Here is a 57,671-nt window from a genome sequence, read left to right as displayed (position 1 = left end):
GTCCCTGTTCGTGCTCACCGACGTGCCTTTCGCCCTGATCTTCCTGGCCATGATCACCATCATCGGCGGCTGGCTGGTGGTGGTGCCGCTGGTGGCCCTGCCCCTGGCCCTGGTGTGCGGCCTGATGTTCCAGCGCGCCATCCAGGCCCACACGCGCAAGAACCTCAATGCCAGCAACCGCAAGGCCGGCTTGCTGGTGGAAGCCGTCGACGGCGTCGAAACCCTCAAGGGCAGCAGCGCCGAATGGATGATGCAGGCGCGCTGGGCCGAACTGGTGGCCGAGACCAGCTACGCCGAGCAGAATATCCGCGACTATGCGGCCCTGTCGCAGAACATCACGGCCGCCTTCCAGCAGCTGACCAACGTGGCGCTGATCTCCATGGGCGCCTGGTTCGTGGCGGAAAACCAGATGACCATGGGCGCCCTGATGGCCTGCACCATCATCAGCAACCGCGCCCTGATGCCCATCGTGCAGCTACCCGCCGTGATGGTGCAATGGGCCCATGCGCGCGCCTCGATCGATGGCCTGGAGCAGGTCATCAGCCTGCCCAACGAGGCGGACAACGCGCAATTCGCGCTGACGCCGCGCAGCCTGGACAAGGGCCTGCGCTTCGAGCGCATCCGCTTTACGTATGGCGGCGCGCAAAAGGTGGCGCTGGAAGTCGAAGCGTTGGCCATCCGTCCGGGCGAACGGGTCGGCCTGGTGGGCGCCATCGGCTCGGGCAAGAGCACCCTGCTGAAACTGGCCTCGGGCCTGTACCAGCCGGCCGAGGGCAAGGTCTACCTGGGCGACGTCGACATGGCCCTGCTGGCGCCGCCCGTGATGCGCGAAATGATCGGCTACCTGCCGCAGGAAACGCGCTTGTTCAGCGGCACCCTGCGCGACAACCTGCTGCTGGGCCTGGCCGACCCGGGCGAAGAGGCGATCCTCGCGGCGGCCAGGCGCACCGGCCTGATCGAACTGATACTGGGCCAGCCGCGCGGACTGGCGCTGGCCATCACCGAAGGCGGACGCGGCGTCTCCGGCGGCCAGCGCCAGCTGATCGCCGTCACGCGCCTGCTGCTGGCGAAACCGAAAATCTGGCTGCTGGACGAACCGACGGGCGCCATGGATGCGAAGACGGAAGCGCGCATCGTCGGCTTGCTGGGTGAACTGGCGGCCGAAGGCGTGACCATGGTCGCCACCACGCACAAGAACGCCCTATTGCCCCTGCTCGACCGGCTGGTGGTGCTGCAGGCGGGCCGGGTGCTGCTCGACGGCCCGCGCGACGTTGTGCTGGCCAAGCTGTCGGGCAAACCGCAGGCCGTGCCCGCTCCAGCACCAGCGCCGGTGGCGCAAGGAGCCGTCGCATGAAACTGGCCAAGGTCGAAGCAAAAGAGGAAGCCAAGCGGGGCCGCGTGCTGATCTGGAGCTGCGCGGCGGCGCTGGCGGGCGTCATCGCCTGGGCCTCGTGGGCGGAGCTGGACCAGGTCACGCGCGCCAACGGCCAGGTGATCGCCAGTTCGCGCAACCAGATCATCCAGGTGGCCGACGGCGGCGTGCTGGCCGAATTGCGCGTACACGAAGGCAGCATCGTGAAAAAGGGCGAACTGCTGGCGCGCTTCGACCGCACGCGCGCCGAAACGAGCTACCTGGAAAGCACGGCCAAGGCGGCCGGCCTGAAGGCGGCCGTGGCGCGCCTGCAGGCAGAGGTGTTTGGCGGCACGCCGAAATTCCCGCCCGAACTGCAGGCGTTTCCCGAATTCCGCGCCAACCAGCTGGCCCTGTTCAGCAAGCGCCAGGGCGCCGTGCAGGCGGAAGTGGGCGCGCTGGAAAGCGCCATGAAGCTGATCAAGGAAGAACTGGAAATGAACTTGCCGCTGCTGGAAACGGGCGATGTCAGCCGCGCCGAAGTGCTGAAACTGCGGCGGCAAGTGGTCGACATCCAGGCGCAGATCACCAACCGGCGCAACAAATACCTGCAGGACAGCCAGACGGACATGGTGAAAGCCCAGGAAGATCTGGCCGGCGTGCTGCAGACGGTGACGCAGCGCAAGGAGCAGCTGGGTTCGACGGATATCTACGCGCCCACGGACGGCATCGTGCGCAACGTGCGCCTCACAACGCTGGGCGGCGTGGCCAAGCCGGGCGAGGAAATTCTGCAGATCGTGCCTACCGACGATGACCTGATCATCGAGGCGAAGGTCAAGCCGGCCGACATCGCCTTCATCAAGCCGGGCCTGCCCACGGCCGTGAAACTCGACGCCTACGACTACGGCATCTACGGCCGCCTGCGCGGCACCGTCAGCTACATCAGCGCCGATACCCTGAGCGAAGACAACAAGGGCAATGAACAGCCCTACTACCGCGTGCAGATCAAGACCAGCGGGCGCAATCTGATCGGCAAGAACGGCGAACCGATCCTCATCCAGCCCGGCATGACGGCCACGGTGGAAATCAACACGGGCCGCAAGACGGTCTTGCGCTACCTGACGAAACCGATCACCAAGACGTTTTCGGAGTCGATGGGGGAACGGTGATGTATCGCCGATAGACTCCCCGGCAAAACGGTCCGGACAATGTGCGGGCTTGGCTCGCACTGCCGGAGAGAATGGCTTTCGCGGCGCAGCGCCCATCGCCTGGAATGATCATTTTGACGTCTTCTCTGGCACGGCGCCCCCATTTCCCCATGCGCGAATGCACCGTGGAGGCATCAAATATCACTATGCTAAAAGCGTTTATCGAGGCGTTCAAGCGCGATTTTGCGCATATGTCGGTGGCCACCGGAATGGCACCTGGAACGCCATGCATGACTATCTCTCCCGGCCCGATGAGAACGGTTTTGGCTTGCGCCTGTCAGGCTGGCATGGCTGCCTTGCCTTGGCACCGCAGAGCAAGCAGATCATGCCGGAGAATTTCGCCGGCCCTCCCCACGTTTGTGTTGTTTATACATGACACTATGTACCAATCCGGGTTCACCCGCGTTGTGCCTGCCGCAAGGGTCCAGGCAACCTCATAATCGCCGGGCACACCAAAGCAGCCACCGACGCGGGCGCAAGGCACGCGGCCTGCGCCCCGTGATCCGGCGCCTTGCGCCATGGCCACGCGGTAGCGTCGATCGGCTGCTGACCGTTGGCGGCAGCACATATTTGATACTTGTGGTCAACAAAGACAGGCCAAACCTGGCCTGGAGAGCGCTAAAATAGCGAACTACCCTTCCTCGCTTTATCTGCGCAAGCTCACGCCCTCCCGAATCATGGCACTCGATCCTTCCACCATCCTCATCCTCACGACGGCGCTGGCCGCGGCCGCCGCACTGTACCTGGCGGTGGAATGGCGCAGCGTGCGCGAAAAATCGCTGCTGTTCTGGAGTGCGGGGTTCGCCGTCATTACGGTGGGCTGCGTCCTGGCCCTGCTGCGCACCAGCGGTTTTCTGCTGATCGGCATCTGGTTTGCCAACGGCTTGCTGATCGCCGCCCACTGGCTGTTCCTGGCGGGCGTGGCCAGGTTCATGGACATGCGCCTGTCGCGTGCGTGGTATTTGCTTCCCCTCGCCTGGCTGGCCATGCTGCTGGTGCCCGGTGCCCCCTGGTGGTCGAAGGTGATGTTCGTGGTGCAGTCGCTGCTCATCGCCGGCATCTGCCTGCGCGCCAGCTACCTGCTGCGCCCGCATGGCGTTTCCCTCAGCGTGGGCGCGGTGCAGCTGCGCTACGTGCTGCTGCTGCATGGCCTTTTTTATTTTGCCAAGGCCGCTTCCATCGTTGCGCTCAATACCTTCGTCGATCTGGCCGGCTTCCGTGGCGAAGTCATCCAGATTTCGCTGGTGGAAGGCGCCATGGCCATCATGCTGATCGCCTTGTCCATGACGGGCACGGAACGCCACCGCCGCGAGGAACGCATCGAGCAGCTGGCCGCGCGCGACCCGCTCACGGCGCTGTACAACCGCCGCGCCCTGGACGAACGGGCGCCCGCGCTGCTGGAGCAGGCCTCGCCGCACAGCCCCGGCGCCCTGCTGCTGATCGATATCGACAATTTCAAGCAGGTCAATGACTTGCACGGCCACAGCGCGGGCGACAAATTGCTGGTGGCCCTCAGTGAAATGCTGTGCAACACCCTGCCGCAGCGTGCCTTGGCGGCCAGGCTGGGAGGCGACGAGTTCGTGATTTTGCTGCATGGGGCCAGCAGCGACAGCGTGGTGGCGCTGGGAAATGCCTTGCGCGGCATGTTCGGCCAGATGGCGCAGCAGGCATTCGCCACGCCCAAGGCGGTGACCCTGAGCGTGGGCGCCACCTTGTTCGAGCGGCCGCCGGCAAGCCTGGCGGCACTGCTCGAACTGGGCGACGCCGCCTTGTACTCGTCCAAGCGCGAGGGCCGCGATAGCGTGCGGGTGGTGCGGGCCGCCTGACGCCGGCCGGCGCTGCGCAATCAGCCTGACGCTGAAAAAGCCGAAGAACTGGCGCTATCGCTCGCCGCCGTGAGCCCGCTGCGCCTCGGCGGCCCGCTCATCCTGCCTGCCCTGTCACTCGAACTGCTTGCGGAAGGCCTCGAACTGCGCCGCCAGGCCATCGAAATCGCTGCGCAATTGCAGCACTTCCTGTTCCAGCTGGGCCACACGGCTGCCCTGCTGCGGCGCGCTGACGGCGCCGGCAAAACCGGCCGCCGTCTCGCTCTGCGCCAGCGCTTCCTCGCCACCCAGCAGGTGGCCGTAGCGCGGTTCCTTGGCGCCCGGCGCGACGGCCAGCCTGGCCACCAGCGGCGGGTATTTGTCTATCAGGAATTGCAGGCCGGATTCCACTTCCGCCACCGACTTGAAGTCATGCACGCGCCCGCTGCGGCTGCGGATCTCGCCCGCCGTCTGCAAGCCGCGCAGCATCAATATCGTCAGGATGGCTAGCTTGTCCTGTTCCAGCGACCACTTGATGCGCATGCGGTGTTCGTACTTGGCGACCCGCGCGCCCGCCTGCGTGATGCCGTTGACGAATTTGCGCTGCATCAGGCGCTGCAGCACGTCGTACACGGTTTCCTCGGACAGCGCCATCACGGGGTCGCGGCTGGACAGCTGATTGCAGCCATTGGTCAGGGCGTTGAGCGAAAGCGGATAGCTGTCCGGCGTCAGCGCTTCCTTTTCGGCCAGCACGGCCAGCACGCGGATCTCGAACGGGTCGAGCAGATTGGGATTGTCAGTGCTTTTTTCGCCTGCCGTCACATCAGTATTCATGCGTCTATCCTTAATCAACCAGCTTGTTCATTTGTTCCGAATCCAATTTATCACATTCAGGCACAGCCTGGCAGCAAATGCCCGCCGCCTTCAGGGTGGCGAGGATGGTTTCGATGCGCTGCTCCTGCGCCACGGCGTGCGTGATCAGGCCCTGCAGGGCTTTCGACAGCGGATCGTCGCCGTTCGGCGTGACGCCGTAGGCGGCGAACAGATGGGCCGTGCTGCCTTCGCGCAGGGCATTGAGATCCTTTTGCACGATGTGCGCGGGGTTGCCGACGGCCGTGGCGCCGGCCGGCACGGGTTTGAGCAGCACGGCGTTCGAACCCACCTTGGCGTACTCGCCCACCGTGAAGTTGCCCAGCACTTGCGCGCCGGCGCCGACGATGACGCCGCGTTCCAGGGTCGGATGGCGTTTGCTGCCGCTGTGCAGCGAGGTGCCGCCCAGGGTCACGCCCTGGTAGATGGTGCAGTCGTCGCCGACGACGGCCGTCTCGCCGATCACCACGCCGAAGCCATGGTCGATGAAAACGCGCCGGCCGATGCTGGCGCCAGGATGGATCTCGATGCCCGTGATGATGCGGCCGATATACGAAATGAAGCGCCCCACCCACTTCATGCGCCGCGTCCAGCACCAGTGCGCCCAGCCATGCATGACGATGGCGTGCAAGCCCGGATAACAGGTCAGCACCTCCCAGCCATTGCGGGCGGCCGGGTCACGTTCGATGATGCTGTTGATGTCTTCGCGCAGGTGGTGGAACATAAGACGGATTTCTGAATAGGTAAGAGACAAGACGCAAATGGTAGCGTATTCGGTGGCATGCTGCCGGAGAGGCAGATAAACAAGCGCCGCCTCAAGGGCGGCGGCTGATCAAAGAAGCGCTACAAAATGTTCAGGGCAAGGCGCATTGCCGAAGACAGTACGCAAGTACGGCGAGGCAATGCAACGCCGCCCTGGACGTTTTTTAGCCTTCTTTCGCGATGCGCTGGCGGCGGGCTTCGTACAGACACACGCCGGAAGCCACGGACACGTTCAAGCTCTCGACGGAGCCGAACATCGGGATGCTGACCAGCATGTCGCAGGTGTCGCGCGTCAAACGGCGCATGCCTTCGCCTTCGGAACCCATGACGAGGGCCGTCGGGCCCGTGAAATCGGCTTCGTACAAGCCTTTTTCGCCGTCGTCCGAAGTGCCGATCAGCCAGATGCCGCGGTCCTTCAGTTCACGCATGGTGCGCGCCAGATTCGTCACGGTGATGTACGGGACGGTTTCGGCGGCGCCGCTGGCAACCTTGGCGGCCGTGGCGTTGAGGCCCACGGCGCGGTCCTTCGGCACGATGACGGCATGTGCGCCGACGCCGTCGGCCACGCGCAGGCAGGCGCCCAGGTTGTGCGGGTCGGTGATGCCGTCGAGGATCAGCAGCAGCGGCGGGCCGTCGATGGCGTCCAGCAATTCGTCCAGATTGCGTGCCAGCGACAGCTGCGACGCGAAGGCGATCACGCCCTGGTGGCGGCGCGTGCCGACGATCTTGTCCAGACGCGAGGAATCGACAGGCATGACGCGCACGCCGGCCGACTTGGCGGCGGCGATCATGTCCTTCATGCGGCCGTCGACACGGCTGGCATCGACGAAAATTTCTTCCACGGACGACGCTTCGTGACGCAAACGCGAGGTGACGGCGTGGAAGCCGAAAATCATTTTATTCTTCATTTGTTATCGCTTCTTCTTGCTTGTCTTTGATACAGTTTTTGCTGCTCGTGGTGCCGCCGCAGCGGGTGCCGCGGCTGGGGTCTTGCTGCGCTTCGGCGCGGCCTTCGGGGCTGCCGCCTTGGCTGCCGGCTTCGAGGCTGCCTTGGGTGCCGCCTTGCTTGCCACATTGGCTGCGGGGGCGGCTACCGGCCTGGCGGCCGCCGGCTTGCTGGATGGCTTGCCGCCGCCCTTGCCGCCGCTCTTGATCTCATGACGCTGCTCGGTCGCTGGACCAGGCTTGACCATGGATTTCTTTTCGCCCTTGCGTTTGCCGCTGCCGTTGGACTTGGCCGGCGCGTCTTCGCCCGCCAGTTCCGCATCGGTCACCAGGCGCAGGTCGATCTTGCGCGTTTCCAGGTCGACACGTGCCACTTGCACCGTCAGACGGTCGGTCAGCTGGTAGCGCTTGCCCGTGCGTTCGCCGCGCAGTTCATGGCGCGCATCGTCGTACTGGAAGTAGTCGGTGCCCAGCTCGGTGACGTGCACCAGGCCTTCGACAAACAGGGTGTCGAGCTGCACGAAGACGCCGAAGGTGGTCACGCCGGTGATCGTGCCGGTAAACTCTTCGCCCAGCTTGTCCTGCATGAAGTAGCACTTCAGCCAGGCTTCGACGTCGCGCGACGCTTCGTCAGCGCGGCGCTCGTTGGCCGAGCAGTGCACGCCCAGCGCGTCCCAGATCGTCAGGTCGGTTTTCTTCGGCTTGCCGTCGGCCTTGTCCTTCGCCTGCTGCTTGCGCGTGGCGTTCGACACATTGGTGTTCAGCACAACCTTGTCGGACAGTTTCGGCTCGTATTTCTTGCCTTGCAAGATGGCCTTGATGGCGCGGTGCGTCAGCAGGTCGGGATAGCGGCGGATCGGGCTGGTGAAGTGGGCATACGCCTCGTACGCCAGGCCGAAGTGGCCGATATTGTCCGGGCTGTAGACGGCTTGCTGCATCGAGCGCAGCAGCATCGTTTGCAGCAGGGCCGCATCGGGACGCTGCTTGATCTGCTGCATCAGGGTCTGGTAATCGGAGGCCGATGGCGTATCGCCGCCCGTCAGGTTCAGGCCAACCTGTTTCAGGAAGGTGCGCACTTGCGTGAGCTTTTCCTTGGTCGGGCTGGCGTGGATGCGGTAGGTACCCGGGTGCTTGTTACGCAGCAGCAAATCGGCTGCGCAAACGTTGGCCGCCAGCATGCACTCTTCGATGATCTTGTGCGCTTCGTTGCGCGTGCGGGGAACGATCTTCTCGATCTTGCCGGCGCTATTGCAGACGATATACGTTTCCGTCGTCTCGAAGTCGATGGCGCCACGCTCCATGCGCGCTTTCAGCAAGGCGCGGTAGACGGCTTCCAGGTTCTGCAGGTGCGGCAGGATGTCCGCGCGGCGTGCCGCCTCGGGTCCCTTGGTGTTGCCCAGCACGGCGGCGACTTCGTCATACGTCAGGCGCGCGGCCGAATGGATGACGGCCGGGTAGAACTGGTAAGCCTTCAGTTCGCCCTTGTCGCTGACGACGGCGTCGCAGACGAGGGTCAAACGGTCGACGGCAGGGTTCAGCGAACACAGGCCATTCGACAGTTTCTCCGGCAGCATCGGGATCACGCGGCGCGGGAAATACACGGACGTGCTGCGTTCGAGCGCATCGGTATCGAGCGCGTCGTTCGGCTTCACGTAATGGCTGACGTCGGCAATGGCGACGATCAGGCGGAAGCAGTTGGCGCGGCCCACCTTGACGGGTTCGCAATACACGGCATCGTCGAAGTCGCGCGCATCTTCACCGTCAATGGTGACGAGCGGCACGTCGCGCAGGTCGACACGGTCTTTCAGGTCGGCGGCACGCACTTCAAACGGCAGTTTTTCAGCTTGCTTCAGGGCGGCGGCAGAGAAGATATGCGGCACGTTGAATTTACGCACGGCAATTTCGATTTCCATGCCGGGATCATCGAGCGCACCGAGCACTTCGACGATCTTGCCGACAGGCTGCTTGAAGCGCATGGGCTGCTCGGTCAGCTCGACGCTGACGATCTGGCCGGCTTTCGCCTTGCCCACCGAACCGGTAACTAAAATGTCCTGGCCGATGCGCTGGTCTTCCGGCGCCACCACCCAATTGCCGTTTTCCTGGATCAGGCGACCGATGACGTGGGTATTGGCGCGCTGCGTGACTTCCACGATCGTGCCTTCCGGGCGGCCACGGCGGTCCGTGCCGACGATGCGGGCCATGACCTTGTCGCCATGCAGCACTTTCTGCATTTCTTTCTCAGGCAGGAACAGGTCGGCGCTGGCGTCGTCAGGAATGACGAAGCCGAATCCATCGCGGTGACTGGTGACGCGGCCGGCGACGAGCGCGCTCTGGTCGGCCAGCGAGAAAACACCGCTGGCATCCGACTTGAGCTGGCCGTCGCGCTCCATCGCCTTCAGGCGACGAACGAGCACCTCCATGGAATCGGCATGCACTTGCAGCGTTTTCCCGAGTGTTTGCGGATCGAGAGGCGCGTTGACGCTGCGGAAAATGCCGAGAATGTCCTCCCGGCTGGGAATGGTGTGGGTATTTTGGCTCAAAAGTATTTCTATAGTTGTTATTGACAGTGATCAAACGGAGAACAAAGACCGATGACATCACCGTCAATATTGACACGGTGATGTCCGGTAGTGTACCGGACGACGCCTAGGTTTACCTAACGGACAGCGTATCGGAAACAGTACAAGTACCCCGCCGATGAAAAAAAGGAGAAAAGCTGCGCAATGCATTTGACTTCGGCAAATATTGCTCTATAATCTCGGTCTCTTGCAGCGACAAACCTTCACGGGAATGCAGTTGCAGGAAAGCGGTACAGGGTTGATGTGCAGTATGGAGTGAAAGCTCATCTGGCGCAAAACTCTTCAAGCCGCTATAATAGCAGAATTGTTGTAGTAAGTTGTTTTGCAACAAATACTCGAGCAGTAAAAAGTAATAAGGCATCAGCAATAAGCAGCATCAGTGCCCACGTGGCGGAATTGGTAGACGCGCATGGTTCAGGTCCATGTGCCTTCGGGTGTAGGGGTTCGAGTCCCTTCGTGGGCACCATTACCTAATTCGCAAAAAAGCCGCAAACTTTCACGAGTTTGCGGCTTTTTTTCATTTCCGCAGCATTCTTCCCAGCATTCCTCCCTCTCTTCGCCAGCGCTCCCGCCATTCGCGGCTTGCGCACTCCGCGCGCAGCGCCACAGCTTTTCGCCCGCGCCTGATGCAAGTGCCCCGCATGCATCGGTAAAAGCGCTGAAAAAAGAGGCAAATCTACCCTTTTCTCATAGGGAAAAGCCCTTTTTGAAAGAAAAACCATGTTTCTTGAAGAAAAGTGCGAAATGTTGATTGACCGAATGCGCGCCAGCCCTTATGATTTTGTCCTCGCTGCAGAACATGCAGCGACAAGCAGCAAGCAGTAACAATGCCCACGTGGCGGAATTGGTAGACGCGCATGGTTCAGGTCCATGTGCCTTCGGGTGTAGGGGTTCGAGTCCCTTCGTGGGCACCACCAGCAACGAGTCGTTTTCGTTGTTGTCCGCAGTAAAAAGTAGTAAGGTAGCACAGCAGTTAGCAGCACAATGCCCACGTGGCGGAATTGGTAGACGCGCATGGTTCAGGTCCATGTGCCTTCGGGTGTAGGGGTTCGAGTCCCTTCGTGGGCACCACCAGCAACGAGTTGTCGATCGTTGTAATCCGCAGTAAAGCAGTATGGTTTCACAGTAGTAAGACATCAGTAGTCATAGCAGCATCAGTGCCCACGTGGCGGAATTGGTAGACGCGCATGGTTCAGGTCCATGTGCCTTCGGGTGTAGGGGTTCGAGTCCCTTCGTGGGCACCATTACCTAATTCGCAAAAAAGCCGCAAACTTTCACGAGTTTGCGGCTTTTTTCATTTCCGGTTGCAAACGTCAACAATGCCGCGCAGCTTTCCGCCTGCGGCATCCCCTCCCCTTATTTCGCCAGCGCCGCCTTCACGGCGTCAAACAGGGTCGTCGTCGGACGGCCAATCAGCGCGCTCAACTGCTTGCCATGGTCTTCCAGGCCGCCCTTGGCCGCGCCCGCATCGGAATCGGCCAGCAGATCGGCAAAGCCTTCCGGCACGCCCACGCTTACCAGCGCCGCCTTGAAGTCCGCCTGCGGCAAGTCTTTGTACACGATCGGCTTGCCCGACTGGCGCGCCACTTCGGCCGCATATTGCGCCAGGGTGAAGCCCTGGTCGCCCGCCAGTTCATAAATGGCTTGCGGCTGGGACGCCGTCAGCACGGCAGCGGCCGCGGCCGCGTAATCGGCGCGCGTGGCCGACGAGAAACGCCCATCCTGCGCCGCGCCCAGCACGACGCCATGCTCGAGCACGGGCGCCAGGTGTTCCGTATGGTCTTCCAGGTACCAGCCGTTGCGCAAGAAACTGTAAGGCAGGCTTGACGCGCGGATGGCCGCTTCCGTGATCACGTGCTCGGCGGCCAGGCCCAGCGGCGAGGTGTCGGCGCGCAAGACGCTGGTGTAGGCCAGCAAGGCGACGCCGGCGCGCTTGGCCGCATCGATGACGTTCTGGTGCTGCTGCGCGCGCTGACCCACTTCGCTTGACGAGATCAGCAGGATTTTCGTCGCGCCCTGGAAGGCCGCGTCGAGGCTGGCGCCATCGTTGTAGTCGGCCTGGCGCACTTGCACGCCCTTGGCGGCCAGGTCGGCAGCCTTGGCCGGGTTGCGCACGGCGGCGATGATGTGGCCTGCGGGAACGGATGCGAGCAGGCTGGCGATGACGTGCTGGCCCAGATTGCCTGTGGCGCCGGTGATGACGATCATGATTTCTCCTTGGTACGTGGGTGGTAAAACCCTATAATAGGACTATTACTTACTTATTGTAAGTACGTACCTTTTGGTAAGTATGGGTAAAGTTTTTAATTAATAAGGCCAACTATCATGTCCACAGACACTCCCGGCGCCAGCCTGCGCGCCGCCCTCGCCCGCCAGAACCAGGACGCGCACCTGCTGGCGGCCGCCTGCCCGTCGCGGGTCGTGCTCAGCCACCTGACCAGCCGCTGGGCCGTGCTGGTGATGGTGCTGCTGCTGAGCGGCACCCGCCGCTTCAGCGAACTGCGCCGCGAAGTGGGCGGGGTCAGTGAAAAAATGCTGGCGCAAACCCTGGAAGCGCTGGCCGGCGACGGCTTCGTGCTGCGCCAGGCCTATATGGTGATCCCGCCGAAAGTGGAATACAGCCTGACGCCGATGGGACGCGAGGCGGCCGAGCGGCTGGCCGTGCTGGTCGACTGGATCGAGGATAATTATGCGCGCATCGAACAGGCGCGCGCCGGCCTGGCAGCGGCGCCGGCGGCGAAAAACGCCGCCTGATGGACGCCTGCGCCGGGCGGCCAATTGCATTGCTTTTGGACATCAAGAATTATCGTTTACTCCTACTTGCCTTGATGTAATACTAGTCCCATGAACCGCGTAAGGGCGCGACACCATGAATCAGTTGATTTCCAACATCGCCGACCGGGCCAATGTGCTGCTGGTCAGCAATTCGCCAAACGATGTGCGCGAACTGCTGTATGTGCTGGACCGGCATAACCTGGGTACGGGACTGGCGGGCGATGTCGACGAGGGCGTGGAACTGGCGGCGGGCGGCACGGACCTGATCCTGCTTGACGCGGCTCTGGCCGGCACGAATATCGGCGCGGCCTGCATGCGCCTGCGCAATGCGGGCGGGCGCCATGGCGTGCCGCTGCTGCTGATGTCGGCCACCCCCAGTGCCGAGGAACAGGGCCGCAGCGTGGGCGCCGGCGCCTCCGACTACATCAAGATGCCCTTCAATGCGCGCGACGTGGCGGAAAAAATCCTCATGGAACTGGCGCTGCACAAGGCCGACGCGCCCGTGCCGCATGCGGCCACGGCACCGCGCCCCTTGCATCCGCAAACGCTGGAAGTCAATTACCACTCCATCCTGGCCGGCTCGCCCGACGCCGTCCTGCTGTTCGATATCGACAACAAGCTGCTGATCGACGCCAACCACCTGGCGGAAAGCCTGTTCGGCATGCCGCTGGCCGACTTGCTGCAAGGCGGCATGGAACGGTTGTTTCCCAGGACGCAGGACGATGGCCGCGCCTCGCCGCAACTGCTGGAAGAGAAAATACGCGCCACCCTGCAAGGCAGGATCGTCGTCTTCCGCGCCACCTGCTGCCATCGCGACAGCCACCCGATCGCCTGCGAAATCCGGCTGATGCGTTTGTCCGTGCCGGGCCGCCAGCTGGTGCATGCGCGCATCATCGACTTGACGGAGCGCAACCTGGCCGAGGCCATGCGTGCGGGCCAGAGCGCGCTGCTGGAAATGGTCGCCAAGGGCGCGCCCCTGATTCCCACCCTGAACCATCTGCTGCTGCTGATCGAGGGCCAGGCGCGCGGCGTGTTGTGTTCCATCATGCTGCTCGACGATGACGGCATCCACATGCACAGCGCGGCCGGTCCCAGCCTGCCGCCCGCCTACATGGCCCTGCTCGAAGGCGTGGCCATCGGCCCTGGCGTGGGCTCCTGCGGCACGGCCATGTTCCGGCGCGAAGCCGTGGTGGTCAGCGATATCATGCACGATCCGCTGTGGGCGCCCTACCGCGAGCTGGCCGCGCCGTTTGGCTTGCGCGCCTGCTGGTCGCGCCCCATCTTCGGCCAGGATGGCGCCGTGCTGGGCTCGTTTGCCATGTATTACCGCGACGTGCGCAACCCTGATGCGCACGACCTGGGCCTGATAGACACGGCCACCGACCTGGCCGGCATCGCGATCGGCCGCATGCGCCATGAACGCGAACTGCAGCGCCACCGCACCCACCTGGAAGAACTGGTGGACGAACGCACGGCCGCCCTGACGCAGGCCAAGGAGCAATCGGAACAGGCGAACCGCGAATTGGCCGCGGCGCTGGAAAACCTGTCCATCACGCAAGAGGAACTGGTGCGGCGCGACAAGCTGGCCGCCCTGGGCGCGCTGGTGGCGGGCATCGCGCATGAACTCAATACGCCGATCGGCAACGGCCTGGTGGTGGCCACCACCATGGCCGAGCGCACGCGCGAGATCCAGGCCAGCTTCCTCGACGGCTTGCGCCGTTCCGAACTGGAAACCTATCTGGCCCAGGCCAGCGAGGCGGACGCCATCATGCTGCGCAACCTGCAGCGCGCGGCCGACCTGGTGTCCAGCTTCAAGCAGATCGCCGTCGACCGCGCCAGCTCGCAGCGGCGCCACTTCCTGCTGCGCCAGTTCGTGGCAGAACTGATGCTGCCCATGTCCACTCCGCTCAAGGCGGCCGGCGTGAGCCTGACGCAGGATGTACCGGACGAGCTGGCCATGGACAGCTATCCCGGCCCGCTGGGCCAGGTGCTCAGCAACCTGCTGGAAAACTGCTTGCGCCACGCCTTCGAAGGACGCAGCGGCGGCAGCATCGCCATCACCGCGCACGGCAGCGACGATGGCCGGAACATCCGCCTGTCCATCGCCGACACGGGCGTGGGCATTGCCGCCGACGACCTCACGCATATCTACGACCCCTTCTTCACGACCAAGCTCGGCTCGGGCGGCTCGGGCCTGGGCCTGCACGTGGCGCACAACATCGTCACAGGCGTGCTGGGCGGCCATATCGACGCCAGCAGCAGTCCCGCCGGCACTACCTTCACCTTGCTGCTGCCCATCGCCGCGCCCCAGTCGGGTGCCGTCTGAGGCACAGGCGCGCTACAATGTCGCCATCGCATTCTGATGGAGCAAGACCATGAAATACCTGCTCGCCACGGTCCTGCTGGCCATGTGCGCCGGCGCCTGGGCCGAACCGGCCCCCTGGTACAAATGGCGCAGCAAGGTCGACGGCACCCTGTCGTGCGCCCAGTCCACCCTGGGATTTGGCTGGGAACTGGCCTCGGGACCGTACAAAGATAGCCGTTGCGAAAAACCGGCGCTTGCTAAATAATGGGGCCATGACCACACGGGGAACCGGCTTGAGATCAAGCGATGGCAATGCGGCATCGAAAGAGTATGGAACGATAAGAACGTATCTATTCAAACCGAGGAGACCACATGTTTACGAATCCGGAACAATTCGCATCGGCCACCAAGGCCCTGTTTGAATTCCAGCTGATGACCTTCAACACCCTCACCACCAAGGCCGTGCAAGGCGTGGAACAGGTGCTGGCATTGAACATGGCCACCGCCAAGAGCGGCATCGAGGATGGCCTTGCCGCCGGCAAGGAAATCAGCCAGGCCAAGGATCCGAAGGCCGCCATGGCCGCCGCTGCCGCCCAGCTGCAACCGGGCGTGGCCGGCGCGAAAGCGTACAAGCAGCAGCTCGACGACATCATCAAGGAAATCCACACGGAATTCACCACGGCCGCCGAAGCCCATGTGGCTGAAGCGAAAAGCAACTTGAGCGCCCTGATCTACGACGTCACGAAAAACGTGCCGCCCGGCTCGGAAAACGCCGTCGCCATCGTCAAGGCCGCCATCGACAACGCCTTCCTCGGCTACGAGCAAGTGACCAAGGCCACGAAACAGGCCGTGAAAACGGTGGAAGAGCAGATCGCCAAGGCCAGCGCGCAAGTGGCGCAGGCCACGGAAAAAGCCACGAGCGGCGCCAGCGCTGCACCTGAAAAGGCAGCGCCGGCAGCCAAGCCGAAGGCTGCCAAGAAGTAAGGTGACTCAATGTGGGGTCAGACCCGCCGGGTCTAACCCCAGCCTTTGCTTGGGTTCATCTCACCGGCACAATCCGGTACACGCAGCGCCTTCCCCCCTCCAGCAGATATTCGCTGCGCTCCACCGTGCAATCGCCCCCCAACACGCGTTGAAAGATGGCCAGCTCCGAGCGGCAAAAATTCTGGCACGCCGTGGCCGCCGCGCAGATCGGGCAATGGTTTTCCACCAGCAAGACACTGCCATCGTCCTGCGGCTCGGCATGGGCCATGTAACCTTCGCCATCGCGCGCCCGCGCCAGGCTGTCCACCCGTTGTACCAAGTCAAGCCGAGGGTCGACCAGCTTGCCGTAGGCAGCTTCGCTGCTGCGCTCGCGCGCACCGATCAGTTTATCGAGTCCTTCATCGCCGAACAGGGTTTTCACTTGCCCGATCAATTCCAGCGTCAGGTCGGCATGCCGGTCGGGAAAGCGCGCGTGGCCTTGCTGCGTCAACTGCCAGCGGCGCGACGGGCGCCCCACCTTGTCGGCCACATCGTCGAAGGCCACCAGGCCACGCTCGTGCGCCGCCTCCAGCTGGCGCCGCGCGCCCATGGACGTGATATCGAGCAAGGCCGCCAGCTGCTGCGCCGTCTGCGGCCCGCGCATTTTCAGCAGGAACAAGGTTTGCTCCGATGTGCTCACGTTCGTGCTCACGTTAGTGCTCGTGCTCATGCCACCGCCTTGGCATCGACGGCGCCGTCCAGCTGCCGGCGCCAGGCCGCCATGCGCCAGGCGGCCCAGGCGGCCGAACAGGCTCCGGCGATGAGGATCAAGCGCGTGTCGATCAGGGTCAGCACGGAGCCGCTCAGGGCGACGACGATGTTGGCGATGCAAAAGGTGGTGGCCAGCAAGCCCATCACGGCACCCTGTCCGTGCGCGCTGAAGCGCTCGGCGCACCAGCCCTGGATCACCGTGTTGTACAGCGCGTTCGGAATGCCGAACAGCACGATGGCGGCGATGCCCACCCAGATATTGCCCATGGCCAGCACGCCCACGGCCAGCGCCACGCCGCAGGCATACCAGCAGGCGCGCAGCAAGGGCGCATGGCGGCTGGGTCCGCCCGCCAGCAGCGAAGTGATGGTCATGGTGCCGCACAGGCCCACATTCACCCAGGCAATCGCCTGCGCATTGTAGTTGGCCGTCTCGACCAGCCACAGCGGATAGAATTCGTAAAAGCTGGCCACGCCGCAAGTGAGCGCCAGCTGCACGATGAACAGGGTGCGCAGCTCGTCGTGGCGCAGCAGGTTCAGCGAATGCTGGTCGCGCGCCACCTGCCACCACGAGGTCGTCAGCAACGATGGCGTTTCGCGCGGCAAGCCTGCGGCCACCAGCACGGCGACCAGCATCAGCGCGGCAGCGGCGATCCAGAACGGCACCGTCACGCCCCATACCAGGGTGGCGCCCGCGAGGATCGGCCCCACCAGCCAGCCCAGGTAAAACGCGCCGTTCAGCCACGACATGGCACGCAGGCGCAGCGCTCCCGTCAGCTGGTCGGCCAGCATGGCGCGCGCCACGGCGCCATTTCCTTCCAGCAAACCGGTGATGAAGCGGGCGACGATGAACAAGGGATAGGACTGGATCACCAGCGCCCAGGCCGTGATGGCGTGGCCAATGGCGGCGCCCACGGCCGTGCGCATCAGCAGCGGACGGCGGCCATAGCGGTCAGACAAGGGGCCAAGCAAGGCCGAACCGATCAGCAAGCCCAGCGGATTGATGGTCAGCGCCAGGCCGAACAGCAGCTTGGAGGGCAAGCCGAGGAAATTATTGAAGGCATTCGGCGCCTCGGCCGCGAACAGCGGCGGCAGGATCGGGTACGGCAGGGACGCGCCGATGGTCGACAGCAGCGCCAGCAAACAGGCGGCGGAAATCAGGATGATATTTTTCATGCAGCCTCAGCGGGTGTCTTGATTATATTGGTCTGGCAAGAATAGCCGGGGCCATTAGATAAGTAAACTAAATTGTTTATTAATTGATGCCACACCGTGGCAAGCGTCGCGCCCACGGTCAAAGCCCCGTGCTACAGTGCGCGGCATTGCCACGACACCAGACACCTCATGACCTTGTCCGACATCGAACGACACTACGGCTTCACTTATCCGCCACTCTACAAGCAGCTTGAACACGACGGCATGCTGAACGTGGGCGAGTACGGGCCCGCCTGGTACCAGCAGGTCTACCCCACCTTGAAGGATCGCCCCACCCTGCTGCTGCACGCCGACGATTTCGAGTTGCTGAGCGTCACGGCTGTCGCGCAGGCTCTCGACGAGCTTGCCGATCCCGACGATTACCGGCAGATCGATCCTGCCTTGCGCTTCATTCCGTTCGCGCAGACGGGCGCCGGCGACCACTACTGCTTTTTCGCTTCCGGCCAGCAAGACGCCGACCTGCCCGTCGTGCTGCTGTGGCACGACCAGGAGGAAGCGCAGCACCTGGCGCGCAACCTGGCCGACTTCCTGTTCCTGATGCTGCTCCAAAGCATGGCGGATCAGGACACGTACAACGAAGTCAGCGACGAGGAATTCAGGGAACAGCTGGAAAAAACCATGGGCACGCATGCGCGCTACCTGACGGCACGTCAGGCGGAAGTGCTGCAGGCGCTGCTGGCCAGGGACATCATCGATTACGACGTGGCGCTGCCGAAAGGACGCACGGAAGCGCACCGGGGCTTGCTGACCGATATGGAACTGGCCAGCCTGCGCGCGGAACTGATTGCCTACGATAAATACGACGACTGTTTTGCCTACGGCGCGGCTGGCTGAACACAAAATCGCTGGGCAAGCGGCGGATGAAGGTTTAAACTGTATATAAACACAGTAAAACCCGTCACCTTGCATCTTGCCCTATTGATATTCCCATGCTGAGAGTCCTGGAAAATCCCCTGTACTATCTGGACAATTTCCAGGATGTGCTGAGCTGGATAGCCACACGCTATGCCGACCTGCTGAGCGTTGAAGAAACGCAATTCATCGCCCAGTTCGGCGCATTGCCGCTGCCCTCGCGCGCCCTGTTCGTGCGCCTCGTCATGCGCAAGGGCTGTTTGTTTCGCGCCAGCAAACTCAATTACCCTGAAATCGGCGACACGCGCGCCGCCGCCCTGCCCCTGCTGGCGACGGGCTGGGTGGTGGCCGATCCCGTCATCTCGCTCGAAGAACTGTTCGACCTGCTGCTGAAGGCGGAAATCGCCCAGGCCTTCGACCTCGCCGCGCCCTTGAGGGTGGCGCGCAAGGCCGAGCAGCTGGAGGCATTGCGCGAACAGCATGCGGACGATCAAGCGTTCTCCGCGTGGTATCCGGCCTGCACCGACGTGCTGTACCGCATCGGCATGCAGCCCCTGTGCGACCGCCTGCGCCTGATTTACTTTGGCAACTATCACCAGGACTGGTCGGAATTCGTGCTGTCAGACCTGGGCGTGTACCAATACGAAAAAGTGGAATTCTCGCCGCAGTCGCGCGGTTTTCGCACTCGCCAGGATATCGAGCACTATGAAGTGCTGCACCAGTGCCGCGAACGCTACAACGACAGCGCGCCGGCCGACGAAGTGTTGCGGGAACTGGCCGCGCTGCCTTTGCCGCCCGAGAATACCTGGCTGGCCAGCCGGCGCGACAAGCTGACCTTCCAGATCGCCCAGCACCTGGAAAAATGCCAGGACTGGCCCGCCGCCTACCGCGCCTATGCCGACTGCCGCTATCCGGGCGCGCGCGGCCGCGCCATCCGCGTGCTGGAAAAAGATGAGCAACCGCAAGCGGCCTACGACAGGCTGACCATCGCCCTGGCGGCGCCGGAAAGCGAGGCGGAACAGCAATTGCTGCTGCGCATGGCGCCCCGTCTGCGACGCAAGCTGGGCCATGCCAAGCAGGCGGCCAGTGCGGCGGCAAGCGTGGAACGCATCGACCTGCTGCTGCCGCATCCGGAACAGGCCTGCTATGTGGAAATCGTCGTGAGGCAGCACCTGAGCCACGACGATGCGCCCGTGTATTACGTGGAGAACACCTTGATCAATTCGCTGTTCGGCCTGCTGTGCTGGCCCGCCATCTTCAAGGCCATCCCCGGTGCCTTCTTCCACCCGTTCCACCGTGGCCCCGCCGACTTGCACAGCGCCGACTTTTACCTGCGCCGCAGCGGCGATTTTTCCGCCTGCCTGGCGCGGCTGGACGACGGCAGCTACCAGGCAAGCATCCGCGCCACCCTGGCCGCCAAGCACGGCATCGCCTCGCCCTTCGTCAGCTGGGAGGTGCTGGGCGATGGCTTGCTGGACCTGGCGTTGGCCTGCATTCCGGCCGCGCACCTGAAAAAAGCGTTTGAACGCATCTTGCTCGACATCAAAAGCAACCGCAGCGGCTTCCCCGACCTGATCCAGTTCTGGCCGCAGGAGCAGCGCTACCGCATGATCGAAGTCAAGGGGCCGGGCGACCGCCTGCAAGACAACCAGCTGCGCTGGATCGCCTATTGCGCCCGGCACGCCATGCCCGTCAGCGTGTGCTACCTGCAATGGCAGGCGGCGGCATGAGAGGAAACACGTACACGATCGCCGTGCGCGCCCTGTGCGAATTCACGGCCAAGGTGGGCGACCTGGACTTGCGCTTCACGCCTTCGCCCACGGCGCAGGAAGGCATGGCGGGCCACGCCACCGTCACGGGCCGGCGCGACGATGATTACCAGCGCGAAATCAGCCTGTCCGGCAACTTCGGGCCCTTGCACGTGCGGGGCCGCGCCGACGGCTACGACCCGGCGCGGCGCCAGCTGGAAGAAATCAAGACATACCGGGGCGACCTGGATGCCATGCCCGCCAACCACCGCCAGCTGCACTGGGCGCAGGCGCGCATCTATGGCCACTTGCTGTGCCAGCAGCTGAACCTGCCCATGTTGCGCGTGGCGCTCGTGTATTTCGATATCGCGAGCCAGAAGGAAACGCTCATGCACGAGGAATGCACGGCCGGGGCGCTGCGTACCTTCTTCGAGCAGCATTGCGCGCTGTTCCTCGACTGGGCCGAACAGGAAATGGCGCACCGCGCCAGCCGCGACGGGCAGCTCACCAGCATGGCCTTCCCCCACGCGCACTTTCGCCCGGGACAGCGCCAGCTGGCCGAGGCCATGTACAAGGCCAGCAGCCGTGGCTGCGGCTTGCTGGCGCAGGCGCCGACCGGTATCGGCAAGACGGTGGGCAGCCTGTTCCCGATGCTGAAAGCGACGGCCGCGCATGGCCTGGATAAACTGTTTTTCCTGGCCGCCAAGGTGCCGGGCCGCCAGATGGCGCTCGACGCCTGCGCCATCCTGAAGGATAGCGCCCCGCTGCTGCCCTTGCGCGTGCTGGAACTGAGCGCCAAGAGCAGCGCCTGCGAGCATCCTGACAAGGCCTGCCACGGCGAAGCGTGTCCGCTGGCCAAGGGTTTTTACAACCGTTTGCCGCTGGCGCGCGAAGTGGCGCTGGCCAGCGGTTTGATACTCGACAAGGAAGCCGTGCGCGCCATCGCCTTGCAGCAGGGCATCTGCCCGTATTACCTGGGCATGGAACTGGCGCGCTGGAGCGATGTCGTGATCGGCGACTACAACTATTATTTCGACCTCAGCGCCATGCTGTACGGCATGACCCTGGCCCACGACTGGAAGGTCAACGTGCTGGTCGACGAGGCGCACAATATGGTCTCTCGCGCACGCAGCATGTACTCGGCCGAGCTGCAGCAGATCAATCTGAAAATACTGCGCAAGTTCGCGCCCGAGGCACTGAAAAAGCCGCTGGACCGCCTCGCGCGCCAGTGGACGGCTTTGCTGAAAGAACAGGACGGCGACTACCACGTGCATGCGGCCTTGCCCGAGAAATTCTTTGGCGCCCTGCAAGGCGTGGCCACGGCCATCGGCGACTACATGGCCGAGCACGCCACTTCCCTGGACGAAGACTTGCAGCGCTTCTATTTCGACGTGCTGCTGATCAACCGCCTGGCGGAAAGCTTCGCCGAACATTCGCTGTTCGATGTCAGCAAAACGGACACGGGTTCCACCGTCTGCATCCGCAACATCGTCCCCGCGCCGTTCCTGAAGGAACGTTTCGCGGCCAGCCACAGCACGGCCCTGTTTTCCGCCACCCTGAGTCCGTGGAATTACTACAGCGATACCCTGGGCATGCCGGCCGACACGGCCTGGGTCGACGTGGAATCGCCGTTCCAGGCGGAACAATTGTCCGTGCGCGTGGCCGACAATATTTCCACGCGCTACCAGCACCGGGCCGCCTCGCTGCTGCCCATCGCCCAGCTGATGGCGCGCCAGTACCGGGAAACGCCGGGCAATTACCTGGCCTTTTTCAGCAGCTTCGACTACATGGAAAAGACGGCCCACTTGTTCGCCCAGCATTATCCGGACGTGCCCCTCTGGCAGCAGCCGCGCCGCATGGATGACGCTGCGCGCAGCCAGTTCCTCGGGCGCTTCGGCCTGGAGACGCGCGGCATCGGCTTTGCCGTGCTCGGTGGTGCGTTTGGCGAAGGCATCGACTTGCCGGGCGCGCGCCTGATCGGCGCCTTCATCGCCACCCTCGGTTTGCCGCAGATCAACCCCGTCAACGAACAGATCCGCCAGCGCATGGGCGACATCTTCGGCGCCGGCTACGACTACACGTATCTGTACCCGGGCATGCAGAAAGTGGTGCAGGCGGCCGGCCGGGTCATCCGCACGCAGTCGGACAAGGGCGTCGTCTACCTGATCGACGACCGCTTTTCGCGCCCGGAAATCCGGCAACTCTTGCCCACCTGGTGGGATGTGCAGCTAGCCAACTAAAACCTTGAGCTTCTGGTAGCCCGCCTTGCTCACGGGTATCCTCGTATCGTCGCGCAGGATGGCCACGTGGCTGTCTTTCGTTGCCGCCTCGATGCGGCGGATACCGTCGATGTTGAGCAGATACGACCGGTGCACGCGCAGGAACTTGGCGGGATCGAGCTGGGTTTCCAGCTCCGACAGTCGCTGGCTTTTCAGGTAGGACTTGCCTTCCGAACGGATGCTGATGTAATCGTCCTGCGCTTCGATGTAGTCGATGCGCGCGCTGGCGATGACGTGGACTTTCGCACCGTCGCGTATCAGCACGCGGTCGAGCGGCGCGGCGCGCGTGGCCGCCTCGCGCGCCGCCGCCTGCACAGCTTCAGGCGCGCTGCGGTGGGCGCGGGCATGGGCCAGCGCCTGCTCGAAGCGCTGCTCGCTGAACGGTTTCAGCAGGTAATCGAGCGCATGGCATTCGAAGGCCTTCAAGGCGTACTGGTCGTAGGCCGTGACAAAGATCAGGCGCGTCTTTGCGCCTATCAGTTCCGCCACTTCGAAGCCGTCCAGGCGCGGCATCTGGATGTCGAGGAACACCAGCTCCGGTTCCAGTTCCGCGATGGCCTTGACGGCCTCGAAGCCGTTGGCGCATTCGGCCACGACCTCGATATCGTCGTGACGCGCCAGGTATTCGCGCAGCACGCCGCGCGCCAGCAGTTCGTCGTCGACGATGGCTACCCGCATTTTTGCCTGCATCATTCTTCCTCCATATCGCCGGTCTGCGCCGGCATCGATATCGTCACGTCAAACGCCGCGCCGCGCCGCGCCCAGTGCACGCCGGCTTCATGGCCATAGGCGCCGGCCAGGCGCTGGCGCACGTTTTCCAGGCCCACGCCATTGCCGCGCGCCGGTGCCTGATCCGCCTCCACCGGATTGCTCACGCGAATGTGCAGCAGGCTGCCCGCGCGCCGCGCCTCGATGGTGATGAGGCCGCCCTCCGTCAAGCCGCAAATGCCATGCTTGACAGCATTTTCCACCAGCGGCTGTATCAGCATGGGCGGCAGCAGGCACGCCAGCGCGGCGGCATCGATGCTTTCCGCCACTTGCAGGCGCGCGCCAAAGCGCACCTGCTCGATGGCGAGGAAGTGCCGGATCAGCACCAGCTCTTCCTGCAAGGCGATTTTCTTGTGCGCTTCCAGGCTCAGGCTCTGGCGAAAGAAGCTGGCCAGTTGCAAGGTCATCTGGCGCGCGCCCGCCGCATTGATCGACGTCAAGGCACTGATGGAATTCAAGCTATTGAACAGGAAATGCGGGTCGATTTGCGTGCGCAGCATGCGCAATTGGGCTTCCTGGGCCATCAGCTGCGCTTCCAGCCCCCGTTGCTCGGCCGTCTTGGCGCGCACGAATTCCAGCAGCAGATAATGCACGGCGGCCACCAGGCAATACAGCAGCACGCCCACGCCAAAGAACAGGGCCAGCAGCGACTGGCTCAGGTTCACGCCCAGCCAGCGCACATCCAGCAACAGGCTGACGCTGTTCAGGAACTGCAGCAGGGTTGCCCACAGCAAGCCCGCAAACAGGGCCGCCACGCCCATCACGCCGGCGATGGCAGCCGGATGGCGGGCATTCAGGGGATAGGCGCGGCACAGGTAAAAGGCGGAAAAGCCCGTGCCGATCGCATACACGAGCGTGGCGGGCACGACCAGCAGGGCCGCATTCAGCCACGGCGCCTGTGCCACCCTGGCGAGCATGACCGCCAGGGCCAGGCCCAGCGCCAGGCAGACGAGGAACAGCGCCACGGCGCCGCGCCGCTTCGACAATGGCCCGGACATGCGCGCCTAGTTGCGGATTTCCAGGCCGCCCATGATGGCGTAGCCAGTCACATACAAACGCTTGTTCTTGTTCGGCGGCACGATGGTCTTTTCTTCGAAACCGCCGAGGATGGGCGTGCCCTGCAGTACGACGCTCCAGTCAGGCGGAATCTTGATGGTGATGCCGCCGCACAGGGCAAACACGTTGAGCACGGCTTCACCCTCGATCGAGGCCTGGCGCAAATCGATTTCGCAGCCTGCCATGATGACATTGATGTCGCCCCCCTTGAAGCGCTGCGACGACACGCGCCGCACATAGCCGCCCAGGATGGCCGTCACCTCGATGATGCTGTCGTCGTCGGCATGTCCCTCAGCGCCAGCGCCGGGCGCTGCCGTATCGGCTTGCTTGTCGAGCGAAACGGCGCCATTCCTAGCCTGGCCAAACGCATCGCCCGGCGCCGCGCCGTCCTGTTGCGCGGCAAAGCGCCGGCGGCGCAGCCGCTGCTGCGAACCGGGCAAGGACTTCGAAACCACGGCCACGCCCACGCCGATGATCAGCAAGGGCCACAGCACGTCCCAGTTCATGTAGAAGATGCCCATGTGCTTGAGGGTCCAGGCCACGCCCAGGAAAACCAGCATGCCGCCAAGCAAATAGCCATTCGCGCTGCGGCTTTGCGACAGCTTCAGCAGGCCGAAGACGATGAATGCCGTGGGCCAGAAGCGGAAGGTGTAGCGGACATTGATGAAGCCCAGGTTATCGAGCAGGAACAGCAGGCCCAGCCCGATGACGATGACGCCCAGCACGATCTGCGATGGCGAATGCAGCGGCGGTTTATTTTTCATGCTCGGACTCCCGGTAGGCAATAAAGTGTTTGTTCAGCAGCGGTTCCAGCACCAGCCCCACGCCCCAGGCAATCAGCAGGGCTGGCCAGCTATTGTAGAAATTCAAGTTCCACAGCTCTTCATACGAGACATACCACCAGGCGGCAAAGAAGATCAGCCACAGGCCGCTCAACACCTGCTTGGCGGACACGGGCGCGACCAGCTTGTTGAGGCCGAAGGCAACCATGATCAATGGCCAATAATGCCATAGTGAATAGTAATCGTGGAGGATGATCACATCGAGCCGGTCCAGCAGGATGACGGCGCCGATGGCGATCAGCAGCACGCCCCACAGCAGCTGGGTACGCCGGCAATACGCTTGTTCTGGTTTCACGATATCCCCTTGTTGTTGGTTAATCGTAAAGATACGCGCCATGGGCGCACGGCGATAGCCTTGTTCGGCGAATGGCAGATACGGGGCGGTGGATGGCGAAACGGCACGCAACAAAACGTCGGGCGAAAAAAAAGACCGGCAAGCGCCGGCCTTGAAGGGGTTGATGCAGTACACGACTTACGGCGCCGATGGGCAGTCCCTGGCGGGGCAGCCCATGCAAGGCAAAATCTGGTGCCGATCCTTGAGGCGACCGGCTGACCTGCAGGAAGATCGAACATGCCGCCAACTTCACGGCAGTGCGTCTCAACCAGGCAAAGTCATCATACCCCTGTTCACGCAAATGCACCGTTCGCTAGCGCACACAGCATCTGTTTTGCTGAGTTGCATCAATACTGCCGGCAATCAGTGGGGCGGATTCAGCATGTCATGCTTGATCCACTCCAGCACGCCTGGCCCCTGCGGCTGCCAGCCCAGCAGCTTGCGCGCCCGTTCGCCGCGCACGCGGCTGTTCGAGCCGAGGCCGTAGGAAGCCATTTCATAGCCCCATTCGGCGATCGCTTCCGGCAGCGGCCAGTCCTGCGCAGGTCCCAGTTGCAATGCATCGGCGATGGCGGCCGTCATGTCGCGGAAGGCCGCCTCGCCCGACTCGACAAAGTAAAAGGTGCCGGCCGGCGATTTTTCCAGCGCCAGCAAGTACAGGCTGACAACGTCGTCGATGTGCACATTGGACCAGATATTGCGGCCCGGCCCCACGTGGCGCACGATGCCGCTCTTGCGCGCCTGTTTCAGCAAACGCGGCAGCTGCACGCTGTCGCGCGGCAAGGCGCCGTGGCCATAGATCAGGGTATTGCACAGTACGCTGGCACGCACGCCCTTGTCGGCGCTGGCCAATACCAGGTCGTCGATGGCGACCCTGGCCGCCTTGTCGGCCGTCGGCGCCGGCAGCTTGTCTTCATAATAAATCTGCTCCGTGCCCTCGCCGCCCGAGGCATCGCCCACGATGGACGAGCCGCTGGTGTGCAGGAAAGGCTTATTGCTGCCGGCCAGCGCTTCAATGATGGCTTCCACGGCCCCCTTGTGGTCGCTGCTGGCCGCATTGATGACGGCGTCGGCCGCCCTCGCCTGCCCGATGATGAGTTCACGGTTGTCCAGGGTACCGACGATACCCTCCACCCCGATGCTGGCCAGCTCGGCCACCTGCTCCGGTTTACGCACGAGGCCCGTGACCTGGTGGCCGGCGCGCACCAGGCCCGCCGCGATGGAACTGCCGATGAAACCTGCCGCGCCTGTCAAGAAAATCTTCATGCCGTGGACGCCAAACAAAACCTACTGCGCGTCGCGCTTTGCGGCCTGCGATGCTCACCGTGCTCTAGCACGGTTGCGCTTCTTAGCCACAAATCATCGCCGCTCGCTACGGTTTTGTTAGGCGTCGTTCCTCCTTTGTAAGTTCAGATCGATTGTGATCAGTCCGACAAAGTATGCGCCGTTTCCGCCTTCGCAAAAAGCAGCCACACAGCAAAAGATCTATGACTTGGACGCAACAATTTTCTGGTTGAGCTGCAGGGCGGCGATGTAGCGGCTCTGGTAGGCGGGATCTTCCGGCGTCAGCAAGGTCAGCCTGTCGCGCGCGCGCGTGGCGGCCACATAGAAGCGGTTTTCCTCTTCCAGCGGGTCGGTCTTGCTGCGTGGGAATTCATCGACGGCCAGGTAAGGCAAGATCACGTGGCTGTATTCCAGGCCCTTGATCTGGTCGATGCAGGCGATGACCAGCTGCGCCTTGCCGCTGGTGACGGCAACGGCCTCTTCCATCTCGCCCAGCCAGCCGGCAAAACCGCCCAGCGCCACGCCCGCCTCGCGGCAGACAGCGATGAAACCGTGCAGGGAACGGGCCACGACCCGCGCCTGGGCCGGGTCGACATAAATGCGGCGCGCCGTCTGTTCCAGCTGCATCAGGGCAAAGATATGCTGCAGGGCGTCACCGGCCAGCGCGTCGGGCGGCAACGCGCGCAGGTAGTCGACGGCCGCCTGCGTCAGGGCCGCCTTGGCCTGGTTGTGGGACTTGGCCAGCTGGTTGGTCAGGAAGCCTTCCAGCAAGTCCGGGTAATTGGCGACGTCGGCCTTGGCTTGCTGCAGCTCCGTGCGGGTAAACGGGATTTCCGCGAAGGCCACCAGGGCTTCGAGGATATCGCCGCGGCGCGGGCCGCTCTTGATCGCGTGCAAATCCTTGCGGGCGATGGCGACCATGCCGCGCAGCATCAGCACTTCCTGGCTCAGCAGATAGCTGTTCATGTCCACCAGGCCATACGCGATGCCGCTCTGGAACAGCGCCGTTTCCACGCGGATGGCCTGGTCGCGGTCGCGCAGCAAAATCGCCGTGGTACCCGCATGCGCGTGCTCAAGGGCGGCGATCAGCTGTGCGCTGCAGGCCTGCGCCTGCGTATGCGCGTATTGCAGCACCTCGATGTGGGTGGCGCGCGACAGGGCCGACACGCTGGCCTTGTTCTTCAGCACGCCGACGGCGTGCGCCAGTTGCGGACCATAGCGGTAGGACGCCGTCAGCGGCAGGCGCTGCAAGGTGGGGAATTCCTGCTCGAAACGCTGGCGCAAAAAGCGGTGATCGGCGCCCGACCACGTGTAGATGACTTGATCCTTGTCGCCGGCGCCACAGAAAAAGGCGTTGCCACGGCGGATCAGCATGGTCAGCAGGCGGAACGACGCTTCGTTCAAATCGTGCAATTCATCGGCCACGATGATCTGGAAGGCGGGCAACTGCTGGCGCAGCGGTTCGTCGCCGTCAAGCATGCGCACCAGGTCGTAGGTGGCGTCGAACGGCGCGCGGAACTGGATATCGCCCGTGTCGGCGCCGCGCAAGCCTTCGTATTCGCGCAGCCACAGATAATGCGTGCGCGACATGCCCAGCAACTCAAGATTATCTTCGAGGGAATTGCTTTCGAAGTCCGGATGCTGGAAATCCATGCGCGCCTTGGTGCGCAGTTGCAACTTCAGGAATTCGGCGATCGCCGCATTCGTCGTATTGATTTCCAGCGCATAGCGGTGTGCATATTTCTCGGACACGACTTCGAGCGCTTCCCACGCCACGGGACGCAGTTCTTCGTCGCTGCGCATGGCGGCCACCTGCACGCGCTCCATCTGCAGCAGCACCTTGGCGGCAAAGGCGTCGAAGGTGTCGATCGTCAGGCGCTTGACGACACCGAGCGGCACGCCCACTTCCAGCAGGCGCTGGCGCAGGGCCACGCGCGCCGCTTCCGTAAACACCAGCGCCAGCATGCGTTCGGGCGCGCGGCCCCGGTGCAGGGCTTCGGCCAGGCGCAGGGCCAGGGTCGTCGTCTTGGCGGCGCCGGCATTGGCGTCGATCAGCACCACCTTCTTTTGCGCCGTCTGGATGGCGACCTGTTCCGGCGTGGGCGTGATGCGTTTGGGAATGAACTGCGGGGCGTTATCTGTACTCAAAAGTATTCCTGAAATGATGGGCGAATGCCTGCTCCCCGGGCATTACCAGGCGCAGGTGCGCATGCCCGTGAAGCCATCGACCCGCTGCGGCGCCTGGAAGGCGCGCATGCGCGCCGAGCGCAAGCGCAGCGGCGTGGCGAACGCGGCGCCGCGCAGCGCCTGGTGCTGCATGAAATACGGCGCCGAATATTCGCGCCAGGCATCGGGGGCAAAGCCCGGATACGGCTCGAACGGCGTCGCCGTCCATTCCCATACGTGTCCCCACTGGAACACCGGATGCCCGGACAGCGCAGCATACTCCCATTCCGCTTCGCTCGCCAGGCGGCGCCCGGCCCAGGCGCAATACGCCTGCGCTTCATACAGGTTGATGTGCCGCACGGCTTCGTGCAGCGGCAAGGTCATGCGCTGGCCAAAGCGCATGGTGCGCCACTGCATGCCGTCGCGCAGCCAGTACAGCGGCGACGAACGCTCCTGCTGCATCAGCCAGGCGCTGCCGGCCGCGCTCCAGAACTGGCGGTTCTGGTAGCCGCCGTCCGACACGAAATCGGCGAACTGGGCATTCGACACGGGCACGGCATCGATGGTAAACGGCGGCACATAGCACGCGTGTGGCGGGCATTCATTGTCGAAGGCAAACCCCCCGTCGCGGCGCGAACCCAGCTCGATGGTACCGCCCGGAAAGGAAATCTCGCCCGCCGCCAGCGGCAAGGAAGGGCTTGCCGGCTGCGCCTCGGGGCCTTTCAGGCCCAGCCATTGCAGGCCGGCCAGCAATTGCTCGCCGCACAGGTCTTCATGCGCCAGCGCCAGCCGGTACGGCGCCAGGGCGCTGTCGACATTGGCTTCGCGCGACAGCTTGTCCAGCACCCGGTCCAGGACCTCGTGGCAATACGTCTTGACGGCGCCGGGGCTGGGCAAGTCCAGCGACCAGCGCGCACGGTGATCGACCATGTTCGCGTCAAACAAATCGTCGCCGCGCGTCAGCAGCGAATTGTAGACGGCGTCCGCCGGGTGGCTGGAGGGAGCTTCGCGCAGGATGTACCACTCGGCAAACCAGGCGATATTGCCCAGTTGCCACAGCGGCGGGCTGAGTTGAGGATGGTGCGGCATGCCGGCCACCACGTCGAGGCCCGCATACGTGTAGCAGTCGAACAGGGACAGGGTGGCCTGGCGCGCGGCCAGCAGCGATTGCGCCAGTTGCTGCGCGCCTGCATGGCGAAAGGAAGCGTTGATTAAAGTCATGGCCTGATTGTAACGACTTTTGCCAACATTGCACTAGTCGCTGTGGCACACAGGGGACGCTTCCCCTGTGCCATTTACTTGACCAGCAATTCGCCTTGCAGCGGCGTGATGACGGATTTGGGCAGGCTGGCGATGAAGCTGCTGCCCTTGTCGGCAACGGACTGGATGGCCAGGGTCCCGCCGTGGCGCAGCAGCACGTGCTTGACGATGGCCAGGCCCAGGCCCGTGCCCTGGGTTTCGCGCGAACGGCTCTTGTCGACGCGGTAAAAGCGTTCCGTCAGGCGGGCGATATGCTCGGGGCTGATGCCGATGCCCGTATCCTGCGCGATGAATTGCGGACCGGCCGCGCCATCCTGCCAGCGCAGGGTGATGGCGCCGCCAGCCGGCGTGTAGCGCACGGCATTCGACGCCAGGTTGCCAAACGCACTGTAGAGCTCATCGTAGCTGCCCAGCACGTCGGGGCCATTGCATTCCATGGTCACTTCGTGCTTGCCGGCCGACAGCCCCTTGGCATCGCGCAAGACCTGCTGCATGAGCTTTTTGACATCCACCGGTTCGGGGCGCAGCGGATAGTCGACCGATTCCAGGCGCGACAGGGTCAGCATGTCTTCGATCAGGTGCTGCATGCGGTGGCCCTGCTCCGTCATCAGCTTGAGGTGGGCGGCGCGCGTGGCGGCGTCCAGGTCCAGCTCGGCGGAAGCGATTTCCAGGAAGCCAACGATGACCGTCAGCGGCGTGCGCAGCTCGTGCGAGGCATTGGCGATGAAGTCGCGGCGCATCATCTCGATGCGTTCCGTTTCCGTCACGTCGTGCGTGACGAGAATCTGGCGGCGGTTCTCGAACGGGATGATCTGCACGATCAGCTTGCGGTTACGGAAGGTGATCGTCAAGGGCTGGTCGTAGCGGCCCAGGATGATGTAATCCATGAACTCGGGACTGCGGATCAGGTTGGTAACGCGCATGCCCTTGTCGCGTTCGTGCGTCAGGCCCAGGTGTTTCTCGGCGGCCGGATTGCACCATTCGAGGAACAGTACGTCATCCATGATGACGACGCCGTCCGGCAGCAGGTGCATGGCCTGGCGGAAACGCGCCAGCCACTCCGTCAGCTCGGCCTGGTTTTTCTCGTCGTCGCGGCGCATGCGGTACAGGCGCGCGAAGATGCTGGTCCAGGCCCCCCAGCCATCGGGCAGCTTGGCGCTTTGCGGATTGTCCAGCCAGTTACTCAGCTGGAACAGATACGACAGCTGCACGAACACCATCATGGCCATCAGCACGAAGGCAATGCCCAGCGCGTACGTGGCGCCCAGCAGATACCAGACGACACCCACGCCCAGCAGCGCCAGCACCATGCGCAAGGCGGCCGGTACCCAGAACAGCAATTTCGGATTCATAGTGGACAGCTTTATTTTTCAGACAACATGTAGCCGACGCTGCGCACCGTCTTGATCAGGCTTTCCGCCTCTTTCAAGGCTTTGCGCAAGCGCAATACGTGGACATCGACCGTGCGTTCCTCGATCACCACATGGTCGCCCCACACCTTGTCGAGCAGCTGGCTGCGCGAAAACACGCGTTCCGGATGGGCCAGCAGGAATTTCAGCAGCTTGTATTCGGCATGGCCGATATCGATCTTCTGTTCATCCATCATGACGGTGCAGCTGACGGGGTCCAGGGCCACGTTGCCGGCGCGCATGGGCGCCTGCGCGTGTTCCGGGCTCTTGCGCCGCAACAGGGCCTTGGCACGGGCCAGCAGCTCGCGCGGCGAGAACGGCTTGGTGACGTAATCGTCAGCCCCGCTGTTCAGGCCGGCCAGCTTGTCTTCTTCCATGCTCTTGGCGGTGAGCATGATGACGGGGATGGCGGCGAAATTGCGGTCGGCGCGGATGCGTGACAGCAGGCGCAAGCCCGTCTGATCCGGCAGCATCCAGTCCAGCAGGATCAAGTGCGGCGTGCGGTGCTGGATGAATTCCCAGGCATCGGCGACGTTTTGTACAGAACAGCAATTCCAGCCGGATTCGCGCAGCGAATAGGTCACCAGTTCAACGATGGCCGGCTCATCTTCAACAATCAATACCGTGGTTTTATCAGATGCCATAAAGCTTACTCAGGGAGCTCCTCGGAAATGGCGGGAGCAGCCACCTTGGTGTGGCGGATGTCCTTGCCTTCAACCACGTAGATCACGTATTCGGCGATGTTTTTCGCATGGTCGCCGATCCGTTCGATGGCCTTGGCCACCCACAGGGTATCGAGCGCCGCCGAAATCGTGCGCGGGTCTTCCATCATAAAAGTAATCAAGTTGCGCATGATAGACCGAAACTCATGGTCGATGATGGCATCTTGTGCAATTAATTGTAATGCCTGCTTGCCATCATTGCGCGCAAACGCGTCCAGCGCGTCGTGCAGCATGTCGGTGGCCGTGTTGGCGATGCCGCGCACCATTTCGTAATGGTTGACGACGGCGTTGCCGCGCTTGTGCAGATTCTTCGCCACGCGGGCGATTTTCGTCGCCTCGTCGCCCACGCGTTCCAGGTCCGTGATCACCTTGATGGTGGCCATGATGGTGCGCAAGTCGTTGGCGGCCGGCTGGCGGCGCACGATCAGATGGCTGCAGGCATCATCGAGCGACACTTCCAGCTGGTTGACGACGTCGTCTTCGCGCATCACGCGGTCGGCGCGCTCCGGGTTGCCAATGCGAAAGCAGGTCATCGCGTCAAGGAACTGGGTTTCAACGATGCCGCCCATGAGCAGCACTTTCGAGCGGATCGCTTCGAGTTCGTTGTCGTATTGCTTGGATGAATGTTCGCCTATCATGCTGTCTCTCCGTATTCAGTTGTCTTGTATGTCGTTATGCGGGGCGGATCAGCCGAAGCGGCCGGTGATGTAATCCTGCGTTTCCTTGCGGGCCGGATTCATGAAGATCTGGTCCGTTTCGCCGAATTCCACCAGTTCGCCCAGGTACATATACGCCGTATAGTCGGAGCAGCGTGCCGCCTGCTGCATATTGTGCGTCACGATGGCGATCGTGTAATCCTGTTTCAGTTCGCTGATCAGCTCTTCCACTTTCGAGGTCGAGATCGGGTCCAGCGCCGACGTCGGCTCGTCCAGCAACAGCACGTCCGGTTTCACGGCCACGCCGCGCGCGATGCACAAACGCTGCTGCTGGCCGCCCGACAGCGACAGGCCGCTCTTGCTCAGCTTATCCTTCACTTCGCCCCACAGCGCGGCTTTTTTCAGCGCCCATTCGACGCGCTCGTCCATCTCGCCCTTCGACAGGTCTTCATACAGGCGCACGCCGAAGGCGATGTTGTCGTACACGGACATGGGGAATGGCGTCGGCTTCTGGAACACCATGCCGACCTTGGCGCGCAGCATGTTGACGTCCTGGTCGGCGTCGAGCACGTTGCGGCCGCGGTACAGGATCGAGCCTTCCGCGCGCTGGCCCGGATACAGGTCGTACATGCGGTTCAGGGTGCGCAGCAGGGTCGACTTGCCGCAGCCGGACGGGCCGATGAAGGCCGTGACCTTCTTCTCGTGGATGTCCAGGTTGACGTTATGCAGGCTTTGCGTTTTGCCGTAAAAAAAGTTCAGGCCCGAAATCTCGATGGTTTTTTTCTTTGGTGCCAGGTCTTGTGCTGGATTCATTTGCGTATTCATATGGGTTCGCTTCGCTCGGTATCTGTTTAATTAGGGACTTTTTGGCTGAACACGGTGCGCGACAGGATATTCAAGGCAAGCACGCTGAAGGTGATCAGCAGTGCGCCGCCCCAGGCCAGCGAGCGCCAGTTGTCGTACGGGCTCATCGCAAACGAAGCGATGACGGACGGCAAGTTGGCCATTGGTGCATTCATGTTGAAGCTTTGGAACTGGTTATTCAGGGCCGTGAACAGCAGCGGTGCCGTTTCACCGGCGATGCGGGCCAGGGCCAGCAGGACACCGGTGATCACGCCCGCCTTGACGGCGCGCAAGCGCACCAGGGTGGCGACCTTCCAGCGCGGCGCACCCAGGGCAAACGCGGCTTCCAGCAGACTGTTCGGTACCAAGCGCAGCATATTGTCCGTCGTGCGCACCACCACCGGCACGGCGATCAGCGACAGGGCGATGGCGCCGGCGTAACCGGAGAAGTGTTTCACATGGGCTACGTACAGCGCATACACGAACAGGCCGATGACGATCGATGGCGCCGACAGCATGATGTCCGTCACAAAGCGCGTCACTTGCGCCAGCTTGTTTTCTTCGCCGTATTCGGCCAGGTAGATGCCGGCCAGGATGCCGATCGGGGTGCTGACCACGGTGGCCAGGCCCACCATCAGGGCGCTGCCGACGATGGCGTTGATCAAGCCGCCGCCTTCGCTGCCGGGAGCCGGCGTGGTTTGCGTGAACAGGTCGACCGACAGGGCGCCGAAGCCTTTTACTACCAGGGTGAACAGAATCCACACCAGCACGGCCAGGCCCAGGGCCATGGCGGCTACCGACAGGGCGATGCCGATGCGGTGCATCAGCAGCCGCTTGCGGTAGACAGGATTCATGGCCGGCTTGGCCGGTACGTCGGTGCTGCTAACTTGGCTGAGCTGGCTCATTTCGTGCCTTCCTTGCGGGACATGCCAGCCAGCATCAGCTTGGCGGCGGATAAGACGATAAAGGTGATGACAAACAGGATCAGTGCCAGCGAGAACAGCGACGCCACGTGCAGTTCGGACTGCGCTTCGCCGAATTCATTCGCCAGCAGCGAGGTGATGCTGTTACCGGCGGCGAACAGCGACCACGACAGTTTATTTGCGTTGCCGATGACGAAGGTCACGGCCATGGTCTCGCCCAGCGCGCGGCCCAGGCCCAGCATGACGCCGCCGACGACGCCGGTCTTGGTGTAAGGCAGAACGATCTTGCGCACCACTTCCCAGCGCGTGCAGCCCAGGCCGTAGGCCGATTCCTTCAGCACGGCAGGGACGATCTCGAACACGTCGCGCATCACCGAAGCGATGAAGGGGATGATCATGATGGCCAGCACCAGGCCGGCCGTCAGCAGGCCGATGCCCATCATGGGGCCGCTGAACAGCTGGCCGATGACAGGCACGTTGCCCAGGGTGGCTTTCAGGATGGGCTGGACGTGGTCGGCGAACAGGGGCGCGAAAACGAACAGGCCCCAGATGCCGTAGATGATCGATGGCACGCCGGCCAGCAGTTCGACAGCCGTGCCCAGCGGGCGGCGCAGCCAGGCCGGGCAGATTTCCGTCAGGAACAGGGCGATGCCGAAGCTGACAGGAAAGGCGATCAGCAGGGCAATCACCGACGTCACCAGGGTGCCGATGATGGGGATCAGGGCGCCGTACTGGTCATTGACGGGATCCCACTCGGCCGAAACGATGAAATGCAGGCCGAAGGTCTTGAAGGCCGGTATGGATTCCATGATCAGCGAAATGATGATGCCGACCAGCACGATCAGCACCGACAGGGCGAACAGCATCGTCACCTTGTGGAACATGAAGTCCTGGAAGCGCTGCTTGCGCATGGTGGAAAGCATCTGTGCGTGACTGATGGAATCGGTCATGGTGCCGCCTGGCATGGGGATCGTGGAAGAGGTAGATTGTGCGCTCATAGTGTGCCAGATGTGGGTGGTACTGCCGGTGTCGCTGTTTGCAGGTACTGCTGTTGTGAACTCTTGTTTTATTTTTGCTTCTTTAGCCAGGACCGTCTGCAAGGGCTTGCGGGCGGTCCTGGCTAACTCCCTGCCCCGCCGTGCTACTGGCGGAGGGGCAAGGATCGGTACTTACATGGTCAAGCTATCAGATTAGTAGATGGCTTTGCCCGATGCATCTTTCAGGTTGGCTTTCCACGAGTCCTGCACCAGTTTGATGACCGATGCCGGCATTGGCACGTAGTCCAGTTCAACGGCGGCGGCGCCACCGTTCTTGTAGGCCCAGTCGAAGAATTTCAGGACTTCTTTGGCCTTGGCTGCGTCAGCCTGGACTTTGTGCATCAGGATGAACGACACGCCGGTGATCGGCCAGCTGTTCTTGCCAGCCTGGTCGGTCAGGACCACGCCGAAGCCTGGGGTTTGCGTCCAAGGTGCCGAAGCGGCAGCTGCCTTGAAATTTTCGTCGTCAGGCTGCAGGAAGTTGCCGTCCTTGTTTTGCAGCTGGGTGTGCGACATATTGTTTTTCTTGGCGTAAGCCCACTCGACGTAGCCGATCGAACCCTTGATACGCTGCACGTTGGCGGCGACGCCTTCGTTACCCTTGCCGCCCACGCCCACGGCCCATTTCACAGCCGAGCCAGCACCGATTTTCGATTTGAATTCCGGGTTGGTTTTCGACAGGAAGTCGGTGAACAGGAAGGACGTGCCCGAACCGTCGGCGCGGTGCACCACGGTGATTTCCGTGTCCGGCAGCTTGACGCCCGTGTTCAACGCAGCGATCTCTGGCGCGCTCCACTTGGTGATCTTGCCCAGGTAGATATCGGCAACGACCTTGCCCGTCATCTTCAGCTGGCCAGGCTTGACGCCGTCCAGGTTGACGATGGTGACCACGCCGCCCATGATGGCCGGGAATTGCATCAGGCCCGCTTCTTCCAGCTCTTCTGCCTTCAACGGCATGTCCGAGGCGCCGAATTCAACAGTCTTGGCCTTGATTTGCTTGATGCCAGCGCCGGAACCGACGGACTGGTAGTTCAGGCCGTTGCCCGTGTTGGCTTTGTACGTCTCAGCCCATTTGGCGTAGATCGGGTACGGGAAGGTTGCGCCAGCACCTGTCATATCTGCCGCCATGACGGAAGCGGAAGAAAATGCCATCGCTGCCGAAGCACCCACGACGATAAATTTGAACATTTGCTTCATTTGCATATCAAGTCCTCAGGGTTGTTAGGGCACAAAGTCCCGGTTGAATGCTGCGCAGTCTAGCAAGCGAATATGACAGCTTTATGACATGCGCAAAATTTCCTGAAATATTTGCCTACGCCCGGGGAATCGCCATTTTCGGTCTGAAAAATGACAGGACGGGCGACGCTTTATGACAGCTTATGTCACGCTTACGTCATATTTCATGATTACACTCACAACGCGTCATACATGCTGAAATACGGCTAGAATTAACTATCTGAAAAGACAAAAGAATATGAAACCTGAACTGCACATGGAAGTGACCAAGTCGGGCATCCTGCTGGACCGCGAGCTGTCGCAACTGACTTTCAACCGACGCGTGATGGCCCAGGCGGAAGACCCGAACATTCCACTGCTCGAGCGCCTGCGCTACCTGTGCATCGTCAGCAGCAATATGGATGAATTCTTTGAAGTGCGCGTGGCCAGCCTGCTGGCGGCCGGCAGCATCGGCGGCTCGCTGGCCGGCCACCCTGCCCTGGCGGCCAACCTGGAGCGCATCGGCAAGGAATGCCATGCGCTGGTGGAACGCCAGTACGAGATATTAAATAGCGAAGTCTTGCCGGCCCTGCGCGAAGCGGGCGTGCATTTGCTGCGCGACAGCGACCGCAACGAGGCGCAGCGCGCGTGGGTCAAGCAGTATTTCGACCGCGAAGTGCGGCCTTTGCTGACGCCGATCGGCCTCGACCCGGCCCACCCGTTCCCGCAAGTGGTGAATAAAAGCCTCAATTTCATCGTTTCGCTGAGCGGCAAGGATGCGTTTGGCCGCGGTACGGCGATCGCCATCGTCAAGGCGCCCCGTGTCTTGCCGCGCGTCATCAAGCTGCCGGACGAGATTTCCGGCGATGGCGTGTCCTTCTGTTTATTGTCGTCCGTCATCCACGCACACATTTCCGACCTGTTTGCCGGACGCGAAGTCATTGCCTATTCGCAGTTCCGCGTCACGCGCGACAGCGACCTGTGGGTCGACGAGGATGAAGTCAAGAACCTGCGCCAGGCCCTGAAAGGCGAGCTGGTGGGACGCCAGTTCGGCACCTCGGTGCGCCTGGAAGTGGCGCGCAATTGTCCGCCGGAACTGTCGCAGTTCCTGCTCGACCAGTTCAGCCTGGATCAAAGCCGCCTCTACCGCGTCAACGGCCCCGTCAATCTGGTGCGCCTGTCGGAAATGATCGACCACGTCAAGCAGCCGGAACTGCGCTTCCCGCCTTTCTTCCCCGGCCTCGCGCACAAAGCCATCGGCAACGATATCTTTGCCGCGCTGAACAAGCACGACATCCTGCTGCACCACCCCTACCAGTCGTTCCAGACGGTGATCGACTTCGTGCGCAGCGCCGCCTACGATCCGTCCGTCGTCGCCATCAAGCAGACCATCTACCGCACCGGCATGAATTCGGACCTGATGGAATCGTTGATCACGGCGGCGAAGGCTGGCAAGGAAGTGACCGTTATCGTGGAACTGATGGCGCGCTTCGACGAAGAAGCCAATATCAACTGGGCAGACAAGCTGGAGCAGGCGGGCGCGCAAGTCGTGTACGGCGTGGTGGGCTTGAAGACGCACGCCAAGGTCGCGCTCGTCATCCGCCGCGAAGAAGGCGCGCTGCGTTTCTACGCCCACCTGGGCACCGGCAACTATCACCCCACCACAACCAAGCTGTACACGGATTTCGGCTTGCTGACGGCCAACCAGGACCTGGCCGTGGAAGTGAACGAAGTGTTCATCCACCTGACCAGCCTGACCAAGCCGCATAATCTGAACCATCTGTGGCTGGCGCCGTTCGGCCTGCAAAGCGAGATCATCAAGGCTATCCGCAACGAGGCGAAGATCGCCCGCGCGGGCCGGCGCGGGCGCATCATCGTGAAGGTCAATGCGCTGGTGGATGAATCCGTGATCCGCGCCCTGTATGCGGCCTCGACCGATGGCGTGAAGATCGACCTGATCGTGCGCGGCGCCTGCACCCTGAAGCCGGGCGTGCCGGGCTTGTCGGAAAACATCAAGGTGCGCTCCGTGATCGGGCGTTTCCTCGAACACAGCCGCATTTACTACTTCCGCAACGACCTGGCGCACGATGTTTACCTGGCCAGCGCCGACTGGATGAGCCGCAACCTGTTCCGCCGGGTGGAAGTGGCCTTCCCTGTGCTTGACCGGGCGCTGAAACGGCGCGTGATCGCCGAGGGCCTGAATCCGTATTTGAAGGATAATACAAATGCATGGGAACTGGAGCCGACGGGCCATTACGCGCGCCGCAAGCCGCGCGGCAAGCAAAGTCCGTTCAGCGCCCAGCAATACCTGATGCAGACCTTGGGCACGCCGGGCGCGGAGGTCGGCGAATAAGGCTATTTCACACTCAACACAGAGGAGTACAGCATGGATCTCATCTTGTGGCGACACGCAGAAGCCGAGCCGGGCGTTCCCGACCTCGAACGCGCACTGACCGTCAAAGGGCAAAAGCAGGCGCGCCGCATGGGTGAGTGGCTCGCCTCGCAACTCCCGGAGAACTGCCGCATCCTCGTCAGCCCCGCCCTGCGCACCCTGCAGACGGCCGAGGCGCTGGGGCGCAAGTTCAAGCTGATGACGGAACTGGCGCCCGGCGCCGAAGCGGAAGACATCCTCAAGGCGGCGAACTGGCCCGCCGGCAAGGAAACCGTCCTCATCGTCGGCCACCAGCCCACCCTGGGCCAGGCGGCCGCCCTGCTGCTGACGGGCGAGGAACAGGACTGGGAAATGCGCAAGGCCAGCGCATGGTGGTTTTCCCAGCGCGAGCCAGGCGACCCCGTCAGCGTCTATTTAAAAGCCGTGATGGCGCATGATCTGGTGGTGAAATAAGGAAATGCGCAAGGCCAGCGCAGAATGGACAGGTTCTCCCAGCGCGAGCCAGGCGACGCCGTCAGCGTCTATTTAAAGGCCGTGATGGCGCATGATCTGGTGGTGAAATAAGGGACTGCCCAACATGGGGTCACCCGCCGGGGGAATACGTCACGATGGGACGTATTCCGATCGCGAAGCGACTGCCGCCTGGATGCAAATGCGCGAATGATGCGCTGGGACAAATAATGGTGGAATTTACAACAATGCGGCCTTGTAAAGCGCTGCTGATCTGCTAGAGTTTAGTTGCATCAACTACGTGCGGGAGCGCCGCTCCGGCACATTGAGCAACCCAGCGGACAGCCGTCCAACGGCGGCTGAAAGACCATGTTAACCTTCCTCGTTTTCCTCTTCATCGCCATCTTCGCTGCCATCATCGGCTTCGTCGCCTTTGAACTGATCGAAGAAACGCGCGGCAGTCACCACAAGCTGATGGACCGCTACCACGAGTAGCGCTCACCTCGGCAATCTAGCATGGCGCCAGCGACGGCCTACAGGCCCGTCCCTCGCGCCATCCTTGTTTTTACACTCAGCGACTATCCCCTCTTACACTCCCGTCTTGAACTTGGTATAGATGCGCGTCATCAGGCGACGGATATCGGCCGTGGTCGCTTCCGGCGCGGCCATGCGCTGCTTGTCGGCGTCCGACAGGAAGATCGCCTTGTTCTCGCCTATGTCCTTGCGCACATACTTGATGCTGGCCGGATTCGGGTTCGCGTAGAAGACCTTGTTGCTCAGGCTGGCATGCACTTGCGGGCGCAGGATGTAGTTGATGAACAGGTGCGCATTGTTCGGATGCGGCGCGTCGGCGGGAATGGCCATGGTGTCGAACATCAGCGCGGCCGTCTTCGGCACCAGCACCTGGATCACGTTGCCATTCTTCGCATCGATGGCGCGCTGGCGCGCGATATTGATGTCGCCCGACCAGCCCAGTGCCACGCAGACGGAACCGTTGGCCATGTCATTGATGTAGCCGGACGAGCTGAACAGGGTCACGTTGGGACGGATGGCTTGCAGCACCTTGCCCGCTTCCTGGTAGTCGGCGGCGCTCTTCGAGTAGGCAGGCTTGCCCAGGTACTGCAGGGCGGCCGGCAGCACCTCCGACGGCGAGTCGAGGAAGGAAACGCCGCAGGACTTCAGCTTCGAGACGTATTTTGGGTCGAAGATCAGGTCCCACGCGTTTTCGGGCATGGGCAGGCCGCCCAGCGCCGCCTTGACTTTGTTCACATTGATGCCCACCGTCGTGTAGCCCCACAGCCAGTCGACCAGGTAGTCGTTGTTCGGGTCGATTTTCGACAGCTTCGCTTGCAGGTTCTGGTCGAGGTTGCCCAAATTCGTCAGCTTGCTCTTGTCGAGTTTGCGCAGCAGGCCCGCATCGATCTGCAGGCGCGCCCACTGGGCCGTCGGCACCACGATGTCATAGCCGGACTTGCCCGCCACCAGTTTCGCGTTGAGGATTTCGTTGTTGTCGAAAACGTCGTAGCGTACCTTGATGCCCGTTTCCTTTTCAAAATTCTTGATCGTATCGTCGCCGATATAATCCGACCAGTTATAGATATTCAGGACTTTTTCTTCCTGGGCGTGGGCAGGCAATGCCAGCACGGCCGCCGCCAACGTCAGTCCCGCTCTAATGCGCCGCCCTGCTTGCCATGTGTATGCCATCGTACCGCCTCCGGAAATAGTCAGAAAATAGTGACGATGATAGCAAGAAGGGCGGCATCAGGTCTAGCCTGATACCGCCCTGCGTGAGGACGTCTATCAAAACCTACTGCGCGTCGCGCTTTGCGGCCTGCGATGCTCACCGTACTTAAGTACGGTTGCGCTTCTCTGCCACAAATCACTGCCGCTCGCTACGGTTTTGCTAGACGTCCAAAATCTTCCTCACTGCAAATGCAGTGAAACTGGGGGCAGACCCTGCGGGAGAAGCTACCCCGACGGAGGGAGCTTCCAATCCCGCAGGGACTGACCTGCCAACATTACACCTTGTCCAGTCCCACCTGCGCACCCGTAAACACCAGGTTGCCGTTCTGGGCGTCGATGCGGATCTCGTCTTTCGGGCCGAACTTGCCTTCCAGGATCAGCTTCGATAGCGGATTTTCGATCTGCTGCTGGATCGCCCGTTTCAGCGGACGGGCGCCATACACCGGGTCGTAGCCCGCTTCGGCGATTTGCTGCAAGGCCGCGTCGGTCAGGCTCAGCGCCATGTCCATGCGCGCCAGGCGTTCTTCGAGGATCTTCAGCTGGATCTTCGCGATCGCGCCGATGTTCTTCTCGTCGAGGCCGTGGAACACGACGATTTCGTCGATACGGTTGACGAACTCGGGACGGAAGTGCGAGCGTACCTCGGCCATCACGGCCAGCTTCACGACACCAGGATCATCGCTTTCCATGGCCTGGATCTTGTGCGAACCCAGGTTCGAGGTCATGATGATGACGGTATTCTTGAAGTCCACCGTACGGCCCTGGCCGTCCGTCATGCGTCCATCGTCGAGCACTTGCAGCAGCACGTTGAAGACGTCAGGGTGCGCCTTCTCGACTTCGTCGAGCAGGATCACGCTGTAGGGCTTGCGGCGCACGGCTTCCGTCAGGTAGCCGCCTTCGTCGTAGCCAACATAGCCTGGCGGCGCACCGATCAGACGGGCCACGGAATGCTTCTCCATGAACTCGCTCATGTCGATGCGGATCATCGATTCTTCCGTATCGAACAGGAAGGTCGCCAGCGCCTTGCTCAGCTCAGTCTTGCCGACACCCGTAGGCCCCAGGAACATGAAGGAGCCATACGGACGGTTCGGGTCTGACAAGCCGGCGCGCGAGCGGCGGATGGCGTCGGCCACGGCCGTGATCGCTTCATCCTGGCCCACGACGCGCTCGTGCAGCTTCTCTTCGATGTGCAGCAGCTTGTCGCGTTCGCCCTGCATCATGCGCGACACGGGAATACCCGTCGCGCGCGACACCACTTCGGCGATTTCCTCGGCGCCCACTTCCGTGCGCAGCAGCTTGGGATGGTCGGGATCGACCTTCGGCATGCCGCTGTCGGCGTGCTTGAGCTGGGCTTCCAGCTGCGGCAGCTTGCCGTACTGCAGTTCCGACACCTTCTGCCAATTGCTCTCGCGCGTGGCCTGCTCCATCTGCAGCTTGACGTTCTCGATCTCTTCCTTGATGTGCGTACTGCCTTGCACCACGGCTTTTTCCGCCTTCAGGATTTCCTCGAAGTCATTGTATTCGCGCTGCAGCTTGACGATCTCTTCCTCGATCAGGCCCAGGCGGCGCAACGATGCTTCGTCTTTCTCCTTCTTGACGGCTTCGCGCTCGATCTTCAGCTGGATCAAACGGCGCTCCAGCTTGTCCATCACTTCCGGCTTCGAATCAATCTCGATCTTGATCTTCGCCGCCGCTTCATCGATCAGGTCGATTGCCTTGTCAGGCAGGAAGCGGTCCGTGATGTAGCGGTGCGACAGTTCGGCCGCGGCAATGATGGCCGCGTCCGTGATCTCCACCTTGTGGTGCAGCGCATATTTGTCCTGCAAGCCGCGCAGGATGGCGATGGTCGCCTCCACGGTCGGCTCGTCGACCAGCACTTTCTGGAAGCGGCGCTCCAGCGCGGCGTCCTTCTCGATGTACTTGCGGTACTCGTCCAGGGTGGTGGCGCCCACGCAATGGAGTTCGCCGCGCGCCAGCGCAGGCTTGAGCATATTGCCCGCATCCATCGCGCCTTCGGCCTTGCCCGCGCCCACCATGGTGTGCATCTCGTCGATGAAGACGATGGTCTGCCCTTCATCCATGGCCAGTTCCTTCAGCACGGATTTCAGGCGTTCCTCGAACTCGCCGCGGAATTTCGCGCCGGCCAGCAAGGCGGCCATGTCCAGCGACAGTACGCGCTTGCCCTTCAGGGACTCGGGTACTTCGCCATTGACGATGCGCTGCGCCAGTCCTTCGACGATAGCCGTCTTGCCCACGCCAGGTTCGCCGATCAGCACGGGGTTGTTCTTGCTGCGGCGCTGCAGGATCTGGATGGTGCGGCGGATTTCATCATCGCGGCCGATCACAGGGTCGAGCTTGCCCTGGCGTGCGCGTTCCGTCACGTCCAGGGTGTATTTTTTCAAGGCTTCGCGCTGGCCTTCGGCTTCCTGAGAATCGACCTTGTTGCCACCGCGCACGGCGCCGATGGCGGCTTCCAGTGCCTTGCGGGTCAGGCCGTTTTCACGTGCCAGCTTGCCGCAGTCGGACTTGTCTTCCGTCATCGCCAGCAGCACCATTTCGCTGGAAACGAACTGGTCGCCCGCCTTCTGCGCTTCCTTGTCGGCCAGGTTCAACAGGGCCACGAATTCGCGGCTGACCTGCACGTCGCCGCCCGTGCCGGACACTTTCGGCAGGCGGTCGATCGACGAGGTCAGGGCCTTCGACAGGCCGCCCACGTTGACGCCGGCACGCTGCAACAGCGAGCGGGCGCCGCCGTCGTCCTGGTTCAACAGGGCCGTCAGCAAATGGACTGGTTCAATGTAAGGATTGTCGTTGCCCACGGCCAAGCTTTGCGCATCGGCCAGGGCTTCTTGTAGCTTGGTAGTCAGTTTATCTTGTCGCATGAAAAGCGCTCCCGGTTAATTAGTTGTTAACCAAATTGGGGTGAGGCAGTACTTTTCAAGCATACACAAAGCAGAAAACTGATGCACTTGGGCAAATGCTACGGTGCGGCGCATGTTCGATTCAAATGGCGCTTGCTTTTGCGCTCCACTTGTTTAACGCCGTCTCGTCGCTGTCGCGCGCATCGACCCAGCGCGCGCCTTCAGGCGTGTCTTCCTTCTTCCAGAACGGTGCTTCCGTCTTCAGGTAGTCGATGATGAACTCGCAGGCGGCGAAGGCCTCGCCCCGGTGCGCGGACGACACGGCCACCAGCACGATCTGCTCCTGCGGCAGCAAGGGCCCCACGCGGTGAATCACCAGCGCCCCGGACAATGGCCAGCGCGCGCGCGCCTGCTCGACGATGGCCTCGATGGATTTCTCCGTCATGCCCGGATAATGCTCGAGCTCCATGGCCGCCACGTCCAGCCCCTCGTTCATGTCGCGCACGGTGCCGACGAAGCCGACGACGGCACCCACCTTGGGATTACCTGCACGCAATTGTGCAATTTCTTCACTCAAGTCAAAATCGGCTTGCTGGACGCGCACGCAGGTACTCATTTGGCCTGGCCTCCGATGCGGCGCAGCAGGGTTTCGATCCGGCTGGCCGTGCGCGCATCGGTGGCGGCGGGAATCGCGCACAGCTGCATCAGCTGCGACACTTGCGTGAGCGGCTTCTGGCCCGATTTGAGCGACGATTGCAGCACTTCCACCTGCATCTTCAGGCGGTCGCGGGCAAATTCGGCACCGCTGTCGACACCGGCGACGATTTCCAGGCGCAGCACTTCATCGAGCAGTCTGGCCTGGTTGGCCTGCAGTTGTTGCACGTAAGCGGCACTGCCCTCGCCCAGCGCGGCCTGCGCGCCGGCAAAACGCTGCTGCAGACTGCGTTCATATTGCACATCGAGCGGCGGCAAGGCGCTCCAGCGCTCGCTCCACGCTTGCGCGTCGGTGGCGGCGCCATCGGCCAACGATGCTTCCAGCGATTGCACCAGGCGCAGCTTGTCTCGCAGGGCATTGGCCTGCGCCGCACCGGCCCGTTCGGCGATGGCGTCGGCCTGTGCCTGCACGCCGGCCACGGCCGCCTGGTAGCGCTGCTCGATCTGCGCTTCACTGGCGCGCGGCACGGGGCCCGTGGCGTTCCAGGCCGCGCGCGTGTCGCGCAGCAAGTGGTTGATGAAGGCGGTGCGGCTCTTGTCTTCGCCCTCGGGGATGACGGCCGTTTCCAGGCTGGCGCACAGCGCTTCGCGCGCATGCAGGTGTTCGCGGCGCTCGTGGTCGGCCGCATGCGCCGTTTCCTTGCGCTTGGCGAAAATATCGTCGCAGGCGGCGCGGAAACGCTGCCACAGCGCCTGCTCGGCGCGGCGTTCCAGCGGCAGGGCCTTGGCCAGCTCCTGCCATTTGTCCTGCAAGGCTTTCAGCATGTCGACCGTGTTGCGCTCGGACGGTTTCAGCAGGCCCACTTCGACGATCAGCTGCTCGCGGCGCGCCGTCTCGATCTGGCGCTGCGTTTCCAGCGGCTTCGACAGGGCATCGAGCGCGGCGCCAAATTCCGTATCCAGACGTTTCTTTTCCTTGCGGTCGATGGTGCCCAGGCGTGTCCAGGCCTGGCGCAGGCGCTGCGAGGCCGATGCCACGTGTTTCCAGTCCGTGCTTTCCTCGGCTGCCAGGGCCGCCGTTTCCGTGATCAGTTCCTGGGCCTTGGCCGCATTGCCATGGCGCTCTTCCGCCAGCTGCTTGAAATGCTGGGCCGCCGGCGCGTAGGCCACGCTGCAGGCGGCGTCGAAGCGCTCCCACAGCGATTTCGGCGCCGGGCCGGACAAGGTGTCGAGCGACTTCCAGCGTTCGCGCAGGCTGCCCACCTTCTTGGCCAGTTCGGCCATCGGGAGCTCTTGCGCCGGCAATTCCTCGCCCGCCTTGACCAGTTCCTCGCGCGAGACGTTGCCGCCCCAGCGGGCCCAGTCGGCCAATTGCTTGAATTGTGCGCGTACATGGGCCAGGCGGTCGGACTGGGCCGGCGTCAAACGGCCATGTTTGGTGTCGCGCAAGGTCTTGTCGTGCTCGGATGCCACATGCAGCAAGCCTTCCTGCAGGGCCGCTTCCATGGCGTCGAGCGTCTTGAAGAACTGTTCCGTCGCTTCTTTCAAGACGGGGGCATGCTCCTGGCGCGGCTTGCGCGGCACTGGCTCGGCATGGGGTGGCGTCACCTCTGCTGTTGCGGCTTGCACGGGCGCTGGCGCGCTGGCCAGCAGGGCAGCAAATTGCTGCTGCAAGCTGTCGGACAAGGGCGACTCCGGCAAGCGCGGCAAGCCTTGCCAGGCGCGCTTCAGGGTGTCGGCGTCGAGCGTGGCGGCATCCTGCGCCTGCCACTCGGCCAGCGCGGCCTGGCGCGCGTCAAACACGGCCTGGTGCTGCTGCAGCGCCTGCAGGACGGACTGCGCCTGCTCGCGCGCCTGCGTGAAATCGGTTTCCAGGTGTTTCGGCAAGGAGGCGCGCTCGGGCGATTGCGCATGCTGCGCGTGCTGCGCATCGAGGCGGGCCAGCGTTTGCGCCAGCTCGGCGGCGGACTGGCCGCTGGCCGCCAGCGCGCGCATGGCGCCCACGGCATCGATCACGGCGCGCTGCAGCAGCACTTGCGCTTCCAGGCGGGCGCCAGCGCGGCGCGCGCGGCGGCAAAAGCGCTGGCCAGCTCGGGCGTGGATTTGATGACTTGCCATTGACGGTCCAGCTCGGCCACCTGGTTGGGGCTCAGCTTTTCATCGCTCAACAGGCGCTGCGCCGTATCGATGCTGGCCTGGGCGCGCTGGGTCTCGGCCGCCTGGTGGCGGATCAGGTCGATACGGCCCTGCATCAGCTTGGCGACGCGGCGGTCCGTGTTGCGCATGGCCTGGTGGACTTTTTCCAGCAGGGGCAGGGAAAGGACGTGTTCGGCCGCGATCAAACGGGCATCGGCAAATTCGCTGGACAGGATGAAATCGGCGGCGGCGGCTTCGTCGCCAGCCACCGCATGGGCACGCGCGACCTGTTCGGCGCGGCGCGATGCGCTCTGCGCCGAGGCGGCGGCCTGTTCTGCCACGACAGGATCGGGTGCGGCAGTCTTGCTGGCAGAACGCTTGAAGAGAAATTCGAACATGACGGGTTTCGCGTGGATCAAAACCACCATCATAACAAAGCCCGGGGTATTGCATCGGACAGGGATGAACAAGTTATCAAATGAGTAAACTGAATCTTTTCCCTATGACAGCACCGCCGCCGCGGCGGCAAAATCGCCACCGCCGCGCGCGCCTTGCAGGGGTGTGCGCTCGCTCACCGTTCAAGCCCGCGCACGCAGGGGCTGCGGCATGGCCAGCGGCGCGGGCGCGCTGCCTTGCGCGGCCGTTTCTGCGCCATCGGCAGGCGTGCCAGGCGCCGGTACAGGGCCTGGCAAGGATGCCGGCAAAGCGGCAGACAAAGAGGTAGGCAAAGGCGCAGGCAAAACAAAGGGCAGCACTTGCGCCTTGTCGCGGCGCGCTTCCTGCGCGCGCGCATCGTGGGCGAGGAATTGGTAGGCGATGGCGAACCAGGCTTCGCCGACGATGACCTTGCGCGCCAGGGCGAACAGTTCGCATTCCTCTTTTTCCAGGCGCTCCAGCAGCGCCGCGCAAAAGCCGTCGATGGCCGCGCACAGCTGTTCGGCCTGCAATTCGGAATGGTCGATGGCGGCGCCGGCGCGCTGCTGCACCACGTTGATGCTTTCCAGCGCCGCGTGGTTCAAGCCATTGATCTCGTCGAGCAAGCCGTCCGCATGCGGCGTGGCCTGGCGGATGGCGGGAATCAGGTACATTTCCACCTTGCGCCAGTAGCCGCCCTGGTACAGGCGGTTCAGCCAGTCGCCCGCGTATTGCAGTTGGGCCAGGCTCAGCCGGCTTTGATGACGCAATTGCACATGCATGTATTTCTGAAAGGCGAGCAAGCTCATGCGGATGCTCGCCTGTTCCACCGACAAGGAAACCAATATATATGTAGCCGTAAGCATGCACTCACTCCCGAAAACGCGCCGGATGTATCATCCTGGAAGTGAAAGTGTAAAGAGTACCGACAGGGGCGGGCTTGATCCTGCACAAACCCAAGCGGGACGGCGGCCCGCTTTCTGCAGCCTCAGCGCAGGCCGATATGCAGGTTGACGACGCCCGGCTCCTCCGATGGCGTGACGTCCCCGCCGAAGCTTTTCACCAGCCGCTGCATGCCCTTGTTGCGCGCCATGGCCTCGCCCACCAGCGCTTCCGTGCCGCGGCTGCGGAAGTAGTCGACCAGCTTCTCGAACAGGATGTGGCCCAGGCCCTTGCCCTTCAGCGCGGAGCGCACGGCGATGGCGAAATCGGCGTGGATATTGTCCGGGTCGGCCACGGCGCGCACCACGCCCAGCGTTTCCGGCTGGCCGTCCGGCCCCGTGCGCGTGGCGATGAAGGCCATGGCGCGGTCGTAATCGATCTGCGTCAGGCGCGCCAGCTGCGACACGGGCAGCTCGCGCATGGAGGTGAAAAAGCGCAGGCGCACGTCGTCCGGGTCCAGCGCGTGGAACAGGTCCATGTGCTGCGGCGCGTCTTCCGGGCGGATCGGGCGCAGCAGGATCGGCTGGTCCATCCACGTCACCTGCTCTTCCAGTTCCTGCGGATACGGGCGGATGGCCAGGCGATCGCTTTTCTGCCCAGGCTGCAGCCGGATGCGCGCGTCGAGGGCGATCACGCCGTCGGCATCGGCCACCAGCGGATTGATATCGAGTTCGGCCAGTTCGCCGATGTCGGCCACCAGTTCCGCCACCTGGATCAAGGTGTAGCAGATGGCATCGATGTCGGCCGGCGGCTGGTTGCGGTAGCCGGCCAGCAGTCTGGATACCCGCGTGCGCGCCAGCATGTCGCGCGCCAGCACCATGTTCAGCGGCGGCAGGCCGATGGCGTGATCGGCCGTCACTTCGACGGCGATACCGCCCTGCCCCACCAGGATCACGGGGCCAAAGGCGGCGTCCGTCGTCACGCCGACGATCAGTTCATGCGACTGCGGGCGGCGCGCCATCTGCTGCACCGTGAAGCCGTCGATCAGCGCGTCGGGACGCATGCGGCGCACGCGCTTGAGCATGGCGGCGGCGGCCGTGCGCAGGATGTCGGGCGTGTCGAGGTCGAGCGCCACCCCGCCCACGTCGGATTTATGCGCGATGTCGGGCGAGTGGATCTTCAGCGCGACGGGATAGCCGATATCGGCCGCCACGGCCAGCGCTTCTTCCACGTCGGCCGCCATGCGCGTGATGGCGACGGGAATGCCGTAGGCGGCCAGGATTTCCTTCGAGCGGCATTCGCCCAGCACCGTCTGCCCGGCCGCCAGCGCGGCGGCGACGATTTCGCGCACGCGCGCGCGACGCGGCGTGGCCGACATGGGCAGCTGCGCCGGCACCTGCATCAGGGTTTCCTGGTTGCGCCGGTACTGCACGATCTGCATGAAGCCATGCACGGCTTTTTCCGGCGTGTCGTAGGTGGGAATGCCGGCGCGGTTGAAGATCTGGCGCGCAGGCGCCACCGCCGTGCCGCCCAGAAGACACGACAGCACCGTGCGCGAAGTGGCCTTGATCAGCGGCGTGACGGCTTCGGCGATGTCGACCGACGAGACCATGGCCGTGGGCGCGTGCAGCAGCAGCAAGGCGTCCGCCTGCGGCTCGTCGAGCAAGGGTTTGATGGCGTCGGCATAGCGCTGCACGGCAGAATCGCCGGGCAGGCCCACCGGGTTGTCGTGCGACCAGCCGCGCGGCAGCGCCTTTTCCAGCGCGATGACGGTATCGGGCGACAGTTGCGCCAGCTTGCCGCCGCTGCCCACCAGCGCGTCGGTGGCCATCACGCCCAGCCCCCCGCCATTGCATAAAATCGCCAGGCGCTCGCCGCGCTGCGAGCGGATATGCGTGAGCGTCTCCACGGCGTCGAACAATTCTTCGGCCGAGTACACGCGCAGCATGCCGGCGCGGCGGATGGCCGCATCATAGACGGCGTCGGAACCGGCCAGCGCGCCCGTATGCCAGGCCGCCATGGCCGCCCCTTCCGCCTCGCGCCCCGCCTTCAGCACGATGACCGGCTTGCTGCGCGCCGCCGCCCGCGCGGCCGACATGAATTTGCGCGCCGCGTGGATATCTTCCATGTACAGCAGGATGGCGGCCGTGTCGATGTCGCCGGCCAGGTAGTCGAGCAAGTCGCCGAAATCGATGTCGTAGCTGCCGCCCAGCGAAATGAACTTGGAAAAGCCCACGCCATGCGCATTGGCCCAGTCGAGCACGCCCGACACCAGCGCTCCCGATTGCGAGACAAAGGCGATCTTGCCGCTCGTCGCGCCCAGGTGCGCGAAGCTGGCGTTCAGGCCCAGCTTCGGCACCAATAACCCCATGCTGTTGGGGCCGAGGATGCGCAGCAGATGCGGCTTGGCCGCCTTCAGCATGGCCAGGCGCAGCGACTGTTCGCGCGTGGGGTCCAGGCCAGAGGTCATGACGATGGCGGCGCGCGTGCCCAGCGCGCCCAGTTCGCGGATCAGCGCCGTGATGGTGGCGGGCGGAGTGCAGATGATGGCCAGGTCCGGCGCTTTCGGCAGCTGCGCCAGCTTGCGGTAGCATTTAAGGCCCATCAGTTCGTCGTACTTGGGATTGACGGGCCAGAGCTCACCCTGGTACTGCGCGCCCTGGTCGCCACCGCCCAGCAGATTGGCGAGGGCGATGGCGCCCAGCTTGTGTTCGCGCGCCGTGGCGCCGATCAGCGCCACCGAGGCCGGCTTGAACAGCTTGTCGAGATTACGGATACTCATGTTCTGGCCTCATGGATCGCCGGAGCGGCTACGCACCAGTGTATAGGATGCGCCGGCAAAAAAACTTGACCTTGTGAAGCGTTTCACGAAAAAGCCTGCTCACCAGCGCGAACGGTGGCTTTCCGTCACCCCCGCCAGCTGCGCCACGATGCGCTTGGGCGAGTCCGCGCTGGCCCGCACCCAGCCGCTGAAAGTGCCGATGGGCTGGATGTAGCGGCTGGCGGCGATCCACAGGTTTTTATCCTCGCGGCGCGCGCCTTCCGGCTTGAAATGCAGGTCGAGCAAATCGTCGTCCGTCCACACATGCCACGGCGCCAGCGGGTTGTCGGGGTTGAAGTCGAAATGCGCGCGGCCCAGCGCATACAGCTGGCCATCGAGCCACAGCGCGTTTTCATGCGCGCCGAAATAGCCGGCCTGCAGATTGAAGCCCAGGTCCAGGCTGTGCGCCGAGGCCCAGCGCCACTCCGTCTCGCGCGCCAGCAAGCCATTCGAATAGTCGAAGCTGGCCACGCCGTCGTCCAGGCTATAGCCCATGGCGCCGCAGCGCACCGTGCCCCATAGCGGCAAGCCGCCCGATTTTTGCGTCGCATGCACGGCGCCGCCGCCGGCCACCGGCCCCACGGCCAGCAGGGTGGGCGACACGGGCGGACCGAATTCCGCGTCGATGCCGAAATGGCCGCAATCGAGCAGCAGGCGGCAGCGCTGCTGCGGCTGCGCCTCGATGCGGATGCTGTGCGACAGGAAGCGGAAACGGCTGCTTGCCCCCGCATGCGGCGCCACGGACGCGCTCAATCCCGGTATGCCGTCCTGCGAGAAGGTGGCCACGATCTTGCCCTTGTGGCGGTCGAAGGCATACGCGAACGCCGTGCTGGTCCAGCCCAGGTCGACGATAGCCACGCCGCAGAACAGGGTGGGCGTCGACAGGGCCACGTAATGCCAGCGCTTGTGGTGGAACAAACGCCAGAGGGCGCCACGCGCGTGCGGCGGGGCCAGCGCGGCCCAGTCAAAGGCGGCCAGCTGGCCCGTGTAGCGGCCAAAATGCGGCACGCCGTCGGCGTCGAGCAACTGCGCCGGAGCCGGTGGCAGCATCATGCGGCCCGCCTTGCGGCAGCGCCGCCGTCCTGCAGCGCCGCGGCCAGCTGCCCGCCAAACAGCGCCGGCTGCGCGCGCGCGATATCGATGTCAGGACACGCATGCCAGAGCGCCAGGCGCCGCACGGCGCCTGCCACGTCCTGCACCAGGCGGGGACTGAGGCGCACGCCCTCTTCCAGCGCCAGCGACTTGATCTCGAAGCGCCCCTGCGCGCGGTGCGCCTTGGCGTCCAGGCGGCCCACCAGCGCGCCACGGCGCAGGATCGGCAAGGTAAAGTAGCCGTAGCGGCGCTTGTCGGCCGGCGTGTAGCATTCGAGCCGGTAGTCAAAGCCGAACAGTTCCAGCGCGCGCCGCCGGTCCCAGACGACGGGATCAAACGGCGACAGAATCGTCGTCAGGGTGGGCGCCAGCGTGCAGGCGGCGGCGGCGCGCAGCAATTCCCCATGCGCGGCATGCACGTACACGGCATCGTCCCAGCCGGCCACGGCGCAGCGCAGCAACGCGCCCTCGTCGACCAAGGTGTGCAGATCCTGCGCCAGGCTGGCGCGCGATTGCCTGGTGCGGAAGTAGTCGCTGATCCAGCTGGCGCGCGCCAGTCCCAGCGCCTTCACGCTGGCCAGCAGCAACTGTCGCCGCACCTGCTCTTCGGGCAGCAGCTGGCTGTCGTGCCAGCCCGGCAGCACGCGCTCGGCCAGGTCGTAATAGCGCTGGAAATTGTGGCGCTTGGCGATCATCAGCACGCCCGAGGTAAACAGGACTTCGAGCGAGCGCTTTTCCGGCTTCCAGCTCCACCAGCCGCCCGCCTGGCCATCCGTGCGCTCGAAGTCCGCCGAGCGCGCGGCGCCGTTGGCGCGGATATGTTCGAGTACGGAAGCGACGGCGTCGCCCTGCTCGGCCATCCATTTCACCGAGTATTTCCAGCCCATGGCGGCCGGGTCAAGCATGCGGTGGCGGTACAGGCCATAGTCTTCGATGGGCACGAAGCTGGCCTCGTGGGCCCAGTATTCAAACAGCGCGCCTTCGGCCAGCAGCTGCTCCAGCCACGGCTGCGGATAGTCGCCCAGCCGGCTCCACAGCACCAGGTAGGGACTGCGCGCCACCACGTGGATGGTATCGATCTGCAGCACGCCCATCTGGCGGATGGCGGCCAGCACGTCGGCCTTGACGGCTTTCTTGCGGCGCGCCTGCAGCAGGCCCTGCGCGGCCAGGTGCAGCGCGCGGGCGGCGGCGAGGGACAGCGGTGTGGCGGCAGGTGTCGGCAAGGTCGGCAAGGTCGGAGATTCCTCAGAAAATGGTGGTGCGCGCCGTCGGCAGGCATTTCAGGAAGATACCGCATTCCCGCCGCGCACCCGGGCTTTTTTCCTGAATGTTTTTCATGTTGTCACGTATTTTTTTCATGTTGCGCACCGCGATAGTGCGAAAAATCCGGCCAGCATGAACATTTGATGACAACTGCGGCAGACCGCTTGACAGGCATCTTGCGCTTCTATAACTTATGGAAAATATTGCCATACGGCAATTTAAAATACCCTTCTCCCCGTACTCATCCATCCGTGCAACGCCCTGCCGCCTTCGGGCCGCCTGGCGCCGCGGTGATGGCGGCATCCGTGCCGTCGTGCGGCGGCCGTGGCGGGAAGGTGGAACGAGCATTCTGAGCAATCTCAACATTCTGAGCAATCTCAACATTAATCAATAAAAACAAGGAAGAGAATATGCACCTATCCCAGCTTCGGTACCGGCCGCAACGGCACGGCCTCACGCGCTTATCCAGACAGGGCCTGCCGCTGGCCCTGGCCATGCTGCTGGCCGCCTGCGGTGGCGGCGGCGATACGGCCAGCACGCCGTCCACGGCGCAGCGCCTGCTGGCGCAAACGGCGTCTGAAACGGCGCTCACGCCCGTCGCCGCCACGGCCAGTTCAGCGGAACGGGGCGACCTGTCGGCCAATGCGGCCATCGACCGCAACGACGGCACACGCTGGGGCAGCGGCTTTTCCGACAATGAATACCTGACCCTTGATTTCGGCACCGCGCAAACCATCACGCGCGTGCGCATCGCCTGGGAAAACGCGCACGCCAGCGCCTACCTGCTGCAGGTCTCGGACGACAATGCGCACTGGACCACCGTGCAGCGCGTCGACGACAGCCACGGCGGCATCGAAGACCTCACGGGCTTCACGGCGCAGGGACGCTACCTGCGCATGCAGGGCGTCAAGCGCGCGGGCCAGTACGGCTATTCCATCTTTGAAATCCAGGCGTTCTCGGGCACGCCCGTGCCGCCGCCGGAAACCCCGCCCGTCACCGAAGTGCCGCCCGTGACGATCGACCCGAACCAGCCCGGCGTGGAAATCCGCCCCGTGGCCGCCACCTCCTCGCCGGTGGAAAACAACGGCATGTCGGCCGCCATGGCGATCGATGGCAAGACCGGCACGCGCTGGGCCAGCAAGTTCGATGACGGCGCCTGGATCCAGTTCGACTTCGGCGCGAAGACGCCCGTCGGCTACATGAAGCTGCTGTGGGAAAACGCCTACGGCAGGCAGTACGCGCTGCAGGTCTCGGACGATGGCCAGACATGGTCGCAGATCCGCTACGTGAGCAATGGCCACGGCGGCACAGAGGAATTCTTCAACCTGGGCGTGAACGCGCGCTACATCCGCCTGCAGGGCGTGGCGCGCGCCACGCAGTATGGCTACTCGCTGCTGGAAGTGAGCTTCAAGACGCCGGGCAGCGACAACAGCCTGCCATCGACCAGCACCTCGGCGCTGAAATTTCCCGCCGATGGCACAGGCATGACGCCGCTGCCGGCCGCCGCGCAGCCGCTGGAAAGCCTGCAGTTCACGCTCGCCGACGGCACCCTGGTGACGCGCTTCGGCGCGCGCGGCCTGGCGCGCCACGGCCGCGAACGGGGCGAGGAGTGGAATGAAATCGGCTACGGCCCGAATGAAACGGTGGACGCCGTCACGGGCCTGCCGCAGGACAAAGGGCCGGGCAATTACCTGACCTTCGTGCCGCAGTACTTCAAGAACCGCACCTGGGGCGTGGAAATCATCGACAACAGCCGTGTACGCGGCGTAACCAAGCCGACCCTGATCGTCAACCAGTACACCACCGTCGACTTCCTGTCCGGCGGCGTGGCCTTCTTCCGCGGCTTCGACCGCCCGGGCGTGACGGGCTACGGCTGGATGTCGCCCGGCGAACTGGTGGACCGCAATGTCCCCGTCTGCAAGCCCATGGCCTACCCTGCCAATGACCGCCTGACGAACGCCAACGGCATCAACGGCGCCTGCACCCTGCTGATCAAGGAATATCCCGGCCATGGCGGCCTCGATGCCAGCGGCATGCCGGACGGCAGCGACGTCAAGGCGCGCGCGCTGACGGCCGGCGACATCATCGAAGTGTCGCCATCGATGTTCTCCACCACCGCCTCGATGGCAGCGAAAGGCGACGCCGGCGGCATCCGCTACTACTCGTACGAGTGGACGTATGTCGTGGGCGCCGGCCTGCGGCCATGGTACGGCGTGCAGCCGCGCCTCAATTCGGTGCCGCTGCCGGAAGAAACGCTGTCCGGCGGCCTCGGTTCCGTGTCGTATAACTACTCGGACAACGCCCTGTTCATGTTCCAGCAGCCGCACAACAACATCGGCATGCAGAACATGCAGCGCTTCGTCGAAGGGCGCCGCCTGGTGCACACGAATTTCACCACCGGCGAGCATAACGAAGGCGGCAACGACCGCTACGCGCCGGCCATAGGTTTGCAGGGACAGCGCTACGGCCAGTCGGCCTGCATCGCCTGCCACGTCAACAATGGCCGCAGCCCCGCGCCCGTGGCCCTGAACCAGCGCCTCGACACCATGGCCGTGCGCGTCGCCAGCATCAATGCGGCGGGCCAGCAGGTGCCGCACCCGCAGTACGGCACGGCCATCCAGATGAATGCCGTCTCGCCTTCCGGCGTGCCGCAAAACTGGGGCAACAGCGTCAGCGTGGGCGGTTTCACGGCGCGGACGGTGGCGCTGGCCGACGGCACGCAAATCGAACTGCGCAAGCCAACCCTGGCCTTCGAAGGCCCCGTACCGCAAGTCGTCTCGCTGCGCGCGGCGCCGCCGATGATCGGCACGGGCTTGCTGGAAGCCGTGCCGGAAGCCGACATCCTGGCACGCGCCCGCAGCGCGCCTGACGCCGATGGCGTCAAGGGACAGCCCAACTATGTGTTTGATCCGGAAACGGGCGCCGTGCGCCTGGGCCGCTTCGGCTGGAAAGCCTCGAAAGCCACCCTGCGCCACCAGGCGGCCGACGCGCTGCTGCTGGACATGGCCGTCACCTCGCCCGTGTACCGCAACCGCGCCTGCATGGCCGGACCGGTGGCCTGCGCGGCGGGCGGCGCGCAGCCCGGCATGTCGGAAGCGGACCTGCAGTCGATCACGCAGTACCTGGCCCTGGTGGCCGTGCCGGCCCAGCGCAGCATCGCCAGCGGTTTCCCGAAAGGCGTGGCGCCGATCGACGAACTCAAGGTCGACCCGCAGCAGGTAAGCGCAGGTTCAAAACTGTTCCAGGGCATGCGCTGCGCCGCCTGCCACACGGTGGAAATGCAGACGGGCGCCGGACACCTGTTTGCGGAACTGCGCAAGCAGACCATCCGCCCGTACACCGACCTGCTGCTGCACGACATGGGCCCCGAGCTGGCCGACAGGTTCAGCGAAGGCCAGGCGCAGGGCAATATGTGGCGCACGGCGCCCCTGTGGGGCATCGGCTACACGGAAAAAGTCATGGGCAACGGCGGCAAGGCCGGCTACCTGCATGACGGCCGCGCGCGCAGCCTGACGGAAGCGATCCTGTGGCACGGCGGCGAAGGCACCAAGGCGCGCCAGCGCTTCGAGACCCTGTCGAAGACGGACCGCGACGCGCTGCTGGCTTTCCTCAAGTCGCTGTAAGCATCAGGCACGGCTGGCGCAGCTGTCATGGAAAGATGACAGTCAGCGCCAGTCCCCTGCCCTGCAGGCCGGCACCCAGCACGATGTGCGCGCCATGCCGTTCGGCGATGCGGCGCACGATGGACAGTCCCAGTCCGCTGCCCGGCAATTGCGCGCCGCCCAGGCGCACGAAACGTTCAAACACGCGCTCGTGCATTTCCGGCGCGATGCCCGGCCCCGTATCGGCCACGCGCAGGTAGCTGCGCCCTTCCTCGACGCCGCAACTGACGGCGACAGCCCCCGGCACCGGCGTATAGCGCAGCGCATTGTCGACCAGGTTGCGCAGCAATATCTGCAGGCTGTCGGCGTCCAGCGCGCACGGCGCCGGCGCCATGCTTACCGTCAACGCCAGCCCGTACGG

At 63.5% G+C, this 57,671-nt stretch carries 47 protein-coding genes and 4 tRNA genes (1 of these 51 running past the window's edge); 19 read left to right on the top strand and 32 right to left on the bottom strand.

What is annotated here, in order from left to right; all coding sequences use genetic code 11:
• The 4 genes from JaAD80_RS06585 to JaAD80_RS06575 form a co-directional block, all read left to right on the top strand.
• The coding region annotated (locus tag JaAD80_RS06585) for an ATP-binding cassette domain-containing protein (RefSeq protein WP_219726788.1) crosses the window boundary (this coding region is incomplete at its 5' end): on the top strand, positions 1-1,354 show 1,354 of its 1,847 nt. The annotated region extends 493 nt beyond the left edge of the window.
• Positions 1,351-2,520 carry an HlyD family type I secretion periplasmic adaptor subunit gene (locus JaAD80_RS06580; RefSeq protein ID WP_102293433.1) on the top strand — a complete coding sequence of 390 codons (1,170 nt, stop codon included), beginning with the start codon at positions 1,351-1,353 and terminating at the stop codon, positions 2,518-2,520. The genes JaAD80_RS06585 and JaAD80_RS06580, both read left to right, overlap by 4 nt.
• Before the next feature lie 265 nt (positions 2,521-2,785).
• Positions 2,786-2,935, top strand: coding sequence for a hypothetical protein (locus tag JaAD80_RS30580; protein ID WP_180979329.1), 150 nt, complete (start codon positions 2,786-2,788; stop codon positions 2,933-2,935).
• A 301-nt stretch (positions 2,936-3,236) separates the two neighbouring features.
• On the top strand, positions 3,237-4,385 hold the full coding sequence (locus JaAD80_RS06575) for a diguanylate cyclase (protein WP_102293432.1): 1,149 nt from the start codon (positions 3,237-3,239) through the stop codon (positions 4,383-4,385).
• Positions 4,386-4,499: 114 nt separating this feature from the next.
• Here JaAD80_RS06575 and JaAD80_RS06570 read toward each other — a convergent pair whose 3' ends face one another.
• From JaAD80_RS06570 to rnr, 4 genes are all read right to left on the bottom strand, one after another.
• Complete coding sequence (locus tag JaAD80_RS06570; RefSeq protein ID WP_102293431.1) at positions 4,500-5,198, bottom strand: YceH family protein; 699 nt, start codon at positions 5,196-5,198, stop codon at positions 4,500-4,502.
• 10 nt (positions 5,199-5,208) lie between these two features.
• Positions 5,209-5,958, bottom strand: a complete 750-nt coding sequence (gene cysE / locus JaAD80_RS06565) for a serine O-acetyltransferase (protein WP_102293430.1) — start codon at positions 5,956-5,958, stop codon at positions 5,209-5,211.
• A 202-nt stretch (positions 5,959-6,160) separates the two neighbouring features.
• Positions 6,161-6,904 (bottom strand): 23S rRNA (guanosine(2251)-2'-O)-methyltransferase RlmB, encoded by a 744-nt coding sequence (gene rlmB / locus JaAD80_RS06560; protein ID WP_071324394.1) that lies wholly within the window; start codon positions 6,902-6,904, stop codon positions 6,161-6,163.
• Positions 6,905-6,907: 3 nt separating this feature from the next.
• On the bottom strand, positions 6,908-9,481 hold the full coding sequence (rnr, locus tag JaAD80_RS06555; protein WP_102293429.1) for a ribonuclease R: 2,574 nt from the start codon (positions 9,479-9,481) through the stop codon (positions 6,908-6,910).
• A gap of 420 nt (positions 9,482-9,901) precedes the next feature.
• On the opposite strand from rnr, the gene JaAD80_RS06550 reads away from it, so the two are divergent.
• The 4 genes from JaAD80_RS06550 (at position 9,902) to JaAD80_RS06535 (ending at position 10,764) form a co-directional block, all read left to right on the top strand.
• Positions 9,902-9,986, top strand: a tRNA-Leu gene (locus tag JaAD80_RS06550).
• A 363-nt stretch (positions 9,987-10,349) separates the two neighbouring features.
• Positions 10,350-10,434 (top strand) — tRNA-Leu (locus JaAD80_RS06545).
• A gap of 72 nt (positions 10,435-10,506) precedes the next feature.
• Positions 10,507-10,591, top strand: a tRNA-Leu gene (locus JaAD80_RS06540).
• Positions 10,592-10,679: 88 nt separating this feature from the next.
• Positions 10,680-10,764, top strand: a tRNA-Leu gene (locus JaAD80_RS06535).
• A 112-nt stretch (positions 10,765-10,876) separates the two neighbouring features.
• On the opposite strand, the gene JaAD80_RS06530 is transcribed toward JaAD80_RS06535, so the two are convergent.
• Positions 10,877-11,728 (bottom strand): SDR family oxidoreductase, encoded by an 852-nt coding sequence (locus JaAD80_RS06530; RefSeq protein ID WP_102293428.1) that lies wholly within the window; start codon positions 11,726-11,728, stop codon positions 10,877-10,879.
• A 117-nt stretch (positions 11,729-11,845) separates the two neighbouring features.
• On the opposite strand from JaAD80_RS06530, the gene JaAD80_RS06525 reads away from it, so the two are divergent.
• The 4 genes from JaAD80_RS06525 (at position 11,846) to phaP (ending at position 15,584) form a co-directional block, all read left to right on the top strand.
• Positions 11,846-12,274 (top strand): helix-turn-helix domain-containing protein, encoded by a 429-nt coding sequence (locus JaAD80_RS06525; protein WP_102293427.1) that lies wholly within the window; start codon positions 11,846-11,848, stop codon positions 12,272-12,274.
• A gap of 115 nt (positions 12,275-12,389) precedes the next feature.
• Positions 12,390-14,621: an ATP-binding protein gene (locus JaAD80_RS06520; protein ID WP_102293426.1), complete on the top strand. Its 2,232-nt coding sequence runs from the start codon at positions 12,390-12,392 to the stop codon at positions 14,619-14,621.
• Between the two features lie 49 nt (positions 14,622-14,670).
• Positions 14,671-14,865, top strand: a complete 195-nt coding sequence (locus tag JaAD80_RS06515) for a hypothetical protein (protein WP_102293425.1) — start codon at positions 14,671-14,673, stop codon at positions 14,863-14,865.
• 107 nt (positions 14,866-14,972) lie between these two features.
• Entirely contained in the window at positions 14,973-15,584 is a 612-nt protein-coding gene (gene phaP, locus JaAD80_RS06510; RefSeq protein ID WP_102293424.1) for a TIGR01841 family phasin, read from the top strand.
• Between the two features lie 55 nt (positions 15,585-15,639).
• On the opposite strand, the gene JaAD80_RS06505 is transcribed toward phaP, so the two are convergent.
• Both JaAD80_RS06505 and JaAD80_RS06500 read right to left on the bottom strand, forming a co-directional pair.
• Positions 15,640-16,293 carry a helix-turn-helix transcriptional regulator gene (locus JaAD80_RS06505; protein WP_374755231.1) on the bottom strand — a complete coding sequence of 218 codons (654 nt, stop codon included), beginning with the start codon at positions 16,291-16,293 and terminating at the stop codon, positions 15,640-15,642.
• Entirely contained in the window at positions 16,290-17,507 is a 1,218-nt protein-coding gene (locus tag JaAD80_RS06500; RefSeq protein ID WP_102293423.1) for an MFS transporter, read from the bottom strand. Before JaAD80_RS06500 ends, JaAD80_RS06505 begins: the two co-directional genes overlap by 4 nt.
• Positions 17,508-17,675: 168 nt before the next feature.
• Here JaAD80_RS06500 and JaAD80_RS06495 point away from each other — a divergent pair, with 168 nt between their 5' ends.
• The 3 genes from JaAD80_RS06495 to JaAD80_RS06485 all read left to right on the top strand — a co-directional run bounded on the left by JaAD80_RS06495 (position 17,676) and on the right by JaAD80_RS06485 (position 22,386).
• Complete coding sequence (locus JaAD80_RS06495) at positions 17,676-18,380, top strand: SMI1/KNR4 family protein (protein ID WP_102293422.1); 705 nt, start codon at positions 17,676-17,678, stop codon at positions 18,378-18,380.
• Positions 18,381-18,475: 95 nt separating this feature from the next.
• Entirely contained in the window at positions 18,476-20,128 is a 1,653-nt protein-coding gene (locus tag JaAD80_RS06490; RefSeq protein ID WP_102293421.1) for a VRR-NUC domain-containing protein, read from the top strand.
• A complete protein-coding gene (locus JaAD80_RS06485; protein WP_102293438.1) occupies positions 20,125-22,386 on the top strand; it encodes an ATP-dependent DNA helicase in 2,262 nt (753 codons plus the stop codon). The genes JaAD80_RS06490 and JaAD80_RS06485 overlap by 4 nt, the downstream gene beginning before the upstream one ends.
• Here JaAD80_RS06485 and JaAD80_RS06480 read toward each other — a convergent pair.
• The 14 genes from JaAD80_RS06480 to pstS all read right to left on the bottom strand — a co-directional run bounded on the left by JaAD80_RS06480 (position 22,375) and on the right by pstS (position 36,928).
• Positions 22,375-23,103, bottom strand: coding sequence for a LytTR family DNA-binding domain-containing protein (locus tag JaAD80_RS06480; RefSeq protein ID WP_102293439.1), 729 nt, complete (start codon positions 23,101-23,103; stop codon positions 22,375-22,377). The two genes, JaAD80_RS06485 and JaAD80_RS06480, sit on opposite strands and share 12 nt — an antisense overlap.
• An 11-nt stretch (positions 23,104-23,114) precedes the next feature.
• On the bottom strand, positions 23,115-24,191 hold the full coding sequence (locus tag JaAD80_RS06475) for a sensor histidine kinase (protein ID WP_102293420.1): 1,077 nt from the start codon (positions 24,189-24,191) through the stop codon (positions 23,115-23,117).
• A 6-nt stretch (positions 24,192-24,197) separates the two neighbouring features.
• The gene (locus tag JaAD80_RS06470; RefSeq protein ID WP_102293419.1) at positions 24,198-25,013 is read right to left on the bottom strand and encodes a LiaI-LiaF-like domain-containing protein; all 816 of its coding nucleotides are present in this window, start codon (positions 25,011-25,013) and stop codon (positions 24,198-24,200) included.
• Positions 25,003-25,386 carry a LiaI-LiaF-like domain-containing protein gene (locus tag JaAD80_RS06465; protein WP_102293437.1) on the bottom strand — a complete coding sequence of 128 codons (384 nt, stop codon included), beginning with the start codon at positions 25,384-25,386 and terminating at the stop codon, positions 25,003-25,005. The genes JaAD80_RS06470 and JaAD80_RS06465 overlap by 11 nt, the downstream gene beginning before the upstream one ends.
• Positions 25,387-25,788: 402 nt before the next feature.
• Positions 25,789-26,691, bottom strand: coding sequence for an NAD-dependent epimerase/dehydratase family protein (locus tag JaAD80_RS06460; protein ID WP_102293436.1), 903 nt, complete (start codon positions 26,689-26,691; stop codon positions 25,789-25,791).
• A gap of 219 nt (positions 26,692-26,910) precedes the next feature.
• Positions 26,911-28,857: a UvrD-helicase domain-containing protein gene (locus tag JaAD80_RS06455; RefSeq protein ID WP_102293418.1), complete on the bottom strand. Its 1,947-nt coding sequence runs from the start codon at positions 28,855-28,857 to the stop codon at positions 26,911-26,913.
• Between the two features lie 42 nt (positions 28,858-28,899).
• On the bottom strand, positions 28,900-30,096 hold the full coding sequence (gene senA / locus JaAD80_RS06450; protein ID WP_258002838.1) for a selenoneine synthase SenA: 1,197 nt from the start codon (positions 30,094-30,096) through the stop codon (positions 28,900-28,902).
• Between the two features lie 74 nt (positions 30,097-30,170).
• A complete protein-coding gene (gene phoR, locus JaAD80_RS06445) occupies positions 30,171-31,487 on the bottom strand; it encodes a phosphate regulon sensor histidine kinase PhoR (RefSeq protein ID WP_102293417.1) in 1,317 nt (438 codons plus the stop codon).
• 11 nt (positions 31,488-31,498) lie between these two features.
• Positions 31,499-32,188, bottom strand: a complete 690-nt coding sequence (locus JaAD80_RS06440; RefSeq protein ID WP_034755074.1) for a response regulator — start codon at positions 32,186-32,188, stop codon at positions 31,499-31,501.
• Positions 32,189-32,193: 5 nt separating this feature from the next.
• Positions 32,194-32,904: a phosphate signaling complex protein PhoU gene (gene phoU / locus JaAD80_RS06435; RefSeq protein ID WP_070218051.1), complete on the bottom strand. Its 711-nt coding sequence runs from the start codon at positions 32,902-32,904 to the stop codon at positions 32,194-32,196.
• Positions 32,905-32,952: 48 nt separating this feature from the next.
• Positions 32,953-33,735 (bottom strand): phosphate ABC transporter ATP-binding protein PstB, encoded by a 783-nt coding sequence (gene pstB / locus JaAD80_RS06430; RefSeq protein ID WP_010396817.1) that lies wholly within the window; start codon positions 33,733-33,735, stop codon positions 32,953-32,955.
• A 38-nt stretch (positions 33,736-33,773) separates the two neighbouring features.
• Positions 33,774-34,670 carry a phosphate ABC transporter permease PstA gene (pstA, locus tag JaAD80_RS06425; RefSeq protein WP_102293416.1) on the bottom strand — a complete coding sequence of 299 codons (897 nt, stop codon included), beginning with the start codon at positions 34,668-34,670 and terminating at the stop codon, positions 33,774-33,776.
• Positions 34,667-35,638, bottom strand: a complete 972-nt coding sequence (pstC, locus tag JaAD80_RS06420) for a phosphate ABC transporter permease subunit PstC (protein ID WP_225240714.1) — start codon at positions 35,636-35,638, stop codon at positions 34,667-34,669. The genes pstA and pstC overlap by 4 nt, the downstream gene beginning before the upstream one ends.
• Positions 35,639-35,878: 240 nt before the next feature.
• Complete coding sequence (pstS, locus tag JaAD80_RS06415) at positions 35,879-36,928, bottom strand: phosphate ABC transporter substrate-binding protein PstS (protein ID WP_102293415.1); 1,050 nt, start codon at positions 36,926-36,928, stop codon at positions 35,879-35,881.
• 271 nt (positions 36,929-37,199) lie between these two features.
• On the opposite strand from pstS, the gene ppk1 reads away from it, so the two are divergent.
• The 3 genes from ppk1 to JaAD80_RS31375 all read left to right on the top strand — a co-directional run bounded on the left by ppk1 (position 37,200) and on the right by JaAD80_RS31375 (position 40,277).
• Positions 37,200-39,293 (top strand): polyphosphate kinase 1, encoded by a 2,094-nt coding sequence (gene ppk1, locus JaAD80_RS06410; protein ID WP_102293414.1) that lies wholly within the window; start codon positions 37,200-37,202, stop codon positions 39,291-39,293.
• A 33-nt stretch (positions 39,294-39,326) separates the two neighbouring features.
• A complete protein-coding gene (gene sixA / locus JaAD80_RS06405) occupies positions 39,327-39,785 on the top strand; it encodes a phosphohistidine phosphatase SixA (RefSeq protein WP_102293413.1) in 459 nt (152 codons plus the stop codon).
• A 366-nt stretch (positions 39,786-40,151) separates the two neighbouring features.
• The gene (locus JaAD80_RS31375; protein WP_258002836.1) at positions 40,152-40,277 is read left to right on the top strand and encodes a hypothetical protein; all 126 of its coding nucleotides are present in this window, start codon (positions 40,152-40,154) and stop codon (positions 40,275-40,277) included.
• A gap of 93 nt (positions 40,278-40,370) precedes the next feature.
• Here JaAD80_RS31375 and JaAD80_RS06395 read toward each other — a convergent pair whose 3' ends face one another.
• The 10 genes from JaAD80_RS06395 to JaAD80_RS30150 form a co-directional block, all read right to left on the bottom strand.
• Positions 40,371-41,486: a polyamine ABC transporter substrate-binding protein gene (locus JaAD80_RS06395; protein WP_102293412.1), complete on the bottom strand. Its 1,116-nt coding sequence runs from the start codon at positions 41,484-41,486 to the stop codon at positions 40,371-40,373.
• Between the two features lie 314 nt (positions 41,487-41,800).
• On the bottom strand, positions 41,801-44,407 hold the full coding sequence (gene clpB, locus JaAD80_RS06390) for an ATP-dependent chaperone ClpB (protein ID WP_102293411.1): 2,607 nt from the start codon (positions 44,405-44,407) through the stop codon (positions 41,801-41,803).
• A 121-nt stretch (positions 44,408-44,528) separates the two neighbouring features.
• Positions 44,529-45,002, bottom strand: coding sequence for a molybdopterin synthase catalytic subunit MoaE (gene moaE / locus JaAD80_RS06385; protein ID WP_102293410.1), 474 nt, complete (start codon positions 45,000-45,002; stop codon positions 44,529-44,531).
• Positions 44,999-47,158, bottom strand: coding sequence for a DUF349 domain-containing protein (locus JaAD80_RS06380; RefSeq protein WP_258002835.1), 2,160 nt, complete (start codon positions 47,156-47,158; stop codon positions 44,999-45,001). The genes moaE and JaAD80_RS06380 overlap by 4 nt, the downstream gene beginning before the upstream one ends.
• Positions 47,053-47,574, bottom strand: coding sequence for a hypothetical protein (locus JaAD80_RS31370; protein WP_258002834.1), 522 nt, complete (start codon positions 47,572-47,574; stop codon positions 47,053-47,055). Before JaAD80_RS31370 ends, JaAD80_RS06380 begins: the two co-directional genes overlap by 106 nt.
• Before the next feature lie 180 nt (positions 47,575-47,754).
• A complete protein-coding gene (locus tag JaAD80_RS06375) occupies positions 47,755-48,399 on the bottom strand; it encodes a hypothetical protein (protein ID WP_180979328.1) in 645 nt (214 codons plus the stop codon).
• 179 nt (positions 48,400-48,578) lie between these two features.
• Positions 48,579-51,254, bottom strand: coding sequence for a bifunctional acetate--CoA ligase family protein/GNAT family N-acetyltransferase (locus tag JaAD80_RS06370; RefSeq protein ID WP_180979327.1), 2,676 nt, complete (start codon positions 51,252-51,254; stop codon positions 48,579-48,581).
• A 99-nt stretch (positions 51,255-51,353) separates the two neighbouring features.
• Positions 51,354-52,346 (bottom strand): DUF2804 domain-containing protein, encoded by a 993-nt coding sequence (locus tag JaAD80_RS06365; RefSeq protein ID WP_102293408.1) that lies wholly within the window; start codon positions 52,344-52,346, stop codon positions 51,354-51,356.
• Positions 52,343-53,617 (bottom strand): winged helix-turn-helix domain-containing protein, encoded by a 1,275-nt coding sequence (locus JaAD80_RS06360; protein ID WP_258002833.1) that lies wholly within the window; start codon positions 53,615-53,617, stop codon positions 52,343-52,345. The genes JaAD80_RS06365 and JaAD80_RS06360 overlap by 4 nt, the downstream gene beginning before the upstream one ends.
• Positions 53,618-53,630: 13 nt before the next feature.
• Positions 53,631-54,014 carry a hypothetical protein gene (locus JaAD80_RS30150; protein ID WP_146012276.1) on the bottom strand — a complete coding sequence of 128 codons (384 nt, stop codon included), beginning with the start codon at positions 54,012-54,014 and terminating at the stop codon, positions 53,631-53,633.
• A 44-nt stretch (positions 54,015-54,058) separates the two neighbouring features.
• Here JaAD80_RS30150 and JaAD80_RS06355 point away from each other — a divergent pair, with 44 nt between their 5' ends.
• Positions 54,059-57,271 carry a di-heme oxidoredictase family protein gene (locus JaAD80_RS06355; protein WP_219726786.1) on the top strand — a complete coding sequence of 1,071 codons (3,213 nt, stop codon included), beginning with the start codon at positions 54,059-54,061 and terminating at the stop codon, positions 57,269-57,271.
• 25 nt (positions 57,272-57,296) lie between these two features.
• Here the strand turns inward: JaAD80_RS06355 and JaAD80_RS06350 are convergent.
• Positions 57,297-57,671, bottom strand: a 375-nt coding sequence (locus JaAD80_RS06350; protein WP_258002832.1) for a cell wall metabolism sensor histidine kinase WalK, incomplete at its 5' end; no start/stop codon positions are given.

It is taken from the genome of Janthinobacterium sp. AD80 (assembly GCF_002878455.1).
Taxonomy (GTDB): domain Bacteria; phylum Pseudomonadota; class Gammaproteobacteria; order Burkholderiales; family Burkholderiaceae_D; genus Janthinobacterium.
This window is presented reverse-complemented; position numbering and strand designations above follow the sequence as displayed.

Coding starts and splice junctions, on each gene's coding strand:
- cysE (WP_102293430.1), bottom strand. CDS start 5,958: ATGTTCCACCACCTGCGCGAAGACATCAACAGCATCATCGAACGTGAC.
- ppk1 (WP_102293414.1), top strand. CDS start 37,200: ATGAAACCTGAACTGCACATGGAAGTGACCAAGTCGGGCATCCTGCTG.
- JaAD80_RS06480 (WP_102293439.1), bottom strand. CDS start 23,103: ATGCGGGTAGCCATCGTCGACGACGAACTGCTGGCGCGCGGCGTGCTG.
- JaAD80_RS06490 (WP_102293421.1), top strand. CDS start 18,476: ATGCTGAGAGTCCTGGAAAATCCCCTGTACTATCTGGACAATTTCCAG.
- JaAD80_RS31370 (WP_258002834.1), bottom strand. CDS start 47,574: ATGTTCGAATTTCTCTTCAAGCGTTCTGCCAGCAAGACTGCCGCACCC.
- sixA (WP_102293413.1), top strand. CDS start 39,327: ATGGATCTCATCTTGTGGCGACACGCAGAAGCCGAGCCGGGCGTTCCC.
- JaAD80_RS06440 (WP_034755074.1), bottom strand. CDS start 32,188: ATGGCATCTGATAAAACCACGGTATTGATTGTTGAAGATGAGCCGGCC.
- clpB (WP_102293411.1), bottom strand. CDS start 44,407: ATGCGACAAGATAAACTGACTACCAAGCTACAAGAAGCCCTGGCCGAT.
- JaAD80_RS06525 (WP_102293427.1), top strand. CDS start 11,846: ATGTCCACAGACACTCCCGGCGCCAGCCTGCGCGCCGCCCTCGCCCGC.
- phoU (WP_070218051.1), bottom strand. CDS start 32,904: ATGATAGGCGAACATTCATCCAAGCAATACGACAACGAACTCGAAGCG.
- JaAD80_RS06380 (WP_258002835.1), bottom strand. CDS start 47,158: ATGGCAAGTCATCAAATCCACGCCCGAGCTGGCCAGCGCTTTTGCCGC.
- JaAD80_RS06370 (WP_180979327.1), bottom strand. CDS start 51,254: ATGAGTATCCGTAATCTCGACAAGCTGTTCAAGCCGGCCTCGGTGGCG.
- JaAD80_RS06520 (WP_102293426.1), top strand. CDS start 12,390: ATGAATCAGTTGATTTCCAACATCGCCGACCGGGCCAATGTGCTGCTG.
- JaAD80_RS06570 (WP_102293431.1), bottom strand. CDS start 5,198: ATGAATACTGATGTGACGGCAGGCGAAAAAAGCACTGACAATCCCAAT.
- JaAD80_RS30150 (WP_146012276.1), bottom strand. CDS start 54,014: ATGTTGAGATTGCTCAGAATGCTCGTTCCACCTTCCCGCCACGGCCGC.
- JaAD80_RS06515 (WP_102293425.1), top strand. CDS start 14,671: ATGAAATACCTGCTCGCCACGGTCCTGCTGGCCATGTGCGCCGGCGCC.
- pstA (WP_102293416.1), bottom strand. CDS start 34,670: ATGAGCCAGCTCAGCCAAGTTAGCAGCACCGACGTACCGGCCAAGCCG.
- JaAD80_RS06495 (WP_102293422.1), top strand. CDS start 17,676: ATGACCTTGTCCGACATCGAACGACACTACGGCTTCACTTATCCGCCA.
- pstC (WP_225240714.1), bottom strand. CDS start 35,638: ATGACCGATTCCATCAGTCACGCACAGATGCTTTCCACCATGCGCAAG.
- JaAD80_RS06365 (WP_102293408.1), bottom strand. CDS start 52,346: ATGATGCTGCCACCGGCTCCGGCGCAGTTGCTCGACGCCGACGGCGTG.
- JaAD80_RS06500 (WP_102293423.1), bottom strand. CDS start 17,507: ATGAAAAATATCATCCTGATTTCCGCCGCCTGTTTGCTGGCGCTGCTG.
- rlmB (WP_071324394.1), bottom strand. CDS start 6,904: ATGAAGAATAAAATGATTTTCGGCTTCCACGCCGTCACCTCGCGTTTG.
- JaAD80_RS06475 (WP_102293420.1), bottom strand. CDS start 24,191: ATGTCCGGGCCATTGTCGAAGCGGCGCGGCGCCGTGGCGCTGTTCCTC.
- JaAD80_RS06355 (WP_219726786.1), top strand. CDS start 54,059: ATGCACCTATCCCAGCTTCGGTACCGGCCGCAACGGCACGGCCTCACG.
- JaAD80_RS30580 (WP_180979329.1), top strand. CDS start 2,786: ATGCATGACTATCTCTCCCGGCCCGATGAGAACGGTTTTGGCTTGCGC.
- JaAD80_RS06375 (WP_180979328.1), bottom strand. CDS start 48,399: ATGAGCTTGCTCGCCTTTCAGAAATACATGCATGTGCAATTGCGTCAT.
- phoR (WP_102293417.1), bottom strand. CDS start 31,487: ATGAATCCGAAATTGCTGTTCTGGGTACCGGCCGCCTTGCGCATGGTG.
- moaE (WP_102293410.1), bottom strand. CDS start 45,002: ATGAGTACCTGCGTGCGCGTCCAGCAAGCCGATTTTGACTTGAGTGAA.
- JaAD80_RS06460 (WP_102293436.1), bottom strand. CDS start 26,691: ATGAAGATTTTCTTGACAGGCGCGGCAGGTTTCATCGGCAGTTCCATC.
- JaAD80_RS06580 (WP_102293433.1), top strand. CDS start 1,351: ATGAAACTGGCCAAGGTCGAAGCAAAAGAGGAAGCCAAGCGGGGCCGC.
- senA (WP_258002838.1), bottom strand. CDS start 30,096: ATGACTTTAATCAACGCTTCCTTTCGCCATGCAGGCGCGCAGCAACTG.
- phaP (WP_102293424.1), top strand. CDS start 14,973: ATGTTTACGAATCCGGAACAATTCGCATCGGCCACCAAGGCCCTGTTT.
- JaAD80_RS06395 (WP_102293412.1), bottom strand. CDS start 41,486: ATGGCATACACATGGCAAGCAGGGCGGCGCATTAGAGCGGGACTGACG.
- JaAD80_RS06575 (WP_102293432.1), top strand. CDS start 3,237: ATGGCACTCGATCCTTCCACCATCCTCATCCTCACGACGGCGCTGGCC.
- JaAD80_RS06530 (WP_102293428.1), bottom strand. CDS start 11,728: ATGATCGTCATCACCGGCGCCACAGGCAATCTGGGCCAGCACGTCATC.
- pstS (WP_102293415.1), bottom strand. CDS start 36,928: ATGCAAATGAAGCAAATGTTCAAATTTATCGTCGTGGGTGCTTCGGCA.
- JaAD80_RS31375 (WP_258002836.1), top strand. CDS start 40,152: ATGTTAACCTTCCTCGTTTTCCTCTTCATCGCCATCTTCGCTGCCATC.
- pstB (WP_010396817.1), bottom strand. CDS start 33,735: ATGAATCCAGCACAAGACCTGGCACCAAAGAAAAAAACCATCGAGATT.
- JaAD80_RS06505 (WP_374755231.1), bottom strand. CDS start 16,293: ATGAGCACGAGCACTAACGTGAGCACGAACGTGAGCACATCGGAGCAA.
- JaAD80_RS06485 (WP_102293438.1), top strand. CDS start 20,125: ATGAGAGGAAACACGTACACGATCGCCGTGCGCGCCCTGTGCGAATTC.
- JaAD80_RS06470 (WP_102293419.1), bottom strand. CDS start 25,013: ATGAAAAATAAACCGCCGCTGCATTCGCCATCGCAGATCGTGCTGGGC.